A 55,831-nucleotide genomic window follows, 5' to 3' on the forward strand; every position below is an offset into this window, starting at 1 on the left:
CCGAGGCACCGGCCCGGACCGGTCGGTCAGGTACCAGCCCGGACCGGTCGGTCAGGGAACAGCCCGGTCGCTGAGCCTGTCGAAGCGTCCGGAGAGCGGAGTCGCGCCTGGCCGCGTCAGTCGAAGGAGCCGTAGACCTCGAGGGTGTTCGCGGCGACCTGCGCGCAGAGCTCGTCGAGGTCCGCCTCGAGTTCGTCGGCGATGAAGCGCATCGTCACGGGCACGAGGTAGGGCGCGTTCGGGCGTCCGCGGTAGGGCACGGGCGTGAGGAACGGCGCGTCGGTCTCGACCAGGATGCGCTCGCGCGGGATCACTCGCAGCGCATCACGGAGATTCTGCGCGTTCTTGAACGTCACGTTGCCCGCGAACGAGAGGTAGTAGCCGCGGTCAGCGGCGATCCGCGCCATGGTCTCGTCTCCCGAGAAGCAGTGGAACACCGTCTTCTCCGGCGCTCCGACCCGCGCGAGCGTGTCGAGGACGGCGTCGTGCGCGTCGCGGTCGTGGATCTGCATCGCGATGCCGTGCTTCTTCGCCAGCGCGATATGCGCCTCGAACGAGCGGTGCTGCGCGGCGAACCCGCTCTCCTCCGTGCGGAAGAAGTCGAGCCCCGTCTCGCCGATCGCCCGCACCCGAGGCTCCGCCGCGAGGGCGTCGATGGCCGAGATCGCCGCATCCAGCTCTCCCGCCTCCTCGTACGCCGGCGCCTCGTTCGGGTGAATGGCGACGGCGGCGAGCACGCGGGGGTGGGATGCGGCGGCCCACGCCGACCAGCGCGACGAGTCGATGTCGCCGCCGGCCTGCACCACCCCGAGCACCCCGACCTCGACGGCACGGGCGAGCTGCTCGTCGAGCGAGAGCCCCTCGGTCCCTGAGCCTGCCGAAGGGCCGTCGGCGATCTCGAGGTGCGTGTGATTGTCGTAGACGCCGACCGTGAGCGGTTCGGGTGCGGGCGGGTAGCTCACGTCACGGCGCCCGTCGACCGACCGCTCGCGCACGTACGCGCTCGGATCGGCCTGATCGAGCGTGCCGCGCGGCCGCTCGACCGGCTCCGATCCGGGCGCGGGCGCCGGGGTCATTTCTCCTGCTCGACGCGCGGGAACAGCGGCGCGAGCCCGTTGACCGCCGAACCGGAGCGCAGCACGCCCCACGCACCGGCCTCGCGAAGAGGCTGATCGTGCAGGCGGCCGATCGTCTCGGCGGCCCCCAGGGCGATCCAGAGCTTCTCGGTCGACTCGGGCATCACCGGCGAGAGCAGCACGGCGAGAGCCCGCAGCCCCTCGGCCGCGGTGTACAGCACCGTTCCCAGCCGCTCGCGCTGCGTCTCGTCCTTGGCGAGCGCCCACGGCTCGTTGATCGTGATGTAGCCGTTGAGCTCGGTGACGATCGTCCAGATCGCCTCGATGGCCTCGTCGATCCGGAACCGCTCGATCGCGGCGTCGGCGGTGGTCGCCGCATCCGCCACCGTCTTCTGGATCGCCAGGTCGGCGTCGGTGTAGGGGCCGGCGACCGGCACGATCCCCTCGTAGTACCGCTCGATCATCGCGATCGTGCGCGAGGCGAGGTTGCCGAAGCCGTTGGCGAGCTCCGCCTGATAGCGGGCCGAGAGGTCCTCCCACGAGAACGAGCCGTCCTGTCCGAACGCGATCGCCGAGAGGAAGTAGAACCGGTAGGCGTCGGAGCCGAAGACGTCGGTGATCTCGGTCGGCGCGATGCCGGTGAGCTTCGACTTCGACATCTTCTCGCCGCCGACGAGCAGCCACCCGTGCGCGAAGACGCCGCGCGGCACCTCGACACCGGCCGCCATGAGCATCGCGGGCCAGATAACCGCGTGGAAGCGCAGGATGTCTTTGCCGACCACGTGGTACGCCGGCCAGCGACGGGCGAACTGCTCGGGGTCGGAGCCGTAGCCGACGGCGGTGGCGTAGTTCAGCAGCGCGTCGACCCACACGTAGATGACGTGGGAGGAGTCCCACGGCACCCCGATGCCCCAGTCGAAGGTGGAGCGCGAGATCGACAGGTCTTTCAGACCGTTCTTCACGAACGAGACGACTTCGTTGCGCGCCGACTCGGGCCGCACGAAGTCGGGCACCGTGCGGTAGAGGTCGAGGAGGCGGTCTTGGAACTCGCTGAGCTTGAAGAAGTAGTTCTTCTCCTGCAGCAGTTCGAGCGGCTTCGAGTGGATCGCGCAGACCTTGAGCCCCTCGAACGCCCCGGTGCCGTCGACGATCTCGGCCTCGGTCTTGAACTCCTCGCAGCCGACGCAGTACAGCGCCTCGAACTCCCCGGCGTAGATGTAGCCGCGGTCGTAGAGCGCCTGCACGAACTGAGCGACGCGCTCCTCGTGGCGCGGCTGGCTCGTTCGGATGAAGTCGTCGTTCGCGACGTCGAGGGTCTTCAGCAGCGGGAACCACGACTCGCCCACGAGCTTGTCGACCCACTCCTGCGGTGTCGACCCGTTCGCCGCGGCCGCACGCATCATCTTCTGACCGTGCTCGTCGGTTCCGGTCAGCATCCAGGTGTCGTCGCCCGACTGGCGGTGCCAGCGCGCGAGCGCATCGACGGCCACGGTGGTGTACCCGTGGCCGATGTGGGGCACGTCGCTCGGATAGAAGATCGGCGTCGTGACATAGAAAGACCGGCCGTTGCTCACCCGGAGATTCTACGGGGGCGGATGCGGCGCCCCGGTCGCTGTGACGCACGACGCCCCGGGTCGGAGGGTCGCGCCGGCGTCGGACGAATGCGCGCAGATCCTCCGACGCCGGTGCGATCCTCCGACGCCGGCGTGCGCGACGGCGTCAGCGCTTGACGGCGAGCGCGGCCTGGTAGAGCTCGCGGGAGGAGTGGCCGGTGAGGGTCGACACCTCACCGGCGGCTTCTTTGAGGCGGGTGCCCGTGCGCACCATCTCGAGCACCTGGGTGACGGCGTCGGGGAAGGCCACGGCTCGCGGCTCGGCACCGGCGACGACCACGACGATCTCGCCGCGCGCACCGGTCTCGGCCCACTCGGCGAGGTCGGAGAGCGGGCCGCGCACGACTTCCTCGTGCAACTTCGTCAGCTCGCGGCAGACCGCCGCCCGACGGTCGGCGCCGAAGCCCGCGGCCATGTCGTGCAGGGTCGCCGCGAGACGCGACGGCGCTTCGAAGAAGACGAGGGTGCGGGCCTCGCTCGACAGGGCCGTGAAAGCGGCGCGGCGCTCGCCCGACTTCCGCGGCGGGAAACCCTCGAAGGCGAAGCGGTCGGTCGGGAGGCCCGAGACGGCGAGCGCGGTGAGCACGGCGCTCGGACCGGGGATGACCGTCACCCGCACGCCCGCGGCCGCCGCCGCGGCGACGAGACCGTAGCCGGGGTCGCTGACCGTCGGCATACCGGCATCGCTGAGCACCAGCACGTCTTCGGTGCGGGCGCGTTCGGCGAGGTCGCCCGCGCGCTCCTTCTCGTTGTGGTCGTGGAGGGCGACGAGCTTCGGGCGGTTCTCGATGCCCAGCGCGCTGAGCAGACGGATGGTGGTGCGGGTGTCTTCGGCGGCGATCACGGTCGCCGCCTCGAGCGCTTCCACGAGCCGACGCGACGCGTCGCCGAGATTGCCGATGGGCGTCGCCGCGAGGATGATCACCGTCCCACCCTAGGCGCGAGGTTCAGCGGGTTCGCCCGGCCGCGCAGCATCCGAGCGCGCACCGCGCGGAAGTAGGCTGGTGCCGTGACGACTGCCGAGCCGCTGCTCCCCGCGCAGCGCCCGGCTCCCCTCGACCGGTGGCGCGCGCGCATTGCGGCCGATCCGCAGCGCGAGCGGCTTTTCGCGTGGCTCGTCCCCGCGCTCGTGACCCTCTTCGGCGGGGTGCTGCGGTTCTGGAACCTGGGGCACCCCCGCGCGATCGTCTTCGACGAGACCTACTACGTCAAGGACTCGTGGAGCCAGTGGGTGCTCGGCTTCCCCGCGAAGTGGCCGCCCGAGGGCGCCGATGCGCTCTTCCTCGGGGGCGACACGAACGCGTTCGAGACGGCGGGCAGTTTCGTCGTGCACCCCCCGCTCGGACGCTTCTTCATCGGCCTCGGCATGGCGCTGTTCGGTCCTGACTCGTCGACCGGGTGGCGGTTCGCCGTCGCCGTCTTCGGCACCGCGACGGTGCTGCTGGTCTACCTCGTCGCGAAGACCCTGACGCGCTCCGTCGTCTTCGCCGGTATCACGTCGGGTCTCCTCGCCATCGACGGCCTGTCGATCGTGCTCAGCCGCGTCGCGCTGCTCGACGGCATCCTCACGTTCTTCCTACTCCTCGGTTTCTGGTTCGTGCTGCTCGACCGGCACCGCCACATCGATCGCCTCGCCGCGTTCGCCGCGGCGCGCGAGAGCGCCGGGCACGACCCCGCCTGGGGCCCGGTGTTCTGGAACCGTCCGTGGCTGCTGGCCGCGGGAGCCGCTCTCGGGGCCGCCACGGCCGTGAAGTGGTCGGGCCTGTACGCGCTCGCGGCGTTCGGTATCTGGGTCGTCGTCACCGATGCCCTCGCCCGACGGCGCGCGGGTGTCGGCATCTGGCCCGCGGATGCCGCGTTCCGCCAGGGGCCGGTCTCCTTCCTCCTGCTCGTCCCCGTCGCCGCGGTGGTCTACGTCGTGTCGTGGACGAGCTGGCTCGCCACCGACGACGGATGGGACCGGCACTCGGTCGACAACGCGCCCGCGCAGGGCGTCTGGTCGTGGGTGCCGCTCGGTCTCCAGAACCTCTGGAAGTACCACCAGGACATCTACGGATTCCACGTGGGGCTCACCACGCCGCACAGCTATCAGAGCCCCGCGTGGCAGTGGCCGCTGCTGATCCGTCCGACCTCGATGTACTGGAACCAGGATGACGCGGGAGTCGAGGCCGTCTCCAGCATCCCGAACCCCCTCATCTGGTGGGCCGCGGTCGCCGCGGTGGTCTTCCTCGCGGCCCGCTTCGCGATGACGCTCGAGTGGCGCTACGCCGCCGTGCTGATCGGCGTCGCGGCGACGTACGTGCCGTGGCTTCTCTACCCCGAGCGCACGATCTTCCAGTTCTACACGGTCGCGATCATGCCGTTCCTCGTGCTCGCGTTGACCTTCGCGCTCCGAGAGATCGCCGGAAGAGCGGATGCTGCGCCGGCCCGCCGCGCCGCGGGCCAGAACTCGGTGATCGTCTTCCTCGTCATCGTCACGCTCGTCTCGGCGTTCTGGTACCCGGTGTGGACGGGGATGACGGTGCCGTACGAGTTCTGGCGCCTCCACAACTGGCTGCCCACCTGGATCTGACCGTGGACGACCGGACCGAGGCCTGGCTCACCGATGAACGGCCCATCCAGCGGGTCAAGGTGTTCCAGAACGCCGCGGTCGACGAATCGGCATGGCCGGCCACCATCCCGGCGATCGCCGACTTCCTCCGCGTCGCGCGCACGGACGGCTGGGAGTTCGACGCCGGCGTGACGTTCCTGGTGGGTGAGAACGGCTCGGGCAAGTCGACGCTTCTGGAGGGCATCGCCGAGGCCGCGGGGCTTCCGCCGGAGGGCGGCACGGTCAACGGCGGCGCGCAGACCCGGTCGACCGAGTCGCCGCTCGGGCAGTGGTTGCGGATCGAGCGCAGCCCGCGTGCGTCCCGGTGGGGATTCTTCCTGCGCGCGGAGACGATGCACGGCTACTACTCGTACCTCGACGACCTCGGCGGCGCAGAGCCCAGCCTGCACCGGCTCAGTCACGGCGAGTCGTTCAACGCGCTTCTGGACGACAAGCTCGACCACCCGCAGTTCGTCACCGGGCTCGCGTGCCTCGACGAGCCCGAGGCCGCCCTGTCGTTCTCCTCCACCCTGCGCTGGTTGGCCGCGCTCGACCGCATGCGCTCCCGGGGCACGCAGGTCATCTGTGCGACGCACTCCCCCGTTCTCGCGGCGCTGCCGGGCGCCACGATCCTCGAGCTCGGCGACGACGGCATCCACCGCACGGAGTGGGACGAGCTCGAGGTCGTACGCTCGCACCGCTCGTTCCTCGACGCGCCCGGCCGGTTCCTGCGGCACCTGCTCGACTGACGCCCGCGCTCACGCCGCTGCGCCTCGCGCGCTGCGCGCCGGCCGTACCGGCCGCGCCAGCCGCGCTGCGCCGAATGCGCCACTTTCCGGCGAATGCCCGTAAGAACCTGTGGGGTCGCACGCAGGAATGCGCCACATTCCGCCGCTAAGCGGAGCGGCCCAGCTGCGCCCGCCGCGCGCGCGCGCCGCGCCGAATGCGCCACGTCTCGGCGAATGACCGCACGAATCTGTGGGGTCGCACGCAGGAATGCGCCACATTTTGCCGCTAAGCGGAGGTGCTCAGCTGCGCCGGGTCGGTCACGGGCAGACGGCACACGAAGCCCCGGCAGTCGTAGGCGGTCGGAAGGCCGCCCTGGGCCGTCTTGGCCTCGAAGAGCGAGAAGCCGTCGGCGGCGAACGCGTCGGCCTGCTCAGACGTGACGACGGCGACGACGTCGGCACGGATGCTGCGTGCCGCCTCGCCGAGAGCACTCCCCGGGGCGCCGACCACGACGAGCTGCCGGGGCGGTGCCGCCAGCGCGACGGCGACGTCGAGCATCGCTCCGTGCCCGAGCGGCTGTTCCAGGGCCGTGGGCGCGACGCGGGCGACGAGCGACGCGGCGGCGTCGCGGTAGCGCTCCCCGGCGCCGAGGTGCCAGAGCGCGAGAGCGCCCCCGGCGAAGGCGGCCGCGGGCGACGGAGATGCCCCGTCGGTGTCGGAGCCGCCGACCGCCATCCCCTGGGCGACCAGCACCGGGTCGCCCCCGCCGGGAACGACGACGCCGCCGTCGCTCAGGCAGGCATCGACGAGGTCGCGGGCAGCTCCGGCGTAGCGCACCTCTCCGGTCGCCGCGGCGAGGAGGGCCAGCCCGCGAGCGAGCGATCCGTAGTCCTCGAGGGTGGCGGGCGCACGCGAGACGATCTCGTCGAGCGACGCACGGCGCAGCATCCCGTCGTCGCCGATATTCGTTTCGAGCACCGCCTCGGCCGCCCACCGGGCAGCCTCCACCAACCGTGCGCCGGAGTCTCCGAGCGCGACGCCGGAACGGGCGAGCGCGCCGATCGCGAGGCCGTTCCACGCCGTGACGACCTTGCCGTCGAGCGCGGGCGGCTCGAGGCCGACCCGACCATCGGCGTCGCGGGCGTAGTAGCCTCCCTCGTCGCGTCGCCCGTCGATGATCGACTCGGAGTCTTGCGCGGCGGCGAACCCGCCCGTGGGCTGCTGCAGCACGTCGATGACGAACCGCGCCACATCGGCCGCGATCTCGGGCGCACCCGCGTCGAGGGCCACCTCGATCAGGCCGGCGTTATCGGTCAGCATCCGCTCGTAGTGCGGGATGCTCCAGTCCCGACGCGTCGCGTAGCGGAAGAATCCTCCGTCGACCGGATCGTGCAGGTCGGACGCCGCCATCGCCTCGAGTGCGCGTCGCGCGACCTCGGGGGCCTCGGGCACCGGTAGCGCCGACGCCTGCAAGAACCGCAGCGCCGGAACGGTCGGGAACTTCGGATTCTCCATGCCGGAACCGGCGGCGAACCCCCCGTAGGCGCGGTCTTCTCTGTCGACGAGGCGACGCGCAGCATCCGCGAGGTCGTCGAGGGTGGGCAGCCCCGCCGCGTCAGACGCCGCGGACGCCGCCGCCGCGAGGGCGTCGCGCAGGGCCGCTCCGGTGCGCTCGACCTCGTCGCGGCGCTCGGTCCACGCCTCGCGCACCGCACCGAGCACCTCCCGGAACGCCGGCAGGGGAGGTCGCGGCTCGCCGGGCCAGTAGGTGCCCGCGTAGAAGACCCGGCCCTCGGGGGTCGTGAAGACCGTCAGCGGCCAGCCGAGGTGGGGCGTGAAGGCGGATGCGGCGTCGAGGTAGGCGGCGTCGACGTCGGGATGCTCTTCGCGGTCGACCTTCACCGCGACGAAGCCCTCGTTGATCACGGCGGCGGTCGCGTGATCCTGGAACGACTCCCGCGCCATGACGTGGCACCAGTGACAGGTGGCGTACCCGATCGACACCATCACCGGAACGCCCCGCCGTGCCGCCTCGGCGAAGGCCTCGGGCCCCCACGCGAACCACGCGACGGGATTGTCGGCGTGGGCGCGCAGGTAGGGGCTCGAGGACTCGGCCAGGCGGCTGTTCAGGGCGATGCGTCCGTTCTAGTTGACCTCGTCGGGGTGCGCGCTGACGCGGCCCGAGCCATCGCGGGGGTCGAGCGCGTCGATCGCGACGAGCTCGGGGCCGCTGAGTTCGAAGTCGAACACGTCGATGTTCTCTTCGAGGCGCTCGCGGCGCACCGACTTCGGGAAGACGATGAACCCCTTCTGCAGGTGCCAGCGCAGCACGACCTGCGCCGGGGTCTTGTCGTGGGCGGCCGCGGCGTCGGCGACGGCGGGCAGGCCGAACAGGTCGTACTTGCCCTGTCCGAGCGGACCCCACGACTCGATGCGCACGTCGTGCTCGTCTGCCCACGCGGTGATCTCGCGCTGCTGGTAGGCGGGGTGCAGCTCGATCTGGTTGACCGCCGGGGTGACGCCGGTCGCCTCGACGATGCGCTCGAGGTGCGGCACGAGGAAGTTCGAGACGCCGATCGAACGGGCCTGCCCGTTGTCGCGGATCTGGATGAGGTGCTCCCACGCGTTCAGGAACGTGTCTTTCTGCGGGGTGGGCCAGTGGATGAGGTAGAGGTCGGCGAACCCGAGACCGAGCTTGTCGAGGCTCTCGGTGACCGCCTCGAACGGCTGGTCGCCGCTCTGCCGGTCGTTCCAGAGCTTGGTCGTGACGAAGAGCTCGTCGCGCGCGATGCCGCTCTTCGCGATCGCCGCGCCCACGCCCTCCTCGTTGCCGTAGATCGCGGCGGTGTCGATGTGCCGATAGCCGACCTCGAGGGCTTCGGTGACGGCGCGCTCGGCGTCTTCGGCGGGCACCTTGAATACGCCGTAGCCGAGCTGGGGGATCTGGTGGCCGTCGTTCAGTGAGACAAGAGGAATCGTCATGACCCCAGCCTAGGGAGCCGCACCGACACGGGGGTGGGCTTGACGCCGTCTCGTCCGAGATGCGGGCAGTCGGCCGGGGCGAGGGCTTCGCGCCCCGCACAGCCCGCGTTCCGGCAGAAAGCCCGCGCGCGGGCGCGGGGATCTACGATGGAGGGCTGTGTCTGCGCCAGAACCCGTGATCACGTACCCGCCCGAGCTGCCCGTCAGCGCCGCGCGGGACGAGATCGCGCGCGCCATCGCCGCCTCGCAGGTCGTGATCGTCGCCGGCGCCACCGGATCGGGCAAGACCACGCAGCTGCCGAAGATCTGCCTCGAGCTCGGTCGCACGCGCATCGCCCACACCCAGCCCCGCCGCATCGCCGCCCGCACCATCGCCGAGCGCATCGCCGAAGAGCTCCAGGTGCCGCTGGGCACGACCGTCGGCTACAAGGTGCGCTTCACCGACAAGGTCACCGAAGACACGCGCATCGCGCTGCTGACCGACGGCATCCTCCTCAACGAGATCCACCGCGACCGGCTGCTGCGCCGCTACGACACGATCATCATCGACGAGGCCCACGAGCGCTCGCTGAACGTCGACTTCCTGCTGGGGTACCTGCGCCGCATCCTGCCCGAGCGCCCAGATCTGAAGGTGGTCGTCACCTCGGCGACGATCGATCCCGAGAGCTTCGCGCAGCACTTCGCGGATGCGGCGGGCACCCCCGCTCCGATCATCGAGGTCTCGGGGCGCACCTACCCGGTCGAGGTACGGTACCGACCTTTGGTACCGGACCCTTCGACAGACACCGACGAGAGCGCGGTCGCTCCGGCGGCGAAGAAGACGGCGCCCGACGACGACCCCGACGAGATCGGCGGCATCGTCGCGGCGCTGCGTGAACTCGACCGCGAAGCCCCCGGCGACGTGCTGGTGTTCCTCCCGGGAGAGGCGGAGATCCGGGATGCGGCCGACGCCGTCCGCGGCGCGTACTCGTCCGATGCCTCGCCCACCGAGGTACTCCCCCTCTACGGGCGGCTGTCGGCGGCCGAGCAGCACCGCGTGTTCGAGCGATCGAAGGTCGCCGGCGTCCGCAGACGCGTCATCCTCTCCACGAACGTGGCCGAGACGAGCCTCACCGTCCCCGGCATCCGGTACGTCGTCGACACGGGCACGGCCCGCATCTCGCGCTACAGCGCGCGTTCGAAGGTGCAACGGCTTCCGATCGAGGCGGTGTCGCAAGCATCCGCCCAGCAGCGATCGGGCCGCGCGGGCCGTACGTCCGACGGCATCGCGATCCGCCTGTACTCGGAGGACGACTTCGACCGTCGTCCCGAGTTCACCGAACCCGAGATCCTGCGCACCTCTCTCGCCTCCGTCATCCTGCAGATGCTCTCGCTCGGCTTCGGCGACATCTCGGCGTTCCCCTTTCTCACCCCGCCCGACTCGCGGGGCGTGAAGGCGGCGTTCGACCTGCTGCTCGAACTCGGCGCGATGCGCGCCCCCCGCTCGCGCGACGAGCAGCCTCGCCTCACCGACATCGGTCGTGAGCTCGCACGGCTCCCCATCGACCCGCGTTTCGCCCGGATGCTCATCGAGGCCCGCCGCGACGGGGTGGAGTCGGAGGTGCTGGCCATCGTCGCCGGCCTGTCGATCCAGGACGTACGCGAACGCCCCGAGGAGCGGCGCGAGGAGGCCGACCGCCTGCACGCGCGATTCACCGACCCCACCAGCGACTTCCTCTCGCTGCTCAACCTCTGGAACCACCTGCAGGAGCAGCAGACCGAGCTCGGATCGAGCGCCTTCCGCCGCCTCTGCCGCGCCGAGCATCTCAACTACGTGCGGGTGCGCGAGTGGGCCGACGTGCATCGGCAGCTGCGGTCGCTGCTCGGACCCTCGGGCGATCGACCCCGGAGGCGCAAGAAGGATGCTGCGCCCGCGCCGGCGCGCGTCTCGCCTCCGTCCGACGGCGCCGCGGTGGGCGGGCACGAGGCGGGCGATGCGATCCACCGCGCGATCCTCTCCGGCCTTCTCTCGCACATCGGCCTCCTCGACGTACGCACCGGCAAACCGCCGCAGGACCGCAAGCCCGCCCGCGGCGCGGGAGCTCCGCGGGCGGAGTACCTCGGGGCGCGCGGCGCCCGGTTCGCGATCTTCCCGGGCTCGGGGCTGCGCAAGGCCAAGCCCGCCGCGGTCATGGCGGCCGAGCTCGTCGAGACCTCCCGCCTGTACGCCCGCACCGTGGCGTCCATCGACCCGGCGTGGGCCGAGTCGCTGGCGGGAGACCTCGCCAAGCGGTCGCTGAGCGAGCCCCACTGGTCCAAGGCCGCGGGCGCAGCATCCGCCTACGAGAAGGTGACGCTGTTCGGGGTCGAGATCGTGCCGAAGCGTCGGGTGCAGCTCGCACGCTTCGACCGGCCGCTCGCCCGCGAGATGTTCGTGCGGCACGCCCTCGTCGAGGGCGAGTGGGATGCGTCGATGCTCGACAAGCGGCTGACCGCGTTCCTCCGACGCAACACCGAGCAGCGGCGGCTGCTGGAGAAGATCGAGGAGCGCGAGCGGCGTCGCGACATCCTCGTGGGCGACGAGGCGATCTTCGCCTTCTACGACGCGCGGCTTCCGGCCGACGTCTTCGACGTGCGCTCGTTCGAGGCGTGGTGGACCGAGACGTCGTCACGCACCCCGCGGCTGCTCGACGTCACCGAAGCCGACCTCACCGGCGAGGGCGGGCGCGGCGACGACAAGGGCTTCCCGTCGCGCTGGCGCCAGGGCGACCAGGTGCTCGGCCTGGCCTACCGCTTCGAACCGGGCGCCGACGACGACGGGGTGACGGTCGTCGTGCCGCTCGCCCTCCTGGCGTCGCTGCGACCGGTGGGCTTCGACTGGCAGGTACCGGGGCTCCGCGACGAACTCGTCACGTCGCTCCTACGGGCACTGCCGAAGACGATCCGCCGCAACGTGGTTCCCGCGGCCGACTGGGCCGAGCGGTTCGCCGCCGACCTCGCCGGGCGCGGCCCGGAAGACCACGACGGACTCCCCGCCGTCTCGCTCGTCGACGCCCTCGCCGCTCTCGTGCAGCGCGTCGCGAACCAACCCGTGACCGCCGCCGACTTCGAGCTCGAGCGCGTCTCATCGCACCTTCGCGTGTCGTTCCGCGCCGTCGACGCCCGCGGCCGCACGGTCGGCACCGACCGCGATCTCGCGGCGCTCCAGGGCCGGCTCGCCGACCGCGCCCGCACGAGCGTCGCCGACACGATCGCCGGGCGCGAGGCGCCGAAGGGCGCCAGGGGCGGCGCGGCGAAGATCGCCGCGGCGAGCCTCGACGGCCGCGCGGCAGGCTTCCCCGAGCGCTCCGGGCTCACCGCATGGACCTTCGACGACCTGCCGGAGATGGTCGACACGAGGGTGGCGGGCGGCATCGTGCGCGGCTACCCCGCGATCGTCGACGACGGCGCCTCGGTATCGCTGCGACTGGAGGCGACCGCCGACTCCGCGGCAGCGCTCACCAGGAGCGGGGTGCGACGGATGCTGCTGCTGGCCGTCGCGTCGCCGGCCACGTACGTGCTCGACCACCTCACCGCCAACGAGAAGCTGACGCTCGCCGCCTCGCCCTACCAGAACGCCAAGGCCCTCATCGAGGACGCCCGGGTCGCCGTCGTCGACCAGCTGCTCGACCGGCTCGCCCCCGGCCGCGTCGTGCGCACCCGCCAGGAGTTCGAGAGCCTGCGCGACGCGTTCTCTGCCGCCGTCGTCGACGACACCTTCGCCGCCGTCTCCCTCGCCGCGCGCGTGCTCGCCGCCGCCCGTGAGGTCGATCGGGCGATGAAGGGGCAGAACTCCCTCACCCTCCTCGGCGCACTCGGCGACGTGCGCGCGCAGCTGTCGGGCCTGGTGTTCCCCGGTTTCGTCTCGCGCATCGGTCTGACCCGCCTCGCGCACGTGCCGCGGTATCTCGCCGGCGCCCTCGAGCGCGTGAACGCCCTCGCCGACAACGCCGGCCGGGACCGCAGCCGGATGACCGAATTCGAACGCGCCGCCGCCCCGTTCCAGGAGGCCGGCGGCAGCATCCCGCTCCCCCTCGATGCCGCCCCGGGGGTCGCACACGCGCGATGGCTGCTCGAGGAGTTGCGGGTGAGTCTGTTCGCTCAGCGACTGGGCACCGCAGAGCCCGTCTCGCCGCAACGCATCGCTAAGGCGCTCAAGGCCTGAACGCTGCGGTTCCGGGCGTAGGAGATGGCGTCGGCGTAGGCCGGTTCGGCCCGGAGGTTCCTACCGCCGCGCCACTTCCTGCGTCGGGAACGCGCCGCACGGGAGGATGAGGGAATGGACGCCACCGAACGCAACGCGCGCGCCGCCTTCGCCGAGCGCGCGATCCTCGCCCGGTACCTCGGCGGGGTCCCCGGCATCGCGTGGGGGCGCTCGGCGTGGCCGCCGATTCCGCTCCGCCGCCGCGGCGGTCCGGCTCGCTGGCATTACTGGTGGAGCGCCCACCTGCTCGACGCGGCGCTCGACGCCGCCGCGCACCGCCCCACTCGTGCCCGGCGACGACGCGCACGGCGGCTCGTCCGCGGCATCCGGCTGCGCAACGGGGGCACCCTGTCGCGCACGTTCTACGACGACCTGGCCTGGATGGGACTCGCCCTCGAACGCGACGACGGCCACCGCCGCGCGACCGAGCGCATCGCCGCGCAGCTCGAGGGGGCGATCGACGTCGCGGTCGGCGCCGTGCCGTGGGAGGTCGGCAACCCCTTCTTCAACGCACCCGCCAACGGACCCGCGGCGATCCTCTTCGCCCGCACCGGTCGCCGCGACGCCGCCGCGCGGCTGAGCGACTGGATGGACGAGACCCTCCGCGACCCCTCGAGCGGTCTGATCATCGACGGGGTCGTCATCGAACGCGGCGTCGAGACCCGCCGGGCGACCGAGCTCTACACCTACTGCCAGGGTGTCGCGCTGGGCGCGGCGGCCGCGCTCGCCCACGACGACGCGCGCTTCGCCTCCCGCGCGGCCGCCCTCGTGGGCGCGATCGCCGCGTGGACCGGGCCGTCGCTCCTCCTCCCCGGCGCGGGAGGCGGCGACCGCGGACTGTTCGCGGGCATCGCGTGCCGCTACGTGGCCGACGCAGCATCCGTCCTGCAGACGCGGGCGGACGCCGGGGGCCCGGATGCTGCGACGCTCGAGCGGGCCGCCGCATCCGCCCGCTCCCTCGTGATCGCGAACGCCGACGCCCTCTGGGCGGGTCGCGCCACGATCGACGGGTTGCCGATCTTCTCGGCCGACGCGACGGTCCCCGCCGACGCGTCACCCGACGCTCCCGAGCGCGACCTGTCGGTGCAGCTCGGCGCGTGGCTCACGCTCGAAGCCGCGGTCTCGCTCGACTGACCGCGAGACCCGACCCGACCGACGAGACCCGGTCAGAGTGTCGCGGTCTCGGCGCGAAGAACGGGTCTCGCGGTCAGGATGCTGCGCGGACGCACGAACGCCCCGCCCGGAGCGGGGCGGGGCGTTCGGTGCGCGCGAGGGTCAGTTGCCCGAGCGGCGCTTGTTGTAGACGTCGAACGCGACGGCGAGGAGGAGCACGAGGCCCTTCACGGCCTGCTGCCACTCGATGCCGATACCCATGATCGACATACCGTTGTTGAGCACACCGATGATGAGACCACCGATGATCGCGCCGCCGATGGTTCCGACGCCGCCCTGCACCGCCGCTCCACCGATGAAGGCCGCCGAGATCGCCTCGAGCTCGAAGCCGTCACCCGCCTTCGGACCGGCGAGGTTCAGACGAGCGGTGAAGATGAGTCCCGCGAGAGCTGCGAGGAAGCCCATGTTCACGAAGAGCCAGAAGTCGACCCGGCGGGTCTTGATGCCCGACAGCTCGGCCGCGTGACGGTTGCCGCCGATCGCGTAGATGTGACGACCGAACACCGTGCGGTTCATCACGATGCCGTAGACCATCACGAGAATCGCGAGGATGATCAGCGTGACGGGCACGCCCTTGTAGCCGGCGAGCGAGTAGACGAAGAAGCCGATCGCCGCCGAGATCAGCACGAGCTTGATGATGAACCACACGATGGGCTCGACGTCCTGACCGTACTTGCGACGTCCCGCGCGGGTGCGCACCTGCTGCACGACGAGGGCGATCACGACGACCGCGCCGACCGCGAGGGTGAAGATGTCTGGTTCGCTCTCACCGAAGACGCCCGCGAGGAACCCATTGCCTAGGGCACGGTACTCATCGGGGAACGAACCGATGTTCGCGTTGCCGAGCACGACGAGGGCCAGGCCTCGGAAGATGAGCATGCCCGCCAGGGTCACGATGAAGGCGGGGATGCCGACGAAGGCGATCCAGAACCCCTGCCACGCGCCCACCAGGGCGCCGATCGCGAGGGACAGGATGACAGCCAGCCACCAGGGCATCCCCATCTTCACCGCGAAGACGCCCGAGATGGCTCCGACGAAGGCGGCGACCGAACCGACCGAGAGGTCGATGTGGCCGGCGATGATGACCATCACCATGCCGATGGCGAGCACCAGGATGTACCCGTTCTGCACCACCAGGTTGGAGATGTTCTGCGGACGCAGGAGGATGCCGTTCGTCAGGATCGTGAACAGCACCACGACCGCGATGAGGGCGATGAAGATGCCGTTGCGGCCCAGGTCGGTGAGGATATGCGTGAACCAGCGCGTGAACTTGTTGTCCGGCGGATTGATCTGCGCCCCGACGGCTTCGGTGTTGTTGGTCATGTCGTGCTCCTGTGGCCGCGTCAGCGCGGATTCTCGATGGTCATGAGCTTGAGGACGGATTCGGGTGTCGCCTCGGCGATCGGCAGCTCGCCCGTGATCCGCCCCTCCGACAGCGCGTAGACGCGGTCGGAGATGCCGAGCAGCTCCGGCAGCTCGGAGGAGATCACGATGATCCCCTTGCCGGATGCTGCGAGCCGGTTGATGATCGTGTAGATCTCGTACTTCGCACCGACGTCGATGCCGCGGGTGGGCTCATCCAGGATGAGCACCTCGGGGTCGGAGTAGATCCACTTCGACAGCACCACCTTCTGCTGGTTGCCGCCGGAGAGCTTCCCGGTCTTGACCAGCACGTTCGGTGCCTTGATGTTCAGGTCGCGGCGGTACTCGTTCGCGACCTTGAACTCCTCGTTGTCGTTGACGAGACCGGCCTTCTCGAGCTTCTTGAGCGAGGCCATCGACACGTTGCGCTTGATGTCTTCGATCAGGTTGAGCCCGAAGGTCTTGCGGTCCTCCGTGGCGTAGGCCAGGCCGTTGTCGATCGCCTCGGCGACCGTGCGGGTCTTGATCTCCTTGCCGCGCATGAACACCTTGCCGCTGATGCGCGTGCCGTAGCTGCGGCCGAACAGGCTCATCGCGAACTCGGTGCGTCCGGCTCCCATGAGGCCGGCGATGCCGACGATCTCACCGGCGCGCACATTGATCGACACGTTGTCGACCATGACGCGCGTGGGGTCCTGGGGGTGGTGGGCCGTCCAGTCCTCGACGCGGAGCAGCTCTTCGCCGATCTGCGGCTCGTGGTCGGGGTAGCGGTGCTCCAGATCGCGACCGACCATGTCCTTGATGATGCGGTCCTCGGTGACGTCGCCCTGGGAGATCGTCTCGATCGTCTTGCCGTCGCGGATGACCGTGACGGCGTCGGCGACGCGCTTGATCTCGTTCAGCTTGTGACTGATGATGATCGACGTCACGCCCTCCGTCTTGAGCTGGAGGATGAGGTCGAGCAGGTGGGCGGAGTCCTCGTCGTTCAATGCCGCTGTCGGCTCGTCGAGGATGAGGAGCTTGACCTCTTTCGACAGCGCCTTGGCGATCTCGACCAGCTGCTGCTTGCCGACCCCGATCTGGTTGATCTTCGTCGTCGGGTTGTCGCGAAGCCCCACGCGCTTGAGCAGCGCGGCGGCTTCGAAGTTCGTCTTGTTCCAGTCGATGAGTCCGCCGGACGCGCGCTCGTTGTTGAGGAAGATGTTCTCGGCGATCGACAGGTACGGGCTCAGCGCCAGCTCCTGGTGGATGATGACGATGCCCTTCGCCTCGCTGTCGCGGAGGTTCTTGAACGCCACCTCCTCGCCCTCGAACACGATCGCGCCCTCGTAGGTGCCGTGCGGGTAGACACCCGAGAGCACCTTCATCAGGGTCGACTTCCCCGCGCCGTTCTCGCCGCAGATCGCGTGGACCTCGCCACGGGCGACACCCAGCGTCACGTTCGAGAGCGCTTTCACTCCCGGGAACGTCTTGGTGATCCCGCGCATCTCCAGAATGTTGTCGGCCATGCTGTCTCTCCTCTCCCCAGACAGGGCCGGGCGGCTCTCGCCACCCGGCCCGTCGTTTCTTCGGGTGTTAGCCGGCGACTTCGTCCGCGGTCCAGTAATCGCTGTCGACGAGAACCTCGGTGATGTTGTCCTTGACCACGATCACCGGGTCGAGGAGGTACGACGGCACGACCTTCACGCCGTTGTCGTAGTCCGTGGTGTTGTTGACCTCGGGCTCCTCGTCGTTGAGCAGGGCGACCGCCATGTCGACGGCGACCTGAGCGAGCTGACGCGTGTCCTTGAAGATCGTCGCGTACTGCTCACCGCGGTTGATGGCCTTGACCGAGTCGAGCTCGGCGTCCTGGCCGGAGATGATCGGCCACTCGGCGCCGACGGAGTAGCCGGCGTCGGTGAGTGCCGAGATGATGCCGCGCGAGATGCCGTCGTAGGGCGACAGGATGGCGTCGACCTGCGTGCCGTCGGAGTAGGTCGCCGTGAGGATGTCCTCCATGCGGCTCTGAGCGGTCTCGCCGTCCCAGCGGAGCGTCGCGACCTGCTGGAAATCGGTCTGACCCGACTTGACCACGAGCGTTCCGTCGTCGATCAGCGGCTGGAGCACGTCCATGGCGCCGTCGAAGAAGAAGGTCGCGTTGTTGTCGTCGGGCGAACCGGCGAACAGCTCGATGTTGAACGGACCTGCCGGCGCGCCGGAGATCGCCGTGCCGTCGAGCTCGGTCAGACCGAGTCCGTTGAGAACCGACCACGCCTGCTGCTGACCGACGAGGAAGTTGTCGAACGACGCGTAGTAGTTGACGTTCTCCGAGTCGCGGATGAGGCGGTCGTAGGCGATGACGGGGATGTCGGAGTCCGCAGCGTTCTGCAGCACCTCGGTCAGCGTCGTGCCGTCGATCGAGGCCACGATGAGCGCTTCTGCACCCTTGGTGATCATGTTCTCGATCTGCGAGACCTGGGTGGGGATGTCGTCCTCGGCGTACTGGAGGTCGACGGAGTAGCCCTGCTCCTCGAGGGCAGCCTTCACGGCGTTGCCGTCCTGGATCCAGCGCTCGGAGCTCTTGGTGGGCATCGCGACGCCGATGAGGCCGCCGCCGCCCTCGCCACCGCCGGTGCCGCCGGTCGAGCCGCCGGAGCAGGCCGAAAGCAGGAGCGCTCCCGCGGCGACCGCCGCGACGAGAATCTTCTTGCCTTTCACAGTGATTCCTTTCTTAGGACTTCTTCGTCTTGGTGTTTCGGTGTTCATTTATCTGCTGTCCGACCGGAGGTCTTCTCCGAACGGCGACCGCGACGCGGCGGGGTGACCCGGCGCTCGACGGTGGTCTGGTGGTCGAGCGACCGGCTGCGCTCGTGGAGGCGATCGATCGCCTCGGCGGGGAGGGGCTCCACCGCGCCGCCCTCGCGGGCGATGTGCACCGTGCGTGCGACGTCCTCGAGCACCACGGCTGACCGCACGGCGTCGCGGGGGGTCTCGCCGATCGTGAACGGACCGTGGTTGCGCATCAGCACGGCGCGGGAGCGCGAGCCCCGGAGGGTGTCGACGATGCCGCGACCGATCGTGTCGTCGCCGACGATCGCGAACGGACCCACCGGCACCGGGCCGCCGAACTCCTCGGCAGCGGCCACGATCGTGCACGGGATCTCTTCGCCGCGTGCCGCCCAGGCCACGGCGTAGGTCGAGTGCGTGTGGACGATGCCGCCGACCTCGGGCAGGTTGCGGTACACGTACGCGTGCGCCGCCGTGTCGCTCGAGGGCGCACGGGTGCTTCCCGGGGTGCCCTCGACGACCCGGCCGTCGAGGTCGCAGACGATCATGTTCTCGGGGGCGAGGTCGTCGTACGAGACACCGGACGGCTTGATGACGAACAGGTCTGCTCCGGGGACGCGACCCGACACGTTGCCGCCCGTCCAGACGACGAGTCCGTACCGCACCAGCTCGGCGTGGAGAGCCGCGACATCGGCCCGCACGCGTGCCACGGCGACCTCGGTCTTCACGCCTGCCACGTACGGGTCGTGCAGCTCGGCGGCATCGCCAGCGCCCATCACGACTCCTTCGTCAACCCGTGTGATGCGGTCATGTGACCGTTCACATTGCGCAACTATAGCCAGGTCTGCGGCGCCGGTGTCAAGCGCGGCACGTCTCAGCTTGGTAACGCGAGGTTCAGAGGCGTGAAACCGGGCCGCTGGAGTGCCGGACGACCAGCTCGGGGACGAGCGAAGAGGCCTGCGCGTCGGTGGAACCGAGCAGCACATCGACACATCGTCGACCGAGTTCGGCGAAGTCCTGACGGACGGTCGTGAGCGGCGGCCAGAAGTGCGCCGCCTCGGGGATGTCATCGAACCCGACGATGCTCACGTCCCTGGGCACCTCGAGACCCTCGTCCCGGATGGCGTGGAGCAAACCGAGCGCCATCTGGTCGTTCGACGAGAAGATCGCCGTGAAATCGCGGACTCCCAGCAACTCCCGCCCGGCGTAGTAGCCGAACTCCGCGGTCCAGTCACCGAGGATCGGCGCGGTCGTGGGGATGTCGCTCGCCGACATCTCTGCGAGGAATCCCCGCATCCTCGCCTCCGCCTCGATCCAATCCTGGGGTCCGGCCAGGTGGTAGATGCTGCGGTGCCCGAGTTCGATGAGGTGCCTCGTCGCCAGTCGTGCACCGGCGACCTGGTCGACCGAAAGGGTGTGGTCGGCGTCCAATTCGGTGGACTGCAGGGTCACATAGGGAACGTCGAGCTGCTCGGCGGCGAGCGCCCGCAGCACGCGCACCTGGGGTGCGATCACGACGAGTCCGTCGACGGACTGCGCCATCAGATGGGCGATGCCGGCGGGTATCGACTCGGGGTCCTTCACGTCGATGTTCGCGGTGCTCACCCAGTAACCGCGGGTGCGGGCGGCGGTCTCGATCGCCGCGATGCTCGACGCGGCACCGTAGGTCGTCGAGCCGGCGGCCAGGATCCCGATCGTCTGCGAACGCGATGTCACCAGCGCTCGCGCGGCGCGATTGGGCCGGTATTGCAGTTGGGCCATGACCTCGACCACCCGCGCACGCGTCTCGGGACGGATGCTCGGATGATCGTTCAGCACGCGCGAGACGGTCTGATGCGACACCTCGGCGAGGCGCGCGACATCACGGATGCTGGGCCGTCGCCCTCCCGCGTCGTCGCTCATCTACCGCCTCCTGCATGTGCACGGTCACACGCGACATCCTCGTCGGAGGCGCTTCGGGCCGGCTGCGAGCATGTGACAGTCACATCGCTCGACTCGCAACGGATTCTGTCACATTCCTGCCGCGCCAATACACTGGCGCGATGTCGGACTTCGCGCGTTTTCTGCCGCTGAGCGGCCGCCCCCACGGCGCCGAGACCGGCGTATCGAACGACCGACGCGGCACCCTCGCCGACATCGTCGACCGGGCGTCCGCGATCATCACCGCCGACGCGGCCGACCGCGCACCGCTGCTTCCGGCCTTCCTCGACGACGCCGACCTGCGGGACGAGTTCGCCGCCCTGGCGGTCGAGCCGACCCCCGCCGGGCTCACGCGGCTGGGCGAGACCATCCGCACCGGTCGACGCCGTCACCCGCGTGCCCTGGCCTCCGGCGCGCGAGCGCTGCTGCTGCTGGCGCGCAGCGCCGACACCGACCCCGGCCTCGACGCCACCGCGGCCGGCATCGTCTCGCTGTGGCTCGCCGGATCCGCCCCGTTCGACCGCCGCGCGGTGGTCAAGGGCCGCACGGTGAGGGCGACCGATGCCGACTGGTCGTTCGGGCGCGGCCCGGTGCTCGAAGGCACCGCCACCGGCATCGCCGCGTTCCTCCTGGGGGTCTCCGACGACCCGCCCCGCCCGCTCACCGGTCGAGGATGACCGCCCGGTAGAACTCGATCCCCCGCAGCCAGGTGTCGACGCCGATCCGCTCGTCGTGCGAGTGGAGCGCCGCGCGCTCGTCGGCGCTCAGGGTGAACGGCGCGAACCGATAGACGGCGTCGCTGATGCGGGTGAACCACCGACTGTCGCTCGCACCCAGTTGCAGGTAGGGAAGCGGCACGACGTCGTCGCCGAGCGTCGCGTGCACCGCTCGGGCGACGCGCCGCCAGGCGTCGCCGCGCCAGGGCGACACGGCAGACGGATCGTTTCCCCGCAGCACCTCGATCTCGACCGACGGGTCGGCGACGGCGCGACGGACGTGCGCGACCGCGGAATCGACCGTGTCGCCGGTCAGGAGGCGGATGTCGACCGTGGCCCGGGCGTGCGTGGCGAGCACGTTCTGCCCGTCGGAGCCCGACAGCTCGGTGACGACCGCGGTGGTGCGCACCATGGCGTTGAGCTCGGGGCCGAGACGCGACAGCACGCGGGCCAGCAGCGGCCCGAACCCGTCGAGCCGGCGCAGCACGGGTCGGAGCGCCCCCGAGGCGTGCGGTGCCGCGGTCGCCAGCATCGCGCGGACGGGCGAAGCAAGGCGTCGAGGGAACGGGCGACGCCGCAGGCGGTCGATGGCGCGTGCGAGCCTCGCCGTCGCGGGCATGGCCGGGGGTGTCGAGGCGTGCCCGCCGCGTTCGGGAACCGTGAGTGCGAGCGAGAGGATTCCCCGCTCGGCCACGCCGATCATGGCCGTCGGCGCCGAGACGCCCGGTACCGCCCCCCGGACGACCGCGCCCCCTTCGTCGATCACGAGTGACGGGCGTACGCCTCGCGCGTGCAGCACATCGACGATCGCCTGCGCACCCGTGCCGCCGATCTCCTCGTCATGACCGAACGCGAGGTACACGTCGTGCGCTGGTGTCACGCCGTCGGCGAGCAGGCCTTCCACGGCCTCGACGATTGCGACGAGCGCGCCCTTGTCGTCGATGGCGCCGCGCGCGTGGATCATCGCGTCGGCCCCGGTTCCGGTGATCTCGGCCGCGAACGGCGGATGCTGCCACTCCTCCGCGACGACGGGCACCACGTCCATGTGCGCCATGAGCACGAGAGGTTCTGCGTCGCTGGCCCCGCGCCACCGGTAGAGGAGCGCGTGACCGCTCACGACCTCGCGCTCGAGTGCCGCGTGCAGCCGGGGATACAGGCTTTCGAGACCTTCGTGGAAGGCGTCGAACGCGCCGACGTCGACACGTGCCGGGTCGACGTGGGAGACCGTGGGGATGCGCAGCAGTTCGCGGAATCTCTCGACCGGGGACGACACTCGTCGAGACTACGCCCGGTTAGTCTCGGAGTCATGGACGGACTTCGATGGGGCATCCTCGCCACGGGCGGGATCGCGCACGCATTCACGAGCGACCTGAAGACGGCGGGACGCACGGTCACGGCCGTCGGGTCGCGCCGGATCGAGGCGGCGAAGGAGTTCGCGGCAGAGTTCGGCATACCCCGCGCGTACGGGTCGTATGAAGACCTGGTCGCCGACCCCGAGGTCGACATCGTGTACATCGCGACGCCGCATCCGTTCCACGCCGACAACGCCCTCCTCGCCCTCGACCACGGCAAGCACGTGCTGGTGGAGAAGCCTTTCACCCTCAACGCGACGCAGGCCGCCGCCGTTCGCGATCGCGCGGCGGAGCGCGGGCTGCTCGCGATGGAGGCGATGTGGACCCGCTATCTGCCCCACATGATCCGCATCCGCGAGCTCGTCGCATCCGGCGTGCTCGGCGAGGTGCGCACCCTCTTCGCCGATCACACGCAGAAGATCAGCGACGACCCCACGCACCGTCTGAATGCGATCGAACTCGGCGGAGGCGCCCTGCTCGACCTCGGGATCTATCCGGTGTCTTTCGCCTGGGACATCCTGGGTGAACCGACCGAGGTCAGCGCGCAGGCGCGGATCTCGGACGCCGGCACCGATGCCGAGATCGCCACGATCTTCCGGCACGGTGACGGCGCGCTCTCCACGACGGTGTCGTCGTCGCGGGGCGCCGGCCCGAACACCGCCCACATCGTCGGCACCGAGGCACGCATCGACATCGATCGGGTCTGGTACACCCCGACCTCGTTCCGCGTCACCCGCCCCGACGGCGAGGTCGTCGAAGAGTTCCGCTCCGAGATCGAGGGTCGCGGCATGCAGTACCAGGCGCTGCACGCCGAGAAGCTCGTCGCCGAGGGCAACCTCGCCGGCGACGTGCTCCCCATCGACGAGACGGTGGCGATCATGGGCACGCTCGACGCGGTGCGCGCGCAGATCGGACTGCGGTACCCCGACGAGGGCTGACGGGAGCAGACTGGAGCAATGCCCGAAACGCAGACCGCCCGCGTCGCCGTCTATCTGGACTTCGACAACATCGTGATGTCGTGGTACGACCGTGTGCACGGCCGGAACGCGTATTCCCGCGACCGCCAGCGGATCGCCGAGAGCCCGGTCACCCCCGAGGTCGCCGAGCGGTTGGCTGCCGCCACGATCGACGTCGGGGCGATCATCGACTACGCGGCATCTTTCGGCACGCTCGTGCTCACGAGGGCATATGCCGACTGGTCATCGCCGGTGAACGCGGAGTATCGCGCTCAGCTCGTCGCTCGATCGATCGATCTCGTGCAGTTGTTCCCGGCCGCCGCCTACGCGAAGAACGGCGCCGACATACGTCTCGCGGTCGATACCGTCGAAGACATGTTCCGCCTGCCGGATCTCACGCACGTGGTCATCGTCGCGGGCGATTCCGACTACGTACCGCTGGCACAGCGCTGCAAGCGCCTGGGGCGATACGTCGTGGGCGTGGGTGTCGCCGGCTCGACGGCCAAGGCGCTCGCCTCGGCGTGCGACCGCTTCGACGCCTACGACTCCCTCCCCGGAGTCGTCCGGGAGACACCCTCGAAGAAGGATGCTGCGCCCGCCCGCAGCCGCGCACGCAAACGGTCGACCGACCCGTCGGTGAACCTCCTGGAGCGAGCGCTGCAGCTCGAGAACGAACGGGCCGACGAGGAGTGGCTGCACGCCTCGGCGCTCAAAGACCTCATGAAGCGCCTCGACCCCTCGTTCAGCGAGAAGGGCCTCGGCTTCCGCAGCTTCTCCGACTTCGTCAAGGCCCACCCCGAGGTCGTCGAGGTCGACGAGGCATCGAACGTCGTCCTGGTGCGGGCGGTCGCCCGCCCCGCCTGACCCCACCCGCGGCCCGTGCCCGCGGCGTCACCCCCGGGTTTGGGGCGCACTATTCGCACTGGGGCGCGGAAACCCGCGCCCCGACCCGAAAAGAGCGCCCCAAAGCCAGGCGCCGTGCCGCGCAGCATCCGTCACACGGCGCACGCCCCCCGCAACCCGAGCCACCCGACCCCGGACGCGGCGCGTGCCCCGGGGTTTGGGGCGCAGTATTCGCATTGGGGCACGAAAACCCGCGCCCCGACCCGAAAAGTGCGCCCCGAAGCCAGGCGTCGTGCCGCGCAGCATCCGTCACACGGCGCACGCCCCCCACAACCCGAGCCACCCGACCCCACCCGCGGCCCGTGCCCGCGGCGTCACCCCCGGGTTTGGGGCGCACTATTCGCACTGGGGCACGAAAACCCGCGCCCCGACCCGAAAAGAGCGCCCCGACATGCCCTCCAGGGTGGGCATCGGCGTCGGCGTCCGACGTACAGAGAGCGCGGACCGCGCTCAGAATCAGTCGCGCAGCATCCCTCGCAGCGTCTGGACGGTGTCGGCCTCGGGCGCTCGCTTGTCGGGGCGGTAGGCCTTCACCCGCGCGAAGCGCAGGGCCACGCCCCCCGGATACCGGGTCGAGCGCTGCACGCCGTCGATCGCGATCTCGACGACGGTCGAGGGGGCCAGCGTCAGGGCGTACGCCGTCTCGGCGGTGGCGATCGTCGGGAAGTACTCGGTCTGCAGCGGAGGAGTTCGTCGGTCAGGCCCTTGAAGGTTTTTCCGACCATGACGAATCCGCCGGGCTCTCCGAACTCGCCGTCGGGGTCGTACGCGCCGAGGTGGAGGTTCGACAGCCACCCCGAACGGCGTCCGGAACCGCGCTCGACGCCGAGCACGACCAGGTCGAACGTGTGGACGGGCTTCACCTTCAGCCACGTCTTGCCGCGGCGCCCGGCCATGTACGGCGCGTCGATCGCCTTCACCATGACGCCCTCGTGCCCGGCGTCGAGCGCGCCGCGCGCGAAGTCGTCGGCCGCGCCGGTGTCGTCGGTGACGAGAGCCGGCACGCGCAGCTCGCCGACGACGCGGGCGAGCTCGGCCGCGCGGACGGCCTGGGGCTCGTCGAGCAGGTCGCGACCGTCGAGGCGGAGGATGTCGAAGAAGCGCGGTCGGAGCACGACCTCGCGCGCCACGTCGGCTCCGAAGCGCGCCATCGTGTCTTGGAAAGGCCGCGGCGCACCGCTCTCGTCGAGCGCGAGCGTCTCGCCGTCGAGGATGACGTCTTCTGCCGGGAGCGCGCGCACGACCTCGACGATCTCGGGAACTCGGTGGGTCACCTCGGCGAGGGAACGCGTGTAGACATGCACCTCGTCGCCCCGGCGATGCACCTGGATGCGCGCGCCGTCGAGCTTGTATTCGACCGAGGCCGTACCGAACTCCGCGAGCGCCTCGCCGACGGTGGTGGCGGTCGCCGCCAGCATCGGCATCACGGGTGTACCCACGACGAGTCCGATGTCGGAGAGTGCCATCGCGGGCTCGGTGAGCGCGATGCGCGCGGTCATGCCGGTGTCGCCCGAGAGCATCGCCGCCCGCCGGACGACGGTGAGGTCGCGTTCGGCGGCGCGTGCGATCGCGTCGAGCAGCACGCCCTCGAGAGCCCCGGTGCGCAGCTCGCCCAGCATGGCGTGCGTGAGGTACTCCCACTCGGCCGCGGTCGCGCGCTCGGCGAGCCCGCGCAGCATCGCGGCGCGCTCGGCCGCCGACCCCGCCCCACCCACGGCGGCGAGCGCGGTGAACGTCTCGTCGACATCGCCGATCGTCAGCGTGGGGTCTGCGGCGTGCGACACCTCCAGTGCTCCCAGCGATCGCCAGCCCACACCGAGCCGACCCTGCCGGAGCGACGCGGTCGCGAGCCCGACCAACGGCTCGACCTCATCGGGGCGCGCGGCGGTGAGGAGGTCGGCGAGAGCCTGGGTCTTCGCGAGACGCGAGCGCGTTGCGGTGACCGCGTCGAGCGTCGTGACGAGGTCGGCGAGCAGCATCCTCGAATCATCGCACCGACCCCCGACACCGGTGTCGGGCGCGCTCAACGACCCGTCGCGCGGAGGACGTGCTCGCCGACCGCGCTAGCGACGCGCGACGTCGCGGAGAGCCGGCTCCAGCTCGGGATAGCGGAAGACGTAGCCGGCCTCCACCAGGCGATCGGGCACGACCCAGCGGCTCTTCAACAGCAGTTCCGACTCGGCGCCGAGCGCCCACAGCGCCGGCTCCAGCATGAACCGGGCCGCCGGGATTCCGACCGGTGCGCCCACCGCCCGCCGCAGCGCCGCCATGACACCGCGGTTGTCGGTCGGATTCGGGGCCGAGAGATTGATCGGCCCCGACAGCGACGGGGTCTCGCGGAGGAACCGCATCGACCCGACCACATCGTCGAGGTGGATCCAGCTGAAGCGTTGACGGCCCCGCGACCGGTGCCACGGCGCGCGATCGTCCCCTGTCGGGCGCTCGCCGATGCCGCGGTAGCGGCGGTGCTCGAACCACGGGCCGTCGTACTGCGGTCCGCCGAGCCCGAGGCGGGCGAGCCGCAGGAGCATCGCGGTCGCCGGGCCGTCGCCGAACACGATCGCCATGCGCAGCGCGACGCGGCGGGTAGCCGGAAGGTCGTCGGCGAAGAGCTCCTGCTCCCACGCCCGCGCCACGTCGACGGAGAAGCCCGACCCGAGGTCGCCGGCGTCTTCGGACTGCGGGCGATCGAGGGCGTACCGGTAGATCGTCGCGGTGCTCGCGTTCAGCCACACGGCCGGCGGCGACTCGACGTCCGCGACCGCTTCGCGGAGCTCCCGCGTCGTCTCTACGCGCGAGCGCAAGATCTCGTCGCGATTCGCGTCGGTGTAGCGGCAATCCACCCTCTTGCCGGCGAGGTTGACGAGCAGATCAGCCCCGTCGATCGTGCGGCGGATGCCGTCGGAATCGCCCCACGAGGCGTCGGGCCCGCGCCGGCCGATCTGCGTGACGAGATATCCCTCGTCTCGCAGCGAGGCGATGACCGCGGTGCCGACGAACCCGCTTCCGCCGGCGACGACCGCGCGGCGCGTCATCGGCTGCGACCGTCGGATCGGGTGCCCCAGATGGCCCACGCGACGAGCATCGGCTGCAGGAAGAGCCGCACGAACCGGGCGCGATCGGTGCGCATGCCCGGCACGGGTCGACCGCTGCGCCAGTGATGCACGTTCCCGGGGAACACCGCGACGAAGAACGCCGCGATCAGCCCGCCAATGCGCTGTCGTTCCCGCGGCAGCGCCAGGAGAGCCGCGCCGAGCAGCCCCTCGACCACGCCCGAGGCGACCACGATCGCGTCCTTGTCCAGACGCAGCATCCGCACCGCCCACTCGGGCACGACGATGCGGTAGCCGCGACGCCCCCAAGTCAGGTGCGACAGGCCGGCGCCCAGCAGGAGAGCTGCCAGCGACCACCGCCCGGTCGTGCGGAGTCGTCGACGACCGGCCGATTCGCTCATGCGTCCAGTGTGCCAGCGGTCGGCATCACCAACGCGGGTGCACGGCCTCGCGGAAGTATCGGTCGTAGATCTCGTGCACGCCGGCATCGAATCCGTCCGGCAGCGCGACCGTGCCCGCCGCGGCGTTGCCCTCGGCCTGGGCCCGGTTGCGCGCCCCGGGGATGACGGTGGTCACGCCGGGAAGGTTCGCGACCCACGAGAGCGCGGCGGCGGCGGGGGTCACGCCCTCGGGAACGAGGGCGGCGAACTCGCGCGCGGCCCGCACGCCGGTCTCGAAGTCGACGCCCGCGAAGGTCTCGCCCACGTCGAACGCGCTGCCGTCGCGGTTGTAGGTGCGGTGGTCGGATGCGGCGAACGTGGTGTCTTCGGTGTACTTGCCGCTGAGCAGGCCCGACGCGAGCGGTACGCGCACGATGATGCCGACGCCGGCCTCGGCCGCCGCGGGGAGCACCTCGTCGAGCGGCTTGAGCCGGAAGGCGTTGACGATGATCTGGACGCTCGCCGTGCCCGGGCGCGCGATGGCGGCGAGCGCCTCGTCGCAGGTCTCGACGCTCACGCCGTAGTGGGCGATCCGCTTCTCGGCGACGAGGGTGTCGAGGGTGTCGTAGACCGCATCGGTGGAGAACACCGGCGTCGGCGGGCAGTGCAGCTGCACGAGGTCGAGCGTGTCGACGCCCAGGTTCTCGCGCGAGCGGTCGGTCCACGCGCGGAAGTGGTCGAGCGTGAACTCGCCCGGCTCCTGCGGGCCGCGCCGGCCCATCTTGGTGGCGACGGTGATGCCGTGGCCCGGACGCTGCGCGAGGAAGCGCCCGATGAACTGCTCGCTGCGCCCGTCGCCGTAGACGTCGGCCGTGTCGAAGAACGTCACTCCGGCGTCGACCGAGGCACCGAGCACGTCGAAGGCGCTGGCCTCGTCGACATCGCCCCAGTCGGCACCGAGCTGCCAGGTGCCGAGGCCGATGGGAGAGACGGAGAAACCGGTGCGTCCGAGGGTGCGCTGCTGCATGGGGGCGATCCTAGTCGCCGCCACCCGCGTCGGGGGCGGTGCGAGCGACGAAGTCGAGCAGGGCATCGACCCCGTCGTCGGCCGTGATCGCGCGGAGCACCACCTCGTCGACTGCGGCCCGGTAGGCGGGGAGGCGTTCGCGCAGCTCCGCCTCGTCGCGGAACGTTGTCTGGGTCGCGTCGACTCCCAGCCGAGCGAAGTTCGCCGCATAGTTCGGATATGAGGCGTACCGCGCGGTCTCGGCGGCGAGCCGGTCGGATGCTGCGGGGTCGATCGCGGTGCGCACGTAGACGCAGACGCGGGTGTCGGCCGATGCCGCGTGGAGCTCGGCGGACTGGGCGGCGGCCGCGGAGGCGGGAACCCAGTTCAGGAGCACTCCGTCGGCGCGTTCGGCTCCCAGCATCCGCATCTTCGGCCCCAGCGCCCCGACCACCACCCGGGCGTCGAGCTCGGATCGGAGCGCCTCAACGGCCTCGCCCACGCGCGCGAGCGCGCCCTTCGGGGAGACGCCCGAGCCGATTCCGAGCACGAGTCGCTCCTGCGGGATCCCCGCGGTCAGCACCTCACGGGCGGTCGTCTCGGCCGAGCGTCGGTCGACCGGGATGACCCCCGTCGCGAGGATCAGGCGATCGGTGACCTCGGCGGCGGCGGCGAGGGCCGCGAGGGCATCGCCGTCGGGGGTGTCGTTCACCCACAGCGCCGCGAAGCCGGCGGCCTCGACCGCCGGTGCGAGACGTGCGACGGCCTCCGGTCCGAGCGTGCCGGCAACCCCGATCGATACGCGTGCGGTCATGCTCCCCACTCTGTCAGCCCCCGCCACAGACCGCGAGACCGCGTCGTCGCGACGAGACCGTGGTCGAAAGCCAGGGTCTCGCCGCGCACGAGCGGTCTCGCGGTCAGGGGGTGGGTGGCCGGGGTCAGGCGGCCTGGGGGGCGAGGGCGGCGGGACGCACGACGAGGGCGCCGTCGGCGGCATCCACCGTCACCGCTCCCCCGTCGACGAGCGCGCCCGTGACGAACAGGTCGGCGACGCGATCGTCGATCTCGCGCTGGATCAGCCGGCGCAGCGGCCGGGCGCCGTACTCGGGCTCGTACCCGTGCTCGGCGAGCCAGTCGATCGCGGTCTCGGTGATCTCGATCGACACCTCGCGGCGGGCGAGGCGCTTCTCGGTCGTGCCGAGCATGAGCCGCACGATCTCGCGCAGCTGCTCACGGTCGAGCTTGCGGAACAGCACGATGTCGTCGATGCGGTTGAGGAACTCCGGCCGCATGGCCTCGCGCAGGCGCCCCATGACCCGGTCGCGCAGATCCTTCTCGGATCCGAAGCCGGTGGCTCCTCCGCCGTCAGCGATGAAACCGATGGCCCCCGCGCGCGACGCGAGGAACTCGCTGCCGATGTTCGACGTCATGATCACCACGGTGTTGCGGAAATCGACCGTGCGACCCTGGCCGTCGGTGAGCCGACCGTCGTCGAGCACCTGCAGCAGCAGGTTGAACACGTCGGGGTGCGCCTTCTCGATCTCGTCGAACAGCACGATCGAGTACGGGTTGCGCCGAACGCGCTCGGTGAGCTGTCCCGCCTCGTCGTAGCCGACGTATCCCGGAGGGGCCCCCACGAGACGCGACACCGTGTGCCGCTCGCCGAACTCGCTCATGTCGAAGCGGATGACCGCGCCCTCGTCGTCGAAGAGCGACGCGGCGAGCGCCTTGGCGAGCTCGGTCTTGCCGACTCCGGTCGGACCGAGGAAGAGGAACGACCCGACGGGCCGGTTCGCGTCGCCCATGCCGGTGCGGTTGCGGCGCACCGCCGTCGCCACGGAGGTCACGGCGGCGTCCTGCCCGATCACGCGACCGTGCAGTTCGTCCTCGAGGGTGGCGAGGCGTCCGCGCTCGGTCTCGGTGAGACGGTTCACGGGGATCCCCGTGGCTCGGCTGATGACAGCGGCGATCTCGGGCTCGCCGACGATGGCCGACGAGGCCGTGGCCGACGCACCCGCGGAGGTCGCCGCATCCAGCTTCTCCTGCACCGAAGAGATCTCATCGCGGATGCGGGAGGCCTCCTCGTAGTGCTCGGCCGAGACGGCGGCGTTCTTGTCGGCCTCGAGGGTCGCGAGCCGGGCGACGAGCTCCGACACGTCGACCTTCACGCCGAGCCGCAGGCGCAGGCGCGCTCCGGCCTGGTCGATGAGGTCGATCGCCTTGTCGGGCAGCACGCGGTCGCTCACGTACCGGTCGGAGAGCTCGACCGCGGCGCGGAGGGCTTCGTCGGTGAAGCTCACACCGTGGTGCTCCTCGTAAGCCGGGCGCAGACCCCGGAGGATCAGCACGGCGTCTTCGATCGAGGGCTCGCCCACACGCACGGGCTGGAACCGGCGCTCCAGCGCCGGGTCTTTCTCGATGGTGCGGTACTCGCGGAGGGTCGTGGCGCCGACGAGGTGCAGGTCGCCCCGCGCCAGGCGCGGCTTGAGGATGTTGCCGGCGTCCATGGCGCCCTCTCCCCCGCCGCCGGCACCGACGACGGTGTGCACCTCGTCGATGAAGAGGATGACTTCGCCCTTGCGGGCGGAGACCTCGTCCATGGTCTGCGTGAGGCGCTCTTCGAAGTCGCCGCGGTAGCGCGTTCCGGCGAGCATCGCCGGGAGGTCGAGCGCGATGACGCGCTTACCGCGCAACTGCTCGGGCACGGAGCCGGCCACGATGGCCGACGCGAGTCCTTCGACGATCGCGGTCTTGCCGACGCCGGCCTCGCCGACGAGCACCGGGTTGTTCTTGGTGCGGCGGCTGAGGATCTCGATCGTCTGCTCAATCTCGTCGCTGCGTCCGATCACGGGGTCGAGGTCTCCCGCCTCGGCGCGCGCGGTGAGGTCGGTGCCGAAGCGGTCGAGCATCGGCGTCTCCGACGGCGCCGCGGAGTCGGAGGCGTCGGTGCCGGCGGCACCCGGGGTCACGGTCTCGCGCACGGCCTGCGTCAGCGCTTCGGCGGTGACACCCGCCTGGGCGAGGATCTGCCCGGCGGGGGCGTCCTGCGCCAGCACGAGAGCGAAGAAGAGGTGCTCGGGGTCGACGTAGGTCGAACCCGCACTGCGGGCGACCTGGTAGGCCAGGAAGAGCGCACGCTGCACCGATGCGGTGACGACCGCTCCATCGACGTCGGCGGGAGCGGATGCTGCGGGCAGGCGTCCTTCGGTGGCGCGCGCGATGGCGCGGGGATCGGCGCCGATGCGCTGGACGGCCTCGTTCGCCGGCGACTGGTCGACGAGGATGCGCAGAACATGGAGCGCGTCGAGCTCGCGCTGGCCGCGCTCGAGGGCGAACCGTCCGGCGCGCTGGAGCGCCTCCTGCGTGCGGGAGCTGAGGAAACGGCTGAGATCGATCGACCGCTCGGCGCGCGCCTGCTCGCCGGCGAGGTAGCGGGCGAGGAACTCGTCGAACGAACTCGCGCCGTGGCCGTCGGGGGAAGTGAAGTCTTCGGGCATGTCCCTGATGTCTCCTGGATGAAGGTGAGCGTGTGCGACTCAACTTGATATTACGTAGTTGAGTGCGTGCGTATCAAGTTCAACCGCGCGGCGCTCAGACTATTCCCGGCCTCCGCAGATGCGTCATCTGCCGGCGGGCCGACTACCGTGGCGAGGATGACCTTCCCCTTCGACACCCTTCGCCGCTGGCCCGATGTCGAGGCGCCCGAGCTCCTCGCGGCGGATGCTGCCGACCGCCTCCTCCTCGACGAGTCGGCCGGCGCACGGGCGGCCCTCGACGACGGCGCCCTCGTCGTCATCGGCGACACCCACGGCGCCCTCACCCTCGCCTCCGCCGCCGAGGGAGCGCGCCGCATCCGCGTGCACCAAGACCCGCTGACCGGTGAACGCGCCCTCGCCGCGAACGCCGAGCGGCTCGCGGTCGACGACGATGCCTTCTCGTCGCTGCCGTTCGACGCCGACCTCGTGCGCGACGCCGAGGTCGTGCTGCTGCGGCTGCCGAGGTCGCTCGACGAGCTCGACGACGTCGCAGCGCTCATCGCGCGCCACGCCTCCCGCGGTGTCACCGTCTTCGCCGGTGGACGCATCAAGCACATGACCGTCGCCATGAACGACGTGCTGCGTCGCCACTTCGACGTGGTCGACGTCACCCACGCCCGCCAGAAGTCGCGCGTGCTCGTCGCGCGCGGCCCGAAGGACGGGCACGATCCCGAGCCCCGGAGCGCCACCCACGACGGCCTCGTCGTATGCGCGTACGGCGGGGTGTTCGCGGGCACCTCCGTCGACATCGGCACGCGGTTCCTGCTCGACAACCTCTCGGGGCGCGTGGCGGGCGGCGGCACCGCCGACGACCCGGTAGTCGACATGGCGTGCGGCACGGGCGTGGTCGCGGCGACGTTCGCCCGGCAGGGACTGCACGCGTACGCCTCCGACCAGTCGGCCGCCGCTGTCGCGTCGGCCCGCGCGACGGCCGCGGCGAACGGGGTGAGCGACCTCGTTCGCGTCGAACGCGACGATCTTCTCTCGCTGCTCGACGACGCGAGCGTGTCGTTCATCGCGCTGAATCCGCCCTTTCACGTGGGCGCGGCCGTCTACGAGGGGGTCGCCGCGCGGCTCTTCGCCGACGCCGCCCGCGTGCTCCGCCCGGGCGGCGAGCTGTGGACCGTCTGGAACTCCGCTCTCCTCTACCGCCCGGCCCTCGAGCGGGTCGTCGGGCCCACCCGCCAGATCGCCCGCAACAGCAAGTTCACCGTGATGGCCTCGGTGCGAAGCGCCTCGGCCTACGACCGCTGACACGGCAGCCCGGCGAGAGGGCGCACCAGCCCGCCGCATCCGGGCGCCGGTACCCGGCGTCCTAGGCTGTGGATGTGAAGCAGTTCGGTGCGGGCGTGGGCATGCTCGCGCGCGGATTCGGCTGGTGGCGTCGTCGTCCCGGAGTGATGGCGGCGGGTCTCGTGCCCGCTCTCATCGTGGGGCTCGTGCTGCTGGCCGGGGTGATCACCCTCGCCGTGTTCCTCCCCGGCATCGCGACCGCCGTCACGCCCTTCGCCGACGGGTGGCCCGAGATCTGGGTCTCGGTCGTGCGCTTCGCGGCGGGGGCGGCCACCCTCGGCGCCGCACTGGTGATCGCCGTCGTGTCGTTCACCGCCCTCACACTCCTGATCGGCGAGCCCTTCTACGACCGCATCTGGCGGTCGGTCGAGGAGGAGCTCGGCGAGGTGCCCGACGTGCGCTACGGCTTCGCGCGCGCCCTCGTCGACACCGTCTGGCTCATCGCCCGCGGCATCGGCGTGGCACTTCTGACCGCGCTGGTCGGCCTCGTGCCCGTGGTCGGCGGCGCGGTGGGTGCCGTGCTCGGCGTCGTGCTCACCGGCTGGCTGCTGACCGACGAGCTCACCTCGCGCGCCCTCACCGCCCGCGGCGTCGACCGCGCCCAGCGCCGCCGCCTGCTGCGTGCGCGGCGCGGCCAGGCGCTCGGGTTCGGCGTCGCGACGCAGCTCTGCTTCCTCGTGCCGCTGGGGGCGGTGGCCGTCATGCCCGCCGCCGTCGCCGGGTCGACCATGCTGGCGACCTCGCTGCTCGCCGACGCGCCGCGCTCCACCCGCTGAGAGTCCAAGACACCCGGGCGGACGCGCCGCAGCATCCGGGTGTCGCGGACTCTCAGACGGCGGGCGTCTTCGCGGGCATCGGGGGGCTGTTCTCGAGCCCCCGGATCAGGGTCGCCGAGTCATAGGGGCCGATGTGCCGCCGACCGTTGAGGAAGAACGTCGGCGTGGTGTTCAGATCCATGATCTCGGCGTCGAGCCGGTCGTCCTGGATGTGATGGGCGACCTTCGGCGAGACGAAGTCGTCGGCGAAACGGTCGGGGTCGAGCCCGAGCATCTCGGCGTAGCGGAACAGGTCGTCCCGCTCGAGGTTCTTCTGGTGCGCGAAGAGCTTGCCCGCCATCTCGAAGAAACGCCCCTGCATCGCAGCGGCCTCCGCCGCCTGGGCCGCCTCCTGCGCGTGCGGGTGGGGCTGGTCGAGCGGCAGATGACGCCACACCCAGCGGATGTCGTCGCCGAAGCGCTCGCGCACAGCATCCACCGATCCGGTCGCGCGACTGCAGAACGGGCACTCGAAATCGCCGTACTCGACGATCTCGTAGGGCGCGTCCATCGAGCCCTTGATGTGGTCGCGCTGCGGGTCGACCGGGCGCGCGAGTGTGAAACCGACCGGGTGCGGAGGGCTGATGCGGTCGCCGACCGTGAGGATCGCCCACCCCAGGAAGAACGCGATGACGGATGCGGCGAGCACGGCCACGCGCGCGAGATCCTGCGTGTGGGGATCACTGATGGCGATCGGCACGAGGAAGAGCGAGATCGTGAAGCCGATCCCCGAGAGCGCGGCGCCACCGGCGACGCGGTGGAGGCTGAGACCGGGGGCGAGCTGGCCGCGGCCGACGACGCCGACCAGCCACGTGGCGAGAGTGATGCCGAGGAACTTCCCGAGTACGAGACCGGCGACGATGCCCCACGCGACGGGCGAGACGAGCGCGTCGCGCAGGGTGTCGCCGTCGATGTGCACCCCGGCGTTGGCGAGGGCGAAGACGGGCAGGATGCCGAACGAGACGTACGGGCGCAGGCCCGTGTCGATGCGCTCGTTGATCGAGATCGATTCGCGCAGGCTCCGCGTGACCGCGGCAGCGTACGCGGGGTTGGGCGACTCTCGGAACGCCCGGGTGAGTTCGACCGATCGCTCGACATCGTTGCGCCGCGGCGGGAAGACGGGGATGAGCAACGCCACCGCGACGCCCGCGAGCGTGGGGTGCACGCCGGCCAGGTACACCACGACGAAGAGCGCCGCCCCCAGCACGCCGTAGGCGAAACCGCGCCCGACCGGCAAGAACCTCACGAGGGCGATGAGCACCATCAGCACCAGGGCGATCACGAAGGGCACCGGGTTGAGGCCGCTGTTGTAGAAGAGCCCGATGACCAGGAGCGCACCGATGTCGTCGACGACGGCGAGGGTGAGCAGGAACGTCCGCAGTCGCGACGAGAACTTCGGCCCGATGAGGGCGAGGGCTCCGAGGAGGAAGGCGGTGTCGGTCGAGATCACCACGCCCCACGCGTCGAACTCGCCGTCGGCGAGGTTGAAGAGGAGGAAGATCCCCGCGGGGAGGACGAGCCCTGCCACGGCCGCCGCGATCGGCACGACCGCTCGCGACCGGTCGGTGAGCTCGCCGACGGTGAGCTCGCGCTTGACTTCCAGACCGACGAGGAAGAAGAACAGCGTCATGAAGCCCTCGTTCACGAGAGCGTGGAGGCTGAACGTCCACGAGGCGTCGCCGAACGAGGCGCCCAGCGGAAGGTCCCAGAACTGGTGGTACGTCTCGCCGGGCAGGTTGGCCCACACCATCGCGATCGCGACGCCCACCAGCATCAGCGTCGCCGACAGCCGATCGCCGCCGCGCATCTTCTTCTTGTGCGGGACCGGCGCGGGGCGCGGTGCCCCGGTCGGGATGAGCGGGAACGTCGTCACGCTACCCATCCTGGCCCTCGGAGGTGTCGATCGGGTCACCGGATCGTGACGAGGATGCGTCACCCCATCGGCTTCGGCGAAGGCCCGTCGCAAGGTAGCCTGGCCTGAGGAGGCAACCACACATGTACGTCATCGCTCTGATCCTGTTGCTCGGCGGAATCTTCCTGATCGGCATCTCGTTCTCGATCGTGCCGATCCAGGCGCTGGTGTTCATCGTCGGCATCCTCTGCGTCGCGGCGTCTCTGGCGATCCCCTTCCACTTCAGCGGCAGCGCCTCGCACCGATGACCTACACCGTCGCCGATCACCTCCTCGATCGGTTGGCGGATGCTGGTGTCAGACACCTGTTCGGTGTCCCCGGCGACTTCACCCTCGCGTTCCTCGATCACGTCGAGGCGCACCCGAGCATCGAGTGGGTCGGCTGCGCCAATGAACTGGGTGCCGGCTACGCGGCCGACGGCTACGCCCGTCTGGGCGGCCTCGGCGCCCTGAGCACCACGTTCGGCGTCGGAGAGCTGTCGGCGATCGGAGCGGTCGCGGGCAGCTACGCCGAGCACGTTCCGGTGCTCCACGTCGTCGGAGCACCCACGACGGCCGTCCAGGCCGCGAGCCGCGCCACCCATCACACGCTCGGCGACGGCGACTTCGGCCACTTCGCGCGCATGACGGCCGAGGTGACGGCGGCGCAGGCCGTCCTGTCGCCCGAGACGGCGACCGACGAGATCGACCGCGTGATCACCGCAGTGCTCGAGCGACGCCTCCCGGGGTACCTCGTGATCCCCGCCGACGTCGCCGAGCACCCGGCGTCGCCTCCCGCGGCACCTCTGCCGCAGCATCCGGGAGTCACCGACCCCGGCGTCCTCGCCCGTTTCCGCGCCGAGGTCGAGGGGCGCGTCGCGGCAGCCTCCACCGTCTCGGCGCTCGCCGACATCCTCGTCTCGCGCCTCGACGTCGAGGCGCAGCTGCACCGGGTGCTGGACGAGGGCATCCCCCACGCGACGCTCTTGTGGGGCCGTCGCGTCGTCGACGAGGCAGCGCCCGCCTACCTCGGGTCGTACGTCGGTGCTGCCAGCTCATCGGCGGTGCGCGAGGGCATCGAGCAGGCCGATCTGCTGATCATGGCGGGGGTGCAGTTCACCGACCTCACGAGCGGCTTCTTCTCGCAGCACCTGGATGCGTCTCGCACCATCGAGATCCGTGGTGAGCACGCGCGGATCGGCGACGACGACTTCCGGCCCCTCGCGATGGGCGATGCGCTCGACGTCGTCGCCGACGTGCTGGCCGCCACCGGGGGGCGCTTCCGCGCGGGTGCTGCGGTCGCCGCATCCCACCCCGACACCTCCGGGCCGAACGAGGGTGCCCTGTCGCAGACTGCGCTGTGGCGGGAGGTCACCGGCTTCCTCCGCGACGGCGACACGGTGCTCGCCGACCAGGGCACGTCGTTCTACGGCATGGCGGGGCACCGCCTGCCGCACGGGGTGGTCTTCGGCGGGCAGCCGCTGTGGGCCGCGATCGGCTTCACCCTCCCCGCACTCCTGGGCGCCGCCCTCGCCCGCCCGGAACGCCGCCCGGTGCTTCTCATCGGCGACGGGGCCGCCCAGCTGACGATCGCCGAGCTGGGAACGCTGCTGCGCCACCGGATTCCCGCGGTGATCGTCGTCGTCGACAACGACGGGTACACCGTCGAGCGGGTCATCCACGGCCTGCACGAGGAGTACAACGACATCGCCCGGTGGGACTGGACGGCGCTCCTCGCCGCCCTCGACCCGACGGGAACCGCCGTCGGAGTGAAGGCCTCGACGGTCGCCGAGCTGACCGCCGCTCTCGCCGATGCGCGCACCGCCTCCGGGCTCACCCTCATCCAGGCCGTCGTGCCATCGGACGACGTGCCCCCGGTGCTGCGCGATGTCGCCGCCGCGGCGGCGTCGGCCAACGCGCGGCGCTGAGCCGACGATCTGCGCGAACGAGCGTCGGAGATCCGGCGTTTCGTCGGAGGATCGAGCCGCGATGCTCCGACGACGGTGCGATGCTCCGACGAACGATCAGCGACCGGGCGGACCCACCACCAGCAGCACGACGTACGCGACCACCACGACGACCACGAGCAGGCCGACGAACAGCCACGCCCGGCGCAGGAAGAAGCGCAGCGCGCGGTCGACCGGCCGCCGGTCCCGCGCATCATCCGTCTCTTCGAGCCGCCAGGTTCCGGCGAGACGGCCCGTGCGGCTGAGCCACAGCTCCATCGGCAGCGTCGCATAGGGAATGACCGCGCTCGCGACGGCGAGCGCCCCGACCCCGACGCTCCACCGCTGGTGCACGGCGACGATGATCGCGGTGGCACCGTACGCGAGGAAGACGAAGCCGTGGATGCCCCCGCCGATGGTCACGGCGAGGCTCCACTCGAACAGTGCCCGCAGGATCAGTCCCCCGATGAGGAGCGTCCACGAGATCATCTCGGCGATCGCAAGCGTGCGGAAAAGGGTCAGCGGCGTGCGGAACACGTCTCTCCTCGTCGGGTCGGCGAGCTTCCAGCCTAGGAAAAGCGCGCGGACGCCGCAGCCTGATGGCCTCGCCATCGAGAGATCAGCGTCGGCGGGCGACCGAGATGCCGAGGAACATCAGGAGGCTGAAGATCCCGACGACGAGGAAGGCGAAACCGACGACATCGAACAGCTCGGGGTCCATGCGCTCACCATACGGTCGTCCACGGCACGGAGGAAGACCGGATGCTGCGCGCACGGCCCCGACGGTTCTACGCTGTGCGCATGAGCACCCGCGTGAGCGCACCCGTCCTCTCCCCCGGCGACAAGCCGAAGGGCCCGGCGTCGTACTTCCCGAGCATCGAGAAGACCTACGGCACGCCGATCCAGGAGTGGCTCGATCTCATCGTCGAGCAGCTCGACGCAGGGAAGACCCACATGGAGGTCGTCACCGGGCTGAAGACGGAGCGCGGCCTCGGCCACGGTCACGCCAACGCCCTGGTGGCCTACGTGCGCGCGGAGCTCGCGGCGTCCTGATCTTGCGCCGCAACTCGGCGGTTGTGCACGCCGATGATGACGAACATGGGCACGAACATCACCAGCGCGACGATCAGAGCCGACCCGATCGGGCCGAACAGCGTCGACGTCCAGAACACACCCCACACGGTGAGTCCGGCTCCGAGCGTACGACCGGCGAGCGACCACGCCGTGTTCCGGGGCGGATTCGTCCACCACGGCATCCTGCTGCCCCGATTGGCCCGCGACGCGACAAGGAAGGACGCGGTGTAGAGCACCGCGCCCGCGATCGCGCAGAGCATCCCCCAGCCGACGTCCATGCCTCCAGCGCATCACGACCATCACGAGGTGTCAACCGCTCGCGCTTCCGATGAGACGGTGTCCGATCAGCGCCTCCGCGAGCGCGAGGCGCACAATGGGGTCATGGGACTGTTCGCATCGAAACCGGAAGACCCGACCGAGTGGGCGGGCCTCCCCTCGGAACCGTTGGGTCCGCTCAACGACACCGAACGCCTGGCCGATCCCCCGGTCGCCGATGGCCTTCTCGGTGAGACGACGGCGGGCACGGCCTGGGTCACCATCCCGGCCGTGCCCACCGTCACCGAAGGTTCGGCCGGAGACGCACCGACCCCCTGAGGGATCTCGACTACCGACTTCGCCGGTGCGCGTCAGACGATAGCGGCACGCAGTTCTGCAGCCGCTGCCCCGACGTCGTCTGCGCCGTAGATCGCACCGCCGGCCACAGCCACCTGGGCACCGGACGCCTGCACCGCGGCGATGGTCGACGCGTTGATGCCGCCGGCGACGGAGAAGGGAACGCCCGAGGCGCGCCCGTCGTCGAGGAGCGTGGAGAACGTGAAGCCCTCCTCGGCCTGCTCGTCGAGACCCGCGTGCATCTCGACGAACTCGGCGCCGAGGGCGACGACCTCTTTCGCCCGTGCCGGCTTGTCGGCGACCCCGATGAGGTCGACCACGACGCCCTTGTTGTGCTTCTTCGCGGCCTTCACCGCGCCGGCGATGGTGCTGTCGCCGGCGGAGCCGAGAACCGTGACCAGGTCGGCGCCGGCGGTGAAGGCGATGTCGGCCTCGAGCTCACCGGCATCCATGGTCTTCAGGTCGGCGAAGACGATCTTGTCGGGGTGGGCCGCCTTGATGGCGGTGACCGCCGAGAGCCCGGCGCTCTTGATCAGAGGCGTACCGAGTTCCAGGATGTCGACGTGGGGCGCCGCCTGGGCGGCGAGCTCGAGGGCGGCCTCGGTGGTGAGCGTGTCCATGGCAAACTGCAGTTTCATCGTGTCTCTTTCGTGTCGTACGGGTGGGAGGAGTCGGGTCTATTCGATGTTCGCGTGGCGGGGCCAGAGCTCGTCGGCGCTCTTGCCGGAACGACGCCAGAGCACGTCGAAGAGCGCGTCGCCGAGCAACACGACGAGCTGCTCGAACAGGCTTCCCGCGTACTGGGCCGAGGACTGACCTGTGCGGTCGAGCTTCTGCGCGGCCGGCACGACCACGACGGCGCGCGAGAGGGCGGCCAGGGGCGAATCGCCGGCGGTGGTGAGGGCTCCGACCTCGGCGCCGGCCTCGACGGCCATCTCCGCCGCCCGGACGACCCCTGCCGTCGTGCCCGACCCGCTCGCGGTGAGCAGCACGTCGCCGGCGCCCAGAGCAGGTGTCGTGACATCGCCCACGACGTGAACGACGAGACCGAGATGCATCAGCCGCATCGCGGTCATCCGCAAGGCCAGACCGGAGCGTCCCGCGCCGAGCACGAACACGCGGTCAGCGCCCGCGACCAGGGCCGCGAGGTCGCCGAGCGACCCTCCGGGGGGATCCGCTGACACGATGCGCTCGAGGACGCCACTCGTCTCCGTCCGCACCATCGCCACAGAGGCCTCGTACGCAGCATCCGAATCGGTCATGACTCCATGCTGCGAGGTCACGGCTCCCGCGCATACGACGCGTTCGGACGGTCTCACCTACCCGGAAGAGTAGTGCTCGACTTCCGTATAGTCGGCTCATGGACTCCACCCCCGGGCCTCATGCGGCGAGCGACGCGATCCCTTCGCTCGCCGTGCGCCAGGCGCAGATCGAGCACGCGCGCAACATGGCCGAGCAGGCCGACCGTCACGCCGTCACACTCGAGTCGATCCTGGCCATCCTGCGCGCGGATCGCTTGGACGACAGGGCCGCGCGCACTCTCGCGATCGACGTGGCCGCGAGCGCTCTCGTGGGCATCCGCATGGAGACCGACGAACGGCGAGACACACGGCTCGAACCCGTGGTGGGAGCTTTCGCACGGCTACGGAACGACCTGCGCCCCCTGGTGCGGCACGGCGACCTCGACGTGCAGTTCGTCGAACCCCCCATGACGGGGCGAGCCCTTCCCGGAGAGGTCGCCCACGCCGCCCGGGCCATCGTGCGCAGCGCCGTGCTCGCGTTCGTCGATGCCGGAGAAGCCCGCCGCGTGCGGATCCAGTGGGACTGCGACGGCCTGAACCTCCTCATCAGCGTGCGTGACGACGGACGCGGGGAGCTGACCGCGCACGACGACTCGCTGCGTCCGATCTCCGAACGCGTCATCGCCCTCGACGGCGACGTGCGCGTGTCGTCGACGGCGGGATGGGGATCGACCCTCGACATCCGCCTCCCGCTCGACCCGCCGGCGATGCCCGACCTGCTGCCGGACTCGATGCCCCTGTCTGCCCGCGAACGCGACGTTCTGCGCCTCCTCGTCACCGGGGCCCGCAACCGTTCGATCGCCGAGCAGCTCGACATCAGCGAGAACACGGTGAAGTTCCACGTCTCGAACCTTCTGCGCAAGGCCGGCGCCGTCTCTCGCGCCGAGCTGATCCTGCTTGCCAAAAGAGACGAGCAGTGAGTGTCGCCGGGCGCGCCGCGCCGGATGACCCCGCAACGCAGAAAGGGGCGGATGCCGCAGCATCCGCCCCTTCGTGACTCACCCGGTCAGAAGTCCCAGTCGTCGTCTTCGGTGGCCTCGGCCTTGCCGATGACGTACGACGAACCGGAGCCCGAGAAGAAGTCGTGGTTTTCAGCGCGCCCCGGCTGCGCCTGATGCCCGCCCGCAATTCCGCGGCAATCGGGGGCCATCAGGGGCCGTCATGGCCTGCGATGGGCGGTGAAGTGTGGGCAGAATGTGGGCACCATTGGGTCGCCACCCCGTGCCCGAGTGCGCTTGCCCTTCGTTAGTTGCATGTGACCTCATATGGGGTTACAGTGCTCATATGCGATACACCACACGACCGGGCCGGCGGGGCGTGATGCCAGCCAGAAGATGATCAGGGGACGATGGGGTCCCCGCCAACGGCAACGCTGCAGCACCCGCACCACTCCGGACAACGCCGTCCCCAACAACGAATGAGCCCCCACCATGAAGGTGGGGGCTTTCGTGTTACTGCCGGGCGCCCAGCCAGGCGCCACGCTTCTCACGGGCAAACTTCACCCGCATGATGACCCGATTGGCGGTGAACGGGTCGTGCTCCCACCCCTCGAGCGACTGAGCGGCTGCGAGCAGGTCACGGTAGTAGACGGCAGGTGCGAGGCCGAGCTCGGTGCGGATGCGTTCGTGCTTCGCACCGGTCGGGCGCGGGTGTGCAGCCTCGAAGGTCAGCAACTCTTGGACGGTGGGCATGAGGCCAGTGTCGCACCTAGGCCCCGACACTGTCGGCGCCTACGCGTACCATCCACTGGTGACACTCTCCCCCGACACGATGCTCGACATCCACCTGTCTACGATCTGCTCGAAGCATCGATACGACGAAGACCCGCGCGCTGCGATCGATGAGCTCCTCGCCGCTGCCGGTCACCGGACGGACATCCTCGGCGAGGTCGCCGGCACATGGTCTGGATACCACGGCGAAGAAGAGCACTGCCGCCCTCTCGCGCGCGCATTGCGTGGCCTGCCTGGTGCTGAGCGGTGGGTCGCCGTCGGCGAATACCGCCGCGGGATTCCGAATAGCGGGGCAACCCCGCTCCCACCATCGCCGTGAGCTACCGAGGATGCGACGGCGGCGCGCCAATCACATGCGTGCCAGGATCTCCGACTTCTTAGCGGTGAACTCTTCCTCGGTCAGTACGCCCGCGTCGCGCAGTGCTGCGAGTTGCTGGAGCTGAGCCGGGACATCCGGCGATGCGGCGGGCGTCGACGGTGCCGCGGCCGGCGTGGCCTGAGCGGGGTGATTCCCCAGCATCAGGTCGGTCAGAGTTCGCTTCACCGTCTCAGCCTCCTTGTGCGAGACGCGGAAGTCGACAGTGTTCCCCGATGTGATCACGGACACGAGTGAGTTCAGCATGCCGTCGCGCTTCACGGTCACGGACGTCATGGACTTCACCGGGATCATCTCCGAACCCGCCTTGCCGTTCTTCACGCCCGTGGCCAGCATCGACAGGCCGCCGGTGAGCACGCCCGCCGTCATCTTGGCCCCAGACACCCCACGCGCCCGATTCCACTCGATCCTGTCGGCATACACCGTCACCTGAGCGTTTTTCCCCGCGATGTGTGACGTGAACTCGTACAGTGCGTCAGCCATGGCCGTCCCCCTCGATACTCTCGCCGCTGAGCGTATCGTCCGCGTGCCTGCACAACCAAGAAATAGCCCCCTCGAGCCCGCCGTGATGGCGAGCCCGAGGGGGCATGTTTCGTGGCGGTGTGACAGGCGCTATCTGCGCACGAGAGGGTCTGTCAGATGACGCCCACGACGGGTGAGCCGCCGAAGGTCGCTTCCTTGATGCCAGTGCGCGAGTTCCGGTCGTTGTTGGGTCGGCTGTACGCCGCCCAGGCGGCGCGGATGCCGCGCAACGTAGTCACGGTCGTTCCGCGGACCGAGCCAAGTTCGCCAGTACCGCTGATGGCGTAGACGTTCTCGTCGCAGATGGAGCCGCCGCTGTCGTGCTGGGTGGTACCCCAGTTGATGCACCGACCTGCCGACGCGACGATGGTGTTACGCCGCGCGGTGACGCGCTGGTTGGGGTTGGAAGACTCGATGTTGTACTCGACACGCAGCGCGTCCGCCGAAGCGAAAGCCGAGTACACAACGTTGTCGACGGCCTGGCAGTCGACAGCAGCCTTGAAGTAGAGCGCCGAGTGGTACCCGCCGTAGACGATGTTGCGATCGATGCGGACGTTCGCAGCCTCTTTGATGACGATTCCCTGGCCGGTGCCGGCAGTATCACCTCCGATGACCGTGTTTCCCGCGACGAGCACGCCGTCACATCCCGCGCCGACGACCAGCGCGTGCCCCCTCGTTGACTCGAACCGGTTACCCATAACCAGTCCCGACGTGGAGAAGCCGGTTGCGCCATCGACGCCCATCTGAAAAGCGGTCGCGGTTCCTGTGGCGTGGTCGCTGATCGCGTCGTTGTTGAACACGCGCAGGTTGGTCACGCCCTGCACCTGGACCGCGCGCCCAGACACTCGCATGTTGCAGTGGGAGATCTCGACGTCGGAGACAGCGCCGTCGGCGTGGCCACGGATGAGGACGATCGCCGCGGTGGAGCCGGATCCGGTAGAGACGAACTCGCATCCTCGGAACCGGATCCCGTTGACCCGATCGGTTGCGCCGGTCCACGCCGTGCCGACGAGGAACGCCCCCCGGCCGAGGAACCGGCAGCGTGTGAACTCGATGTTCGTGACCGGGGCCGCGGCCGTGCCCGCGAGGAAGCGGACCGGGGCCACGGCATCACTCTGCGCACCGAAGACGATGCTCTCCCACCGGGTATTCGCCCCGGAGAAGATCACTGCCCATTGAGCGCTCGCACTTGTGCCCGTCACGATGACGTCGCCGAGCACTCCCGTCTCGGGGCGGATGGTGACACGGCCGGTGTATTTCAGGCTGACGGAGAGATAACCGGCGCTCGACGATTCGGCGTAGGTGCCCGCACCGACGAGTATCTCGTCTCCCGCAACTGCGGCGATGAGCGCCTTATTGATCGTGAGGTAGGGGGTTGCGTCGGTGCCGTTGCCGGTGGTGTCGTTGCCGGTCTTTCGAACGTAGATCGATGCCATGTCAGGCGCTCACAATCTCGACGGCCGCGCCGGGCGCGATCGGCGTTCCGTTGGCGGACCCGGTGCGGATCAGGGTGTGCTCGTAGTCGGTGTCGTTGAACACGCGAGCGTCGTACACGCCCGCAGGCAGTGTCACGATTCGCGATTGCGTCGCGCCTGTGAGCGTGATGACGCGGGGCACGGTCACGAGGGTGACATTTCCCTCCGCCAAGCTCGTCCCGACTGCACCAAACTTGTCTCCGAGGGCCAGTGCGGTCTTCGAGGCTGGGTCCTTGATGCGGCCTTCGATGATGGTGTCGTTCGTGTTGCCCACCGCGGCGGCCGCGGCAGCCGCGGCTACCGCATCGGTTCGTGCTGTCGCCGCGGTCGTCGCGGCGGAATCCGCAGCCGATGCGCTGGTCGCCGCGAGTGACGCGGCAGCCTCTGCGGCGGCCGCGGCCACCGAGAGCGACGTCATGGGAGTCTTCAGGTCGCCCGACACCACGACGATCTGCTGCGTGCCGTTGACCACTCGGAACGGCGGGAAGATCCCAACGTCCGATGATGTGAGCTTCGCCATCGGCACGCCCTGCAGATCCGTGATCGACAGTGGGGTGGAGAAGCTCGTGTCCGCGAGGGCGTACACGTTCGCCTCCGCGTTCCGTGCGAGGTTCGCGTTCGCGTCCGCGGCGACGCTGGCCGGGAAGTAGTCGATGATCATGCGGGCACGAGTCCTCTCGAGTCAGGGTCGATGGGGTCAGATGGGGAGAAGAGGATCGTGAGGGCCGCGGCCACCACGGCGAGGAGGCAGACGCGGCCCATCAGGGGGTTACTCCTCGAGCGCGGACCGCGGCACGGAGCCGAGTCCTATGCGGGCGAGGATGTCGTTGACGCCGGGCACGGCCATGAGCCGGGCAACGAGTCCCATGACCAGCGCGGTGACGACGATGACGGCGTTGAGGCCGGCGAAGATCCATGCGGGGACGATCACGTCGGTCTGCTCGTTGAGGTAGCTGACGACTGCGAGGGCCGCGAGGTTCGCGGTGGGGAGCAGGACGACGAGCGCCTGCACGATGGTGCGCAGCGCACGCTGTGCCTTGAACAAGATGTCAGGTGCGGAAGCTGCGCGGATAGCGCGGCGAGTGGTGCTCATGGTGACCTCCTGGTCATTGCGTGGTTACGGTGTCTTCGAGACCGTCAGGGAGGGTCTCGGTGGCGCGGAAGTCGAACGCTTCGATGTCCGCTTCGGGGTCGAGTGCGAGGCGCGCCCAGTCGACGACCTCGGCGTAGCTGATGTTCCCCGTGATGCGCGCTTTGCCCTCCAGGAACTGGATGGCCTTGCGCAGTCGATCTCGTTCTCCGACGGCGCGGTCGAGACCCGACTGAAGGTCCGGGACGAGATCAGCGAGGGCCTGGTAGTTCTTGGCCTCCGCGGTGACCGTCGCGACGAGGCCCTGATACCGCTTGACCTCGTCGTTTGCCTTGTCGAGCAGCCGGAAGATGAGATCGTTCGCGATTTTGGTCGCTTCGTTGGTGTCGGCTGGCTTCTGATCTTGCTGAGAACGCCGGTTCTCGCGCGCCGCGCGGACGGTGAAGATGCCCGACGCGATGACCCCCAGGAAGATCAGGATGGGACCGAGGCTCTGAATGATCTGCGCGATCTCCTCAGCGGTCACAGGCTGACCCCAATCGCCTTCGCTGCCGCGATGTCCTTCCGCCGGCGGTGCATCACGGATACGGCTCTGCCGATGACCAGGGATGCGGTGAACCCGCCGAGAAAAACGAGAGCGACCCGCTGGTCGCCGGCCGGACCGAAGGTGAGCACGAACTGAGACCCCGTGTAGAGCACCAACGCGAACACCATGAGCATCACGCCGAAGAACTCAACGAGAAGACCCCTTACGGATCGCGGGAGCGATACCCGCAGCTCGTTGAGGGGCTCTCCACTGTGTCTCGCGGCTTGCAAAAGCCCGACGGATGAAACCACCGCCCCGAGGAGTTGCATGGCGCACAACGCGAATGTGAGCCCCCCGCCCAGCGCGTCTCCGAGGACACGGGGTGTGACGATGAAGAGCGCGACCGGCCATGCGGCGCCCCACAGTTTCGCGTGGAGCTGCGCCCAGTCGACCGCGTTGAGCCGCGCGAACGGCGACGCCCGGTAGAGGCGGCGGAGCATCAGGTCTGGGGGCCGGCGTTCGCGACCCCGTCGACCGCGCCCTGGTAGGCGCCGGCGCGTGCGGCCTCGACGATGGGTGTCGGGTCGATGGTCGGCTGCGGCTTGTTCGCGAATGCGGCACGGAGCGCGTTGACCGCGGTCCACACGTTGCCTTCGCGCACGGATCCGTCGAGCGGGTTGAGGACGACGAACTTCCCGTCGCGCACGTCCCAGATGTTCAGGTCGCAGCCGTGGTGGCGGAGGAGACCGGGGAGCTGTTCGAATCCGATGTACTGCCAGTCGTCCTCAGCTCGGACGATGTTGCGGAGCGCGGTGGGGTTGTCGCCGGGTGTGATGTGCCCGAACACTCCCGGGCTGAGAGTGACGAGGTGCTCGCCGTTGACGATGAGAGTGAGCATGTCTTCTTCCTCCGTAGGAGTGTCGGGAACGAACGGGACCGCGCCAGCAGAGGCGGGGGCGGGCTGGGAACGGTCGATGTACCACACGCCGTCCGCGTTCTGCGAGAACTTCACGGGCTCGCTGCGGTAGTTGTCGAGGTTCTCGAAGTACTCGAAGTGCCACGCCTCGACGAGCACACCGTTGCGGTAGACAGTGCGCCGCCACCCGTGGGCCTCCATAACCGGGACGATGCGCTGCGCCTCGTTGGAGTCGAGCGCGAAGCCCTTCTGATGCACGGAGGGGGTGTTCGGGTTCAGCGCGATCGGGTACCCGTCGCGCTGGTAGATGACCCAGTGCTTGTTCTGCTCGTCCCAAGTGCGGCCGGCCTCGGTGATCTGGAGGAAGTGCTTGAGGCGCGCGTCGATCCGGGCGATGCTCTTCGCGGGCTTCTCCTCGAGCCACCCGCGGCCACCGCCGAGATCGACGATCATGCGGTCACCTCGATCAGGTTCCCGTCGCCGTCGAGTGCGACGTACACGACGGTGCCGTCCTTCCGGTCGGTGAGGATGCGGGGCGCACCCGTAGCGCGGAGAGTGTCGATCAGGGTGGGGTCGGTGTACATGTCTGGATTTGTCATGCGATCTCTCCTCCGGTTTCTCAGCGGGGCGCGACGTAGCTGCCGATGAGGGTCACGTTCGTCGCACCGCTGCTCGCGATTGCGGTGTCGACGCTTCCGTTCGTCTGGAATACGAACTCGCGGCCCTGTCCACGAGACGAGGACGATGCGACGTAGGTCGCGACATCAGGGGCGAACCCGGCCGGGATGATGGCGAGGTTGTCTCCCGCACCCCATCCCTGTGTGCGTTCGGCGGCGATTCGGTAGAAGATGACCGCACCGACGCGGCGAAATTGGCAGTACTGAAATGCCCACCCGCCGTTACGCGTAGCCTCGACCCAGCCCGTGTCTGGCGTGACGTCAGTCCGGTTCCAGACGGGGTTGCCGACTGAGTCCACATCACGGTCCCACTCAGTCACACCGATTCGGACCTTCGTCCCCAGCCGGTTGAGGTACTGGAGGACGAGCTCGTCGAAGGCCAGCGATCCGTTGACGACGCGGAGGTCGACAATTTCAGTGACCTGGGTCTGCCCGGCCGTCACCCGAACCAGGGCGATCGGCTGGTCATCGATGGTCCCCGGCGTCTGCACCCGAGTCGGGATCGACCTCGCGGAGCTGCCGGCGATCCGGGTGAAGGTCGTGACGTTTGCCTGCCAGTCGCGGTGAGCGACGATCAGGTCGTACCTGGATCCGGACGATGGTGCGGGGAGGGTGAGCGAGACGACCGTGTCGCTCACGTCCCGGACCCCGTAGCCGTACCCTCGCCCCACGGCGATGCGCACTTCGCGGTCAGCGGTGCCAGCGGTCACCTTCCACGATGCCGCATCGGCGACGGCGTACTGCCGACCGCCGCCGTTCGCGAGTAGGTCGGACCACTGGGGTTCGTCTACTGTCCCCTCGTATCCTGCGCTACTGATAGCCACGGCTACCTTCTTCCCTGGTCGCGCACGCCGCGCGCGAGCGCGGCAAGCTGCTGAGCGAGGCGCACCTCAATGTCGGCGGAGTCGTCGATCTCCCCGATGCGGGGCGTGACTTCCACGCCGCTGTCTGCCGATTCGGTGATGGATACCGAGAGCCGCTGGGTCGTGTCGACGGGCCCGACCTTGACGTGCACGAGATCGCCGACGAGGTAGGTGCTGCCGAACATGAACCGTTCGGTCTCGACGAGGTCCGTCGTGATGCTGACCCGAGGCGCACCCTCGGCGAGGGCCTGCAGCCCGTCGACGGATAGATCGGATCCCTCTTCGGTGTTTCGGGCGTCGGTGAAGCTCTCGATGATGTCGCCCCACTCGGCCTCACGGTCGTCGTCTCGAACCTCGAGGAACTCCCGCTCGACACCCTCGCCACGGCCGCCGACGATGACGCGCGTAGCGGTGGGTGCGGACATCCCGAAGGAGTACGCGTCGGGGATACCTGTCTCCAGGGTGAGCACGCCGGGCACCGTGTCGGGCTCCCGCACGTCGACGACGACACCGGTTTCGGTGTACTCGAGGGTGAGGATCAGCCCCGCGGCGTCGAGGATAGGGATGAGCTTGTCGGCGAGCGGGTGCATCCGGAATTCGACGCGCACGGTGACGCCGCGGTCGAGGCTCGGCGCGACGGTCCAGGGCACACCGAGTCGCGCAAAGTTCTCGGCCAGCGCCGCTTTGACGACGGACTCCGTCTTCCCCGTGTACACGCGGTACTCGGACGCCTGAGCGTCGAGCGCTGCGCCGGGCACCTGACGACCGTGCCAGTCCCACAGCTTCCTGATGTCGCCCTCGATGTTCGCGGTGATGAACCCTTGCGGGCCCTCTCCTGGGGTCGACTCGATGCGGCCCCGGAATCGCTCGATACCTCGGAACCAGACCCCGCACCGTGCGCCCGGGGCAGTTACGGCCGCCAGAGCAGAGTCATCGTCGTCAAGAACGAACGATGCGGTCGGGATCTGATTCGGCGGCAGCTCGCTGCTCGCTTCGAGCCCGGATAGTTCGAGCTCGTAGTTGTCTTCCGAGTCGTAGATGACGAATCGGTGACCGTCCATTCGTGCCCCTCTCAGAACGCGCGGAAGTGAAGCGGGACGAGATCGAACAGCACGGACCCGGAGCCGGTCGCCTCGACATGCAGATCGACGGACCCGCCGGGCGGTACGGCCGCGTAGTCCTGCAGGCCGAGGTCGCGGGTGACGTCCGACCCGACGAACGAGTCGGTGTCGATCTGTCCGTCTCCGTCGACCGTCGCCGGCCCGAGGAGCGCGGTCGGGTGTCGCGGGTCAGTGTCGATTCGAAGCATCTCGCCGTCGAGTAGCTCGAACGGCGGCCGGATGACGGCCTCACCGATGCCGAGTTCGATCGACGTCAGGGGACCGACCGCCCACCACACTCCCCACGCGTCGACGTCGCCGGCGTTGGGGATGCTCGCCGAACCGAAGGCGGAAGATGACGAGATCGTGAACGGTGGGCCGGGGAAGAAGTCCTGCGTGTCCGGGGCCCGCCAGGGTCCGCGACGTACGCGTTCGCCTTGCCAGAAGGGCTGCGCCGCCTCAAGCGTGATCGGGTACTCTGCCCAGCCCGCACGGTAGGGGTCGCGCTCGTAGGAGTACGAGTCGTCCAGCACCGCGGTGAGCTCCACCGACCGCGCAGGGCGGCCCTCTGGCTGGACGATCCAGCGGCCTGCGTTCAGCGGGTGGAGGGTGGCGAAGAACGCCTCGTACCGCTCGAGCCATTCCTCAGAGGCGTCGGCCCATACGAACGTCCGCCAGAACACGTCACGCGCCTCGGCGCGCCATCCTCGGACACGATGACCGGGGATCGCGCCCGAGCGCGAGATCGCTCGGGTGACCTTCGGGAAGTGGAGGCCCTCGATGCCGTCGCGGGTGACGAACACCCCGCTGCGCCAGTCCCGCAGATCCCAGACTGACCCGTCAGGTCCGATCCATGTGAGCGAGATGTCCGACCACGGTGACCCCGCGACGGGCGGAGCCACCGGGCCGGAGGCGAGGATCAGGGGGAAACTCATCTACTTCACCCCCGCCGCGCGCAGCGCACCCGAACGGATGACCCTGCGACGCTTCTTCTTCTCGATGACGGATCCGATCTCGTCGGCCGCCGTGTCGGTGGTCACGCCCTGGAAGTAGAACGTGTCGCCGCTTCCGGCTGAGGGCTCGAGCGCGTAGCCCGCGCTGTTCAGCGCTTCTGGCGCCACCGCCGCGGTGTTGCGCGGGTAGAACGCCGATGCTGGGGTCACGTCGGTGATGCCGCTCATGGCGGCATCCAGGGACGCTGCCTCGGCGAACCCTTGCGTGAACTGGTCGCCTAGAGCGCCGCCGGATTTCTTCACCCTGGTCCACCCGGCCCCGGAGAATGGGCCGCGCTTGGCGGGCGAACGCGGGAAGAACCCGCCGATGAAGTCCATGACCCCGCCGATGGCGTTGCCGACGTTGTTGATCATGCCGAGGATGCCGTCGATCAGTCCCTGGATGATCGCGCGGCCGGAGTCGACCAACCACCTCCCGGCGCCCTGCAGGACGCCGACGACCGTGTCGCGAAGTCCGCTCACGAACCCCATCACCTGGGCGATCCCGTTGGAGAAGAACCCGATGATGTTCGACCAGACCTGACCGAAGAACGATCCGACCGCGGACCATGCGGCGGTGATACCTGCCTGCGCGGTCTGCGACCCGGTGACCAGCTGGATGAACCAGGTGATCCCCTGCACTATCCAGCCGATCAGCGTGGTGAGCACGCCGATCACGACTCCGAGTGCGCCGGCCAGAAGGTCGACCAGCGGACTGATCAGGGCCAGCACCGGGGTGAGGATCGCGGTCAGAAGACCGATCAGCGGTGTGAGCAACGACCCGACGAGCTGGATGATCGGCTGCAGCAGCGGCAGAAACGCCATGGCCAGGCTGAGGATGGGCTCGATCAGCGGCAGTACTGCACCGAGGACGGAGCCGATCAGCCCGACGACGAGCGACAGCAATGGAGAAAGAGCCTGCAGAGCTGTAGCCAGCACCGATGCGATGGTCGTCGCCACCGTCACGATGACCGGCGCGAGCGTCACGAGCACGTTGGACAGTTCGCCCGCGAGCATCTCGATCACCGGCGTCAGCGCCGCCACGAGCGTCCCGAGCACGGACGCCAGCGTCCCGCCGAGGACTGTCGCCAGCCCGACGAACGCGTCGAGCAGCATGGGCAGCACCGGCATGAGCGCCTGAAGGATGAGCGAGAGCGGGGAGAACTGGGTCCAGAGCGACACGACGACGCCGACCAGCGGGCCGATCGCGGTGAACACGCCTGCGAACGCGTCGCGAATGCTGAGGATCGTGCCGACCAGCGGGTCATCCTCTTGGATCCCGAAGACCTTCGATAGCCCACCGGTGAAGTCGCCCGCGAACAGCAGCGACCCGAGAGCCGATACCCCCTCGAACACTGTGGAGATGACCGGGAGCACTCGCTCGAACGCGCCCGCGATGAGGGGCGAGAGGGCGATAGCCGCGTCGGCTACCTGTGCCATCGCGCCGGACGCGAGTCCGAAGACCGCCGACCCGATGGGTTCGATGGCGCCGAGAGCGTTGTTCTTAAGCAGCTGCCATGACTCGGCGAAGTCGCGCGTCTCCGATGCGACGCCGAGGATGGTGTCGTCCGTGGTGCCAGCCGATGCGACGAGGTCGTCGAGCGCCAGCGTCCCGGACTGGATCGCGCCGACCAGCTGAGATGCGCCGCGGGTGCCGAAGACCTTGCCCGCGAGGTCGATCGCCGCGGCAGTGTTGCCGGCGTCGATGAACCCGCCGATTTCGTCGACGGTCCGGCGGAACGCGTCCTGCGGTTCCTCGCCGCTCTTCGCCAGAGTGACGAGCGACTTCGAGAGCGCACCCATGACCTGGCCGGTGTTGAGACCGGCCTTGTCGAGCGAGCCCGCGAGCGATGCGGTCTCGAGGAAGGAGAAGCCGAGCGCCTGGACTGCGGGTGCGTTTTTCTGCACCGAGCCGGCGAGCTCGTTCATCCCGACGCCGGTGGCCTGGGATACGCGGAAGAGGTCGTCCATCGCGCCGGATACTGCGTCGCCCTCGATGCCGAAGGCGGAGAACGCAGCGGTAGTGGCGTTGATGTCGACTTCTTCGCCGAGGATGCGTCCGGCTTCGAGGTACTGCGATGCGACGGTCTGCAGGGTGGTGCCGCTGAGGCCGAGTCGGGTGTTCAGGTCCGCGACTGTCTGGCCGGCCGACTCGAACGATGCAGGCACCGTCTGGGCGACGCGCTTCGCGTCTTCCTCGAGGCCGCGTAGTGCTTCGCCCGTGGCGCCGGTGCCGACGCGGATCGTGTCGGATACGTCGTCGAAGATCGACCCGACCTTGTAGAGGCCGGCGAATCCCGCGACGACGGCTGCGCCGATGGCAGCCGCTCCGAGCGCGCCCTTGAAGGCTGCGCCGAAGCGGCTGCCCGACTCCTTGCCGGCGTTGTCACCGGCTGCTTGCGCGTCCGGGAGGATCGACTTTGCGATCTCTCCCTGCGCGCCCTTCATGGATGGGACGAGCGCTATATAGGCGGTAGCCAGCTCGGTGGACATCTGCACCGCCTATCTCCGGGGAGACCACCCCATACGCTTGTCGAGCTCGTCCATCGACATCAGGTGTCCGACGTCCGTCTTCGCTGCCGGCGGGGCGATCGGCTTCGGCTTCGTGCCCTTGCCGCCGCCGCGCTGCCAGTTCGCGCCTCGCAGCGCGTTGACCGCTTCAGCGAGCAGCTGCGTCGGCAGGTCCACCCAAGGGGCGAGGTCGCCGCGGACGCTGCGCGCGTATGCCGACGTCGCTGGTGACCAGCGGACTATCGCCCGCAGATCTACCCACGACAGCTCCTCCGTGCCCAGCGCGTCGAGGGAGCGACCCGCCATGAACAGGTCGTAGCGGATCGCTTCCTCGTGCTCGGCGACTACTCGGAGGAGTCCGAGGATTCCCCCATGGAGATTCCGGACGCCTCCGCCCACGCGGTGTAGAACGCCTCGAGCTGGTCGAGTCCTTCGAAGTTGTCGATGACGCCGGGGTGGTAGTGCTCGAGGAGCAGGTAGACGCGGTCGATCTTGTTGACCGACGAGTCGAGCTCGCGCATCAGGCCGGGCTTGAGGAAGCGAAGCTTCGGGACCGAGAGAACTTCCTTCGACCCGGGGAATGAGAACTCGAACTGGTTCTGCTTGATCGACGCCTTCGACGCCGGCACGTTGAACGTGGTCATGGTGGGAACCTCCTGTGATGTGGGAACCGGGTGGTGTGAGGTGGCGAGCCGGACGGGGTTCCCGTCCGCCCGGCTCGCCGATCGTGGTGGTTACGCCCCGCCGGAGGAGGTCTTCACTCCGTCGTCGCCGAGCTCGTACCAGTAGTTGCCGTCCTCGTCGGGGAAGCAGTCGATCGTGATGTCGCGCACTGCGTCGTCCGTCGCCGAGAAGACGGTGTCGCCGACCGCCGTGACCTGGCCGTCCGGGATAGCGATCCGGAGGATCGCGTCGCCGTCTGCCATGTCGAAGACCCACACCAGGTGCGGAGCCTCCTTGCCGGACACGGCGATGTTGATCTGCTCGCCGTGCGAGCTCGTCGCCGCCGAGACGGTGACCGCGTCCTCGCCGTAGATCGTCTTCGCCGTGTCCCCGTTCAGGTACTCGAGGAACGCGAACTTGAACTGTCCGCCGAACGAGGTCTGGGTCCGCTTGATCGGGAGTCCGCCCCAGTCGTTCGTGACGCGCGACTCGCGCGCCTCCGACTTGGTGACGCCGCCGTTCGCGACGTAGCCAGCCCCGATGAGGGCAGCGTCGAGCGACCCGGAAGCGGCCGTGGGGATCGCCGTGCCGATGGGCCCGACGCGAACGCCGCCCGAGACCGGAACGGGCTTACCGGCGATCACCTTCTTCGCGTTGTTGTTTGCCATGCGATAGCCCCTTTCTGGGCTGCGTGAAAGACACCACCCGGTCGGGCGGTGCGATGGTTGGGAACCGGCCCCTGGGCGGGGAGATCAGAGGGTGAGGGGCGACTTCAGCACCAGCGAGTACAGCGCGGTGAATCGCCCCTGATCCGGTGTGAGTGGATCAGGCAGGACGCCGGGCCGGGCGAATGCCTCGACCGATCGGCACGGGACGTCGCCGAGCCATCCGACGATGTCGGCCTGCCGCATGAGGTAGTCGCACGTCTCTGCGAGCTGCTCCGCGTCCGACTCAGCTGACGCGTACGCCTCCACCGTCACGGTCGGGTTGATCGTGACGAGGCTTCCTCCGCCGCCGCCCGTCACGCGGACGCGGACGAACTTCTTCGGGCGCGGGGACGGGACGCGTCCGTACGCCTTCAGGGTCCCGGGTAGCCCGGCTGTGAGGTAGTCGCATACGGTCTG

53 protein-coding genes and 2 pseudogenes (1 of these 55 running past the window's edge) are annotated in these 55,831 nt (G+C 69.7%); 15 read left to right on the forward strand and 40 right to left on the reverse strand.

Annotated elements, in window-relative coordinates; genetic code table 11:
• Positions 1-116 precede the first annotated feature (116 nt).
• The 3 genes from ABTU82_RS14755 to rsmI form a co-directional block, all read right to left on the reverse strand.
• Complete coding sequence (locus ABTU82_RS14755) at positions 117-1,076, reverse strand: TatD family hydrolase (protein ID WP_407173959.1); 960 nt, start codon at positions 1,074-1,076, stop codon at positions 117-119.
• Positions 1,073-2,650 (reverse strand): methionine--tRNA ligase, encoded by a 1,578-nt coding sequence (gene metG, locus ABTU82_RS14760; RefSeq protein ID WP_407173960.1) that lies wholly within the window; start codon positions 2,648-2,650, stop codon positions 1,073-1,075. The genes ABTU82_RS14755 and metG overlap by 4 nt, the downstream gene beginning before the upstream one ends.
• Positions 2,651-2,795: 145 nt before the next feature.
• Entirely contained in the window at positions 2,796-3,614 is an 819-nt protein-coding gene (gene rsmI / locus ABTU82_RS14765; protein WP_407173961.1) for a 16S rRNA (cytidine(1402)-2'-O)-methyltransferase, read from the reverse strand.
• Between the two features lie 84 nt (positions 3,615-3,698).
• Between rsmI and ABTU82_RS14770 the strand changes: the two genes are divergently transcribed.
• Both ABTU82_RS14770 and ABTU82_RS14775 read left to right on the forward strand, forming a co-directional pair.
• Positions 3,699-5,261 (forward strand): dolichyl-phosphate-mannose--protein mannosyltransferase, encoded by a 1,563-nt coding sequence (locus ABTU82_RS14770; RefSeq protein ID WP_407173962.1) that lies wholly within the window; start codon positions 3,699-3,701, stop codon positions 5,259-5,261.
• A 2-nt stretch (positions 5,262-5,263) separates the two neighbouring features.
• The gene (locus ABTU82_RS14775; RefSeq protein WP_407173963.1) at positions 5,264-6,028 is read left to right on the forward strand and encodes an AAA family ATPase; all 765 of its coding nucleotides are present in this window, start codon (positions 5,264-5,266) and stop codon (positions 6,026-6,028) included.
• A 265-nt stretch (positions 6,029-6,293) separates the two neighbouring features.
• On the opposite strand, the gene ABTU82_RS14780 is transcribed toward ABTU82_RS14775, so the two are convergent.
• Positions 6,294-8,144: a thioredoxin domain-containing protein gene (locus tag ABTU82_RS14780; RefSeq protein ID WP_407174016.1), complete on the reverse strand. Its 1,851-nt coding sequence runs from the start codon at positions 8,142-8,144 to the stop codon at positions 6,294-6,296.
• A gap of 9 nt (positions 8,145-8,153) precedes the next feature.
• The gene (locus ABTU82_RS14785) at positions 8,154-8,990 is read right to left on the reverse strand and encodes an aldo/keto reductase (RefSeq protein WP_407173964.1); all 837 of its coding nucleotides are present in this window, start codon (positions 8,988-8,990) and stop codon (positions 8,154-8,156) included.
• Between the two features lie 157 nt (positions 8,991-9,147).
• Between ABTU82_RS14785 and hrpA the strand changes: the two genes are divergently transcribed.
• Together hrpA and ABTU82_RS14795 are read left to right on the forward strand one after the other, a co-directional pair.
• A complete protein-coding gene (gene hrpA, locus ABTU82_RS14790; protein WP_407173965.1) occupies positions 9,148-13,173 on the forward strand; it encodes an ATP-dependent RNA helicase HrpA in 4,026 nt (1,341 codons plus the stop codon).
• Positions 13,174-13,287: 114 nt separating this feature from the next.
• On the forward strand, positions 13,288-14,346 hold the full coding sequence (locus tag ABTU82_RS14795) for a glycoside hydrolase family 76 protein (RefSeq protein ID WP_407173966.1): 1,059 nt from the start codon (positions 13,288-13,290) through the stop codon (positions 14,344-14,346).
• 141 nt (positions 14,347-14,487) lie between these two features.
• Here the strand turns inward: ABTU82_RS14795 and mmsB are convergent, their stop codons facing one another.
• The 5 genes from mmsB to ABTU82_RS14820 all read right to left on the reverse strand — a co-directional run bounded on the left by mmsB (position 14,488) and on the right by ABTU82_RS14820 (position 20,415).
• Complete coding sequence (mmsB, locus tag ABTU82_RS14800; RefSeq protein ID WP_116647486.1) at positions 14,488-15,708, reverse strand: multiple monosaccharide ABC transporter permease; 1,221 nt, start codon at positions 15,706-15,708, stop codon at positions 14,488-14,490.
• A 20-nt stretch (positions 15,709-15,728) separates the two neighbouring features.
• Positions 15,729-17,255 carry a multiple monosaccharide ABC transporter ATP-binding protein gene (gene mmsA, locus ABTU82_RS14805; RefSeq protein WP_116647487.1) on the reverse strand — a complete coding sequence of 509 codons (1,527 nt, stop codon included), beginning with the start codon at positions 17,253-17,255 and terminating at the stop codon, positions 15,729-15,731.
• A 67-nt stretch (positions 17,256-17,322) separates the two neighbouring features.
• A complete protein-coding gene (chvE, locus tag ABTU82_RS14810) occupies positions 17,323-18,444 on the reverse strand; it encodes a multiple monosaccharide ABC transporter substrate-binding protein (RefSeq protein ID WP_116647488.1) in 1,122 nt (373 codons plus the stop codon).
• A gap of 44 nt (positions 18,445-18,488) precedes the next feature.
• Complete coding sequence (locus tag ABTU82_RS14815) at positions 18,489-19,289, reverse strand: L-ribulose-5-phosphate 4-epimerase (RefSeq protein WP_407173967.1); 801 nt, start codon at positions 19,287-19,289, stop codon at positions 18,489-18,491.
• 118 nt (positions 19,290-19,407) lie between these two features.
• On the reverse strand, positions 19,408-20,415 hold the full coding sequence (locus ABTU82_RS14820; RefSeq protein ID WP_116647490.1) for a LacI family DNA-binding transcriptional regulator: 1,008 nt from the start codon (positions 20,413-20,415) through the stop codon (positions 19,408-19,410).
• A 140-nt stretch (positions 20,416-20,555) separates the two neighbouring features.
• On the opposite strand from ABTU82_RS14820, the gene ABTU82_RS14825 reads away from it, so the two are divergent.
• Entirely contained in the window at positions 20,556-21,110 is a 555-nt protein-coding gene (locus tag ABTU82_RS14825) for a hypothetical protein (RefSeq protein ID WP_407173968.1), read from the forward strand.
• Here ABTU82_RS14825 and ABTU82_RS14830 read toward each other — a convergent pair.
• Entirely contained in the window at positions 21,094-22,422 is a 1,329-nt protein-coding gene (locus ABTU82_RS14830) for a M20/M25/M40 family metallo-hydrolase (RefSeq protein ID WP_407173969.1), read from the reverse strand. The two genes, ABTU82_RS14825 and ABTU82_RS14830, sit on opposite strands and share 17 nt — an antisense overlap.
• 33 nt (positions 22,423-22,455) lie before the next feature.
• Here ABTU82_RS14830 and ABTU82_RS14835 point away from each other — a divergent pair, with 33 nt between their 5' ends.
• Entirely contained in the window at positions 22,456-23,439 is a 984-nt protein-coding gene (locus tag ABTU82_RS14835; RefSeq protein ID WP_407173970.1) for a Gfo/Idh/MocA family protein, read from the forward strand.
• An 18-nt stretch (positions 23,440-23,457) separates the two neighbouring features.
• Positions 23,458-24,321 carry an NYN domain-containing protein gene (locus ABTU82_RS14840; RefSeq protein WP_116647494.1) on the forward strand — a complete coding sequence of 288 codons (864 nt, stop codon included), beginning with the start codon at positions 23,458-23,460 and terminating at the stop codon, positions 24,319-24,321.
• Between the two features lie 495 nt (positions 24,322-24,816).
• Here the strand turns inward: ABTU82_RS14840 and ABTU82_RS14845 are convergent.
• From ABTU82_RS14845 to ABTU82_RS14870, 6 genes and pseudogenes are all read right to left on the reverse strand, one after another.
• Positions 24,817-26,339 (reverse strand): annotated as a pseudogene (locus ABTU82_RS14845) (ATP-dependent DNA ligase).
• A gap of 84 nt (positions 26,340-26,423) precedes the next feature.
• Entirely contained in the window at positions 26,424-27,395 is a 972-nt protein-coding gene (locus tag ABTU82_RS14850) for an epimerase (protein ID WP_407173971.1), read from the reverse strand.
• Positions 27,392-27,814 carry a DoxX family protein gene (locus tag ABTU82_RS14855; RefSeq protein ID WP_407173972.1) on the reverse strand — a complete coding sequence of 141 codons (423 nt, stop codon included), beginning with the start codon at positions 27,812-27,814 and terminating at the stop codon, positions 27,392-27,394. Before ABTU82_RS14855 ends, ABTU82_RS14850 begins: the two co-directional genes overlap by 4 nt.
• A 25-nt stretch (positions 27,815-27,839) precedes the next feature.
• Positions 27,840-28,820 (reverse strand): aldo/keto reductase, encoded by a 981-nt coding sequence (locus ABTU82_RS14860; RefSeq protein ID WP_407173973.1) that lies wholly within the window; start codon positions 28,818-28,820, stop codon positions 27,840-27,842.
• A 10-nt stretch (positions 28,821-28,830) separates the two neighbouring features.
• The gene (locus tag ABTU82_RS14865; RefSeq protein WP_407173974.1) at positions 28,831-29,613 is read right to left on the reverse strand and encodes an LLM class flavin-dependent oxidoreductase; all 783 of its coding nucleotides are present in this window, start codon (positions 29,611-29,613) and stop codon (positions 28,831-28,833) included.
• 124 nt (positions 29,614-29,737) lie between these two features.
• The gene (locus ABTU82_RS14870; RefSeq protein WP_407173975.1) at positions 29,738-32,296 is read right to left on the reverse strand and encodes an ATP-dependent Clp protease ATP-binding subunit; all 2,559 of its coding nucleotides are present in this window, start codon (positions 32,294-32,296) and stop codon (positions 29,738-29,740) included.
• A gap of 156 nt (positions 32,297-32,452) precedes the next feature.
• Between ABTU82_RS14870 and ABTU82_RS14875 the strand changes: the two genes are divergently transcribed.
• Positions 32,453-33,589, forward strand: a complete 1,137-nt coding sequence (locus ABTU82_RS14875; protein ID WP_116647500.1) for a class I SAM-dependent methyltransferase — start codon at positions 32,453-32,455, stop codon at positions 33,587-33,589.
• Positions 33,590-33,663: 74 nt separating this feature from the next.
• Positions 33,664-34,404, forward strand: coding sequence for an EI24 domain-containing protein (locus ABTU82_RS14880; protein ID WP_407173976.1), 741 nt, complete (start codon positions 33,664-33,666; stop codon positions 34,402-34,404).
• Positions 34,405-34,456: 52 nt separating this feature from the next.
• Here ABTU82_RS14880 and nhaA read toward each other — a convergent pair whose 3' ends face one another.
• Positions 34,457-36,316: a Na+/H+ antiporter NhaA gene (gene nhaA, locus ABTU82_RS14885; protein ID WP_407173977.1), complete on the reverse strand. Its 1,860-nt coding sequence runs from the start codon at positions 36,314-36,316 to the stop codon at positions 34,457-34,459.
• Positions 36,317-36,438: 122 nt separating this feature from the next.
• Here nhaA and ABTU82_RS14890 point away from each other — a divergent pair, with 122 nt between their 5' ends.
• Both ABTU82_RS14890 and ABTU82_RS14895 read left to right on the forward strand, forming a co-directional pair.
• A complete protein-coding gene (locus tag ABTU82_RS14890) occupies positions 36,439-36,603 on the forward strand; it encodes a hypothetical protein (protein ID WP_165817956.1) in 165 nt (54 codons plus the stop codon).
• Complete coding sequence (locus ABTU82_RS14895) at positions 36,600-38,261, forward strand: alpha-keto acid decarboxylase family protein (RefSeq protein ID WP_407173978.1); 1,662 nt, start codon at positions 36,600-36,602, stop codon at positions 38,259-38,261. Before ABTU82_RS14890 ends, ABTU82_RS14895 begins: the two co-directional genes overlap by 4 nt.
• 96 nt (positions 38,262-38,357) lie before the next feature.
• Here the strand turns inward: ABTU82_RS14895 and ABTU82_RS14900 are convergent, their stop codons facing one another.
• A complete protein-coding gene (locus tag ABTU82_RS14900; RefSeq protein WP_407173979.1) occupies positions 38,358-38,816 on the reverse strand; it encodes a DUF3817 domain-containing protein in 459 nt (152 codons plus the stop codon).
• Positions 38,817-39,080: 264 nt separating this feature from the next.
• Here ABTU82_RS14900 and ABTU82_RS14905 point away from each other — a divergent pair, with 264 nt between their 5' ends.
• Positions 39,081-39,332, forward strand: a complete 252-nt coding sequence (locus ABTU82_RS14905; RefSeq protein ID WP_407173980.1) for a DUF4287 domain-containing protein — start codon at positions 39,081-39,083, stop codon at positions 39,330-39,332.
• On the opposite strand, the gene ABTU82_RS14910 is transcribed toward ABTU82_RS14905, so the two are convergent.
• Positions 39,302-39,631 carry a hypothetical protein gene (locus ABTU82_RS14910; RefSeq protein ID WP_407173981.1) on the reverse strand — a complete coding sequence of 110 codons (330 nt, stop codon included), beginning with the start codon at positions 39,629-39,631 and terminating at the stop codon, positions 39,302-39,304. The genes ABTU82_RS14905 and ABTU82_RS14910 overlap by 31 nt on opposite strands.
• Positions 39,632-39,734: 103 nt before the next feature.
• Here ABTU82_RS14910 and ABTU82_RS14915 point away from each other — a divergent pair, with 103 nt between their 5' ends.
• Positions 39,735-39,947, forward strand: coding sequence for a hypothetical protein (locus ABTU82_RS14915; RefSeq protein WP_133241720.1), 213 nt, complete (start codon positions 39,735-39,737; stop codon positions 39,945-39,947).
• Between the two features lie 32 nt (positions 39,948-39,979).
• On the opposite strand, the gene hxlA is transcribed toward ABTU82_RS14915, so the two are convergent.
• Together hxlA and hxlB are read right to left on the reverse strand one after the other, a co-directional pair.
• A complete protein-coding gene (gene hxlA / locus ABTU82_RS14920; RefSeq protein ID WP_116647505.1) occupies positions 39,980-40,603 on the reverse strand; it encodes a 3-hexulose-6-phosphate synthase in 624 nt (207 codons plus the stop codon).
• 39 nt (positions 40,604-40,642) lie between these two features.
• Positions 40,643-41,227 (reverse strand): 6-phospho-3-hexuloisomerase, encoded by a 585-nt coding sequence (gene hxlB / locus ABTU82_RS14925; RefSeq protein ID WP_407173982.1) that lies wholly within the window; start codon positions 41,225-41,227, stop codon positions 40,643-40,645.
• A gap of 98 nt (positions 41,228-41,325) precedes the next feature.
• Here hxlB and ABTU82_RS14930 point away from each other — a divergent pair, with 98 nt between their 5' ends.
• Positions 41,326-42,186, forward strand: coding sequence for a helix-turn-helix transcriptional regulator (locus tag ABTU82_RS14930; RefSeq protein ID WP_116647506.1), 861 nt, complete (start codon positions 41,326-41,328; stop codon positions 42,184-42,186).
• An 86-nt stretch (positions 42,187-42,272) separates the two neighbouring features.
• On the opposite strand, the pseudogene ABTU82_RS14935 reads toward ABTU82_RS14930, so the two are convergent.
• Together ABTU82_RS14935 and ABTU82_RS14940 are read right to left on the reverse strand one after the other, a co-directional pair.
• Positions 42,273-42,371 (reverse strand): annotated as a pseudogene (locus ABTU82_RS14935) (class 1b ribonucleoside-diphosphate reductase subunit beta); the annotation flags it as partial.
• Positions 42,372-42,717: 346 nt separating this feature from the next.
• Positions 42,718-42,957 (reverse strand): DUF3263 domain-containing protein, encoded by a 240-nt coding sequence (locus ABTU82_RS14940; RefSeq protein ID WP_407173983.1) that lies wholly within the window; start codon positions 42,955-42,957, stop codon positions 42,718-42,720.
• A gap of 58 nt (positions 42,958-43,015) precedes the next feature.
• On the opposite strand from ABTU82_RS14940, the gene ABTU82_RS14945 reads away from it, so the two are divergent.
• On the forward strand, positions 43,016-43,315 hold the full coding sequence (locus ABTU82_RS14945; RefSeq protein ID WP_407173984.1) for a hypothetical protein: 300 nt from the start codon (positions 43,016-43,018) through the stop codon (positions 43,313-43,315).
• Between the two features lie 30 nt (positions 43,316-43,345).
• Here the strand turns inward: ABTU82_RS14945 and ABTU82_RS14950 are convergent, their stop codons facing one another.
• The 16 genes from ABTU82_RS14950 to ABTU82_RS15025 all read right to left on the reverse strand — a co-directional run.
• Positions 43,346-43,855, reverse strand: coding sequence for an SHOCT domain-containing protein (locus ABTU82_RS14950; RefSeq protein ID WP_407173985.1), 510 nt, complete (start codon positions 43,853-43,855; stop codon positions 43,346-43,348).
• A gap of 152 nt (positions 43,856-44,007) precedes the next feature.
• A complete protein-coding gene (locus tag ABTU82_RS14955) occupies positions 44,008-45,330 on the reverse strand; it encodes a DUF1565 domain-containing protein (protein WP_407173986.1) in 1,323 nt (440 codons plus the stop codon).
• 1 nt (position 45,331) lies between these two features.
• On the reverse strand, positions 45,332-46,030 hold the full coding sequence (locus tag ABTU82_RS14960; protein WP_407173987.1) for a hypothetical protein: 699 nt from the start codon (positions 46,028-46,030) through the stop codon (positions 45,332-45,334).
• A gap of 108 nt (positions 46,031-46,138) precedes the next feature.
• The gene (locus tag ABTU82_RS14965; RefSeq protein ID WP_407173988.1) at positions 46,139-46,462 is read right to left on the reverse strand and encodes a hypothetical protein; all 324 of its coding nucleotides are present in this window, start codon (positions 46,460-46,462) and stop codon (positions 46,139-46,141) included.
• Positions 46,463-46,475: 13 nt separating this feature from the next.
• A complete protein-coding gene (locus ABTU82_RS14970; RefSeq protein WP_407173989.1) occupies positions 46,476-46,985 on the reverse strand; it encodes a hypothetical protein in 510 nt (169 codons plus the stop codon).
• Positions 46,982-47,485: a hypothetical protein gene (locus tag ABTU82_RS14975; protein WP_407173990.1), complete on the reverse strand. Its 504-nt coding sequence runs from the start codon at positions 47,483-47,485 to the stop codon at positions 46,982-46,984. Before ABTU82_RS14975 ends, ABTU82_RS14970 begins: the two co-directional genes overlap by 4 nt.
• Positions 47,485-48,354, reverse strand: coding sequence for a hypothetical protein (locus ABTU82_RS14980; protein WP_407173991.1), 870 nt, complete (start codon positions 48,352-48,354; stop codon positions 47,485-47,487). Before ABTU82_RS14980 ends, ABTU82_RS14975 begins: the two co-directional genes overlap by 1 nt.
• On the reverse strand, positions 48,351-48,500 hold the full coding sequence (locus ABTU82_RS14985) for a hypothetical protein (RefSeq protein WP_407173992.1): 150 nt from the start codon (positions 48,498-48,500) through the stop codon (positions 48,351-48,353). Before ABTU82_RS14985 ends, ABTU82_RS14980 begins: the two co-directional genes overlap by 4 nt.
• A gap of 20 nt (positions 48,501-48,520) precedes the next feature.
• Positions 48,521-49,402 (reverse strand): hypothetical protein, encoded by an 882-nt coding sequence (locus ABTU82_RS14990; RefSeq protein ID WP_407173993.1) that lies wholly within the window; start codon positions 49,400-49,402, stop codon positions 48,521-48,523.
• 2 nt (positions 49,403-49,404) lie between these two features.
• Entirely contained in the window at positions 49,405-50,502 is a 1,098-nt protein-coding gene (locus tag ABTU82_RS14995) for a Gp37-like protein (RefSeq protein WP_407173994.1), read from the reverse strand.
• Positions 50,503-50,513: 11 nt separating this feature from the next.
• Entirely contained in the window at positions 50,514-51,476 is a 963-nt protein-coding gene (locus ABTU82_RS15000) for a hypothetical protein (RefSeq protein ID WP_407173995.1), read from the reverse strand.
• The gene (locus ABTU82_RS15005; protein ID WP_407173996.1) at positions 51,477-54,026 is read right to left on the reverse strand and encodes a phage tail tape measure protein; all 2,550 of its coding nucleotides are present in this window, start codon (positions 54,024-54,026) and stop codon (positions 51,477-51,479) included. It lies immediately after the preceding gene.
• A gap of 9 nt (positions 54,027-54,035) precedes the next feature.
• Positions 54,036-54,350: a hypothetical protein gene (locus ABTU82_RS15010; RefSeq protein ID WP_407173997.1), complete on the reverse strand. Its 315-nt coding sequence runs from the start codon at positions 54,348-54,350 to the stop codon at positions 54,036-54,038.
• Positions 54,351-54,388: 38 nt separating this feature from the next.
• Positions 54,389-54,688, reverse strand: a complete 300-nt coding sequence (locus ABTU82_RS15015; RefSeq protein ID WP_407173998.1) for a hypothetical protein — start codon at positions 54,686-54,688, stop codon at positions 54,389-54,391.
• 90 nt (positions 54,689-54,778) lie between these two features.
• Entirely contained in the window at positions 54,779-55,375 is a 597-nt protein-coding gene (locus ABTU82_RS15020; RefSeq protein ID WP_407173999.1) for a phage tail tube protein, read from the reverse strand.
• An 84-nt stretch (positions 55,376-55,459) separates the two neighbouring features.
• Positions 55,460-55,831: the 3' portion of a hypothetical protein gene (locus ABTU82_RS15025; protein ID WP_407174000.1), read on the reverse strand. It continues 24 nt past the right edge of the window; 372 of the gene's 396 nt are visible here — the last part of the coding sequence; its start codon lies off the right edge, out of view; its stop codon occupies positions 55,460-55,462.

This window comes from Microbacterium deferens (assembly GCF_045517775.1).
Lineage (GTDB): Bacteria > Actinomycetota > Actinomycetes > Actinomycetales > Microbacteriaceae > Microbacterium.

What these genes read in the sequence shown, in the direction of transcription:
- ABTU82_RS14785 (WP_407173964.1), bottom strand. Translation starts at nt 8,990, where the DNA reads ATGACGATTCCTCTTGTCTCACTGAACGACGGCCACCAGATCCCCCAG.
- hxlA (WP_116647505.1), bottom strand. Translation starts at nt 40,603, where the DNA reads ATGAAACTGCAGTTTGCCATGGACACGCTCACCACCGAGGCCGCCCTC.
- ABTU82_RS15000 (WP_407173995.1), bottom strand. Translation starts at nt 51,476, where the DNA reads ATGAGTTTCCCCCTGATCCTCGCCTCCGGCCCGGTGGCTCCGCCCGTC.
- ABTU82_RS14905 (WP_407173980.1), top strand. Translation starts at nt 39,081, where the DNA reads ATGAGCACCCGCGTGAGCGCACCCGTCCTCTCCCCCGGCGACAAGCCG.
- ABTU82_RS14860 (WP_407173973.1), bottom strand. Translation starts at nt 28,820, where the DNA reads ATGCAGCAGCGCACCCTCGGACGCACCGGTTTCTCCGTCTCTCCCATC.
- ABTU82_RS14985 (WP_407173992.1), bottom strand. Translation starts at nt 48,500, where the DNA reads ATGACAAATCCAGACATGTACACCGACCCCACCCTGATCGACACTCTC.
- ABTU82_RS15015 (WP_407173998.1), bottom strand. Translation starts at nt 54,688, where the DNA reads ATGACCACGTTCAACGTGCCGGCGTCGAAGGCGTCGATCAAGCAGAAC.
- ABTU82_RS14910 (WP_407173981.1), bottom strand. Translation starts at nt 39,631, where the DNA reads ATGGACGTCGGCTGGGGGATGCTCTGCGCGATCGCGGGCGCGGTGCTC.
- hxlB (WP_407173982.1), bottom strand. Translation starts at nt 41,227, where the DNA reads ATGACCGATTCGGATGCTGCGTACGAGGCCTCTGTGGCGATGGTGCGG.
- ABTU82_RS14930 (WP_116647506.1), top strand. Translation starts at nt 41,326, where the DNA reads ATGGACTCCACCCCCGGGCCTCATGCGGCGAGCGACGCGATCCCTTCG.
- ABTU82_RS15005 (WP_407173996.1), bottom strand. Translation starts at nt 54,026, where the DNA reads ATGTCCACCGAGCTGGCTACCGCCTATATAGCGCTCGTCCCATCCATG.
- ABTU82_RS14975 (WP_407173990.1), bottom strand. Translation starts at nt 47,485, where the DNA reads ATGCTCCGCCGCCTCTACCGGGCGTCGCCGTTCGCGCGGCTCAACGCG.
- ABTU82_RS14870 (WP_407173975.1), bottom strand. Translation starts at nt 32,296, where the DNA reads ATGCCCGAAGACTTCACTTCCCCCGACGGCCACGGCGCGAGTTCGTTC.
- ABTU82_RS15010 (WP_407173997.1), bottom strand. Translation starts at nt 54,350, where the DNA reads ATGGCGGGTCGCTCCCTCGACGCGCTGGGCACGGAGGAGCTGTCGTGG.
- ABTU82_RS14950 (WP_407173985.1), bottom strand. Translation starts at nt 43,855, where the DNA reads ATGGCTGACGCACTGTACGAGTTCACGTCACACATCGCGGGGAAAAAC.
- ABTU82_RS14960 (WP_407173987.1), bottom strand. Translation starts at nt 46,030, where the DNA reads ATGATCATCGACTACTTCCCGGCCAGCGTCGCCGCGGACGCGAACGCG.
- ABTU82_RS14895 (WP_407173978.1), top strand. Translation starts at nt 36,600, where the DNA reads ATGACCTACACCGTCGCCGATCACCTCCTCGATCGGTTGGCGGATGCT.
- ABTU82_RS14835 (WP_407173970.1), top strand. Translation starts at nt 22,456, where the DNA reads ATGGACGGACTTCGATGGGGCATCCTCGCCACGGGCGGGATCGCGCAC.
- ABTU82_RS15020 (WP_407173999.1), bottom strand. Translation starts at nt 55,375, where the DNA reads ATGGCAAACAACAACGCGAAGAAGGTGATCGCCGGTAAGCCCGTTCCG.
- ABTU82_RS14850 (WP_407173971.1), bottom strand. Translation starts at nt 27,395, where the DNA reads ATGACGCGCCGCGCGGTCGTCGCCGGCGGAAGCGGGTTCGTCGGCACC.
- ABTU82_RS14940 (WP_407173983.1), bottom strand. Translation starts at nt 42,957, where the DNA reads ATGCCCACCGTCCAAGAGTTGCTGACCTTCGAGGCTGCACACCCGCGC.
- ABTU82_RS14815 (WP_407173967.1), bottom strand. Translation starts at nt 19,289, where the DNA reads ATGGGCGCTGGCGATGCCGCCGAGCTGCACGACCCGTACGTGGCAGGC.
- mmsB (WP_116647486.1), bottom strand. Translation starts at nt 15,708, where the DNA reads ATGACCAACAACACCGAAGCCGTCGGGGCGCAGATCAATCCGCCGGAC.
- ABTU82_RS14955 (WP_407173986.1), bottom strand. Translation starts at nt 45,330, where the DNA reads ATGGCATCGATCTACGTTCGAAAGACCGGCAACGACACCACCGGCAAC.
- ABTU82_RS14980 (WP_407173991.1), bottom strand. Translation starts at nt 48,354, where the DNA reads ATGATCGTCGATCTCGGCGGTGGCCGCGGGTGGCTCGAGGAGAAGCCC.
- ABTU82_RS14890 (WP_165817956.1), top strand. Translation starts at nt 36,439, where the DNA reads ATGTACGTCATCGCTCTGATCCTGTTGCTCGGCGGAATCTTCCTGATC.
- ABTU82_RS14875 (WP_116647500.1), top strand. Translation starts at nt 32,453, where the DNA reads ATGACCTTCCCCTTCGACACCCTTCGCCGCTGGCCCGATGTCGAGGCG.
- ABTU82_RS14825 (WP_407173968.1), top strand. Translation starts at nt 20,556, where the DNA reads ATGTCGGACTTCGCGCGTTTTCTGCCGCTGAGCGGCCGCCCCCACGGC.
- ABTU82_RS14820 (WP_116647490.1), bottom strand. Translation starts at nt 20,415, where the DNA reads ATGAGCGACGACGCGGGAGGGCGACGGCCCAGCATCCGTGATGTCGCG.
- ABTU82_RS14855 (WP_407173972.1), bottom strand. Translation starts at nt 27,814, where the DNA reads ATGAGCGAATCGGCCGGTCGTCGACGACTCCGCACGACCGGGCGGTGG.
- ABTU82_RS14865 (WP_407173974.1), bottom strand. Translation starts at nt 29,613, where the DNA reads ATGACCGCACGCGTATCGATCGGGGTTGCCGGCACGCTCGGACCGGAG.
- ABTU82_RS14995 (WP_407173994.1), bottom strand. Translation starts at nt 50,502, where the DNA reads ATGGACGGTCACCGATTCGTCATCTACGACTCGGAAGACAACTACGAG.
- ABTU82_RS14795 (WP_407173966.1), top strand. Translation starts at nt 13,288, where the DNA reads ATGGACGCCACCGAACGCAACGCGCGCGCCGCCTTCGCCGAGCGCGCG.
- ABTU82_RS14755 (WP_407173959.1), bottom strand. Translation starts at nt 1,076, where the DNA reads ATGACCCCGGCGCCCGCGCCCGGATCGGAGCCGGTCGAGCGGCCGCGC.
- mmsA (WP_116647487.1), bottom strand. Translation starts at nt 17,255, where the DNA reads ATGGCCGACAACATTCTGGAGATGCGCGGGATCACCAAGACGTTCCCG.
- ABTU82_RS14840 (WP_116647494.1), top strand. Translation starts at nt 23,458, where the DNA reads ATGCCCGAAACGCAGACCGCCCGCGTCGCCGTCTATCTGGACTTCGAC.
- ABTU82_RS14965 (WP_407173988.1), bottom strand. Translation starts at nt 46,462, where the DNA reads ATGAGCACCACTCGCCGCGCTATCCGCGCAGCTTCCGCACCTGACATC.
- ABTU82_RS14915 (WP_133241720.1), top strand. Translation starts at nt 39,735, where the DNA reads ATGGGACTGTTCGCATCGAAACCGGAAGACCCGACCGAGTGGGCGGGC.